General features: G+C 69.8%; 47 protein-coding genes and 2 pseudogenes (1 of these 49 running past the window's edge). 28 read left to right on the top strand and 21 right to left on the bottom strand.

The window, feature by feature from the left end:
- Positions 1-18, top strand: the end of a protein-coding gene (locus ACFWP5_RS09365; RefSeq protein WP_384152754.1) for an aminopeptidase P family protein. Its footprint begins 1,395 nt before the window's first position; only the last 18 of its 1,413 coding nucleotides appear in the window; the start codon falls outside the window, past its left edge; it ends in the stop codon at positions 16-18.
- An 85-nt stretch (positions 19-103) separates the two neighbouring features.
- On the opposite strand, the gene ACFWP5_RS09360 is transcribed toward ACFWP5_RS09365, so the two are convergent.
- From ACFWP5_RS09360 to ACFWP5_RS09345, 4 genes are all read right to left on the bottom strand, one after another.
- Entirely contained in the window at positions 104-919 is an 816-nt protein-coding gene (locus ACFWP5_RS09360) for an ABC transporter permease (protein ID WP_384152751.1), read from the bottom strand.
- 57 nt (positions 920-976) lie between these two features.
- Positions 977-1,876, bottom strand: a complete 900-nt coding sequence (locus tag ACFWP5_RS09355) for an ABC transporter permease (protein ID WP_384152748.1) — start codon at positions 1,874-1,876, stop codon at positions 977-979.
- Positions 1,877-1,883: 7 nt separating this feature from the next.
- On the bottom strand, positions 1,884-3,032 hold the full coding sequence (locus ACFWP5_RS09350; RefSeq protein ID WP_384152877.1) for an ABC transporter substrate-binding protein: 1,149 nt from the start codon (positions 3,030-3,032) through the stop codon (positions 1,884-1,886).
- 212 nt (positions 3,033-3,244) lie between these two features.
- Entirely contained in the window at positions 3,245-4,282 is a 1,038-nt protein-coding gene (locus ACFWP5_RS09345; RefSeq protein ID WP_384152745.1) for an ABC transporter ATP-binding protein, read from the bottom strand.
- Between the two features lie 131 nt (positions 4,283-4,413).
- On the opposite strand from ACFWP5_RS09345, the gene ACFWP5_RS09340 reads away from it, so the two are divergent.
- A complete protein-coding gene (locus ACFWP5_RS09340; RefSeq protein ID WP_384152874.1) occupies positions 4,414-5,139 on the top strand; it encodes a FadR/GntR family transcriptional regulator in 726 nt (241 codons plus the stop codon).
- A 40-nt stretch (positions 5,140-5,179) separates the two neighbouring features.
- The gene (locus ACFWP5_RS09335; RefSeq protein WP_384152743.1) at positions 5,180-5,941 is read left to right on the top strand and encodes a cache domain-containing protein; all 762 of its coding nucleotides are present in this window, start codon (positions 5,180-5,182) and stop codon (positions 5,939-5,941) included.
- A gap of 52 nt (positions 5,942-5,993) precedes the next feature.
- Here the strand turns inward: ACFWP5_RS09335 and ACFWP5_RS09330 are convergent, their stop codons facing one another.
- Positions 5,994-6,659, bottom strand: coding sequence for a hypothetical protein (locus ACFWP5_RS09330; RefSeq protein ID WP_384152740.1), 666 nt, complete (start codon positions 6,657-6,659; stop codon positions 5,994-5,996).
- Positions 6,660-6,884: 225 nt separating this feature from the next.
- Between ACFWP5_RS09330 and ACFWP5_RS09325 the strand changes: the two genes are divergently transcribed.
- Positions 6,885-7,541: a helix-turn-helix domain-containing protein gene (locus ACFWP5_RS09325; protein ID WP_384152737.1), complete on the top strand. Its 657-nt coding sequence runs from the start codon at positions 6,885-6,887 to the stop codon at positions 7,539-7,541.
- Between the two features lie 32 nt (positions 7,542-7,573).
- The gene (locus ACFWP5_RS09320; RefSeq protein WP_384152871.1) at positions 7,574-8,113 is read left to right on the top strand and encodes a toxin-antitoxin system, toxin component; all 540 of its coding nucleotides are present in this window, start codon (positions 7,574-7,576) and stop codon (positions 8,111-8,113) included.
- Between the two features lie 62 nt (positions 8,114-8,175).
- On the opposite strand, the gene ACFWP5_RS09315 is transcribed toward ACFWP5_RS09320, so the two are convergent.
- On the bottom strand, positions 8,176-9,201 hold the full coding sequence (locus ACFWP5_RS09315; protein WP_384152734.1) for an alpha/beta fold hydrolase: 1,026 nt from the start codon (positions 9,199-9,201) through the stop codon (positions 8,176-8,178).
- A 218-nt stretch (positions 9,202-9,419) separates the two neighbouring features.
- Here ACFWP5_RS09315 and ACFWP5_RS09310 point away from each other — a divergent pair, with 218 nt between their 5' ends.
- On the top strand, positions 9,420-9,647 hold the full coding sequence (locus ACFWP5_RS09310) for a hypothetical protein (RefSeq protein ID WP_384152731.1): 228 nt from the start codon (positions 9,420-9,422) through the stop codon (positions 9,645-9,647).
- A gap of 34 nt (positions 9,648-9,681) precedes the next feature.
- Here the strand turns inward: ACFWP5_RS09310 and ACFWP5_RS09305 are convergent, their stop codons facing one another.
- Together ACFWP5_RS09305 and ACFWP5_RS09300 are read right to left on the bottom strand one after the other, a co-directional pair.
- Entirely contained in the window at positions 9,682-10,362 is a 681-nt protein-coding gene (locus tag ACFWP5_RS09305; protein ID WP_384152728.1) for a 4'-phosphopantetheinyl transferase, read from the bottom strand.
- On the bottom strand, positions 10,310-11,218 hold the full coding sequence (locus ACFWP5_RS09300; protein ID WP_384152725.1) for a metallophosphoesterase family protein: 909 nt from the start codon (positions 11,216-11,218) through the stop codon (positions 10,310-10,312). The genes ACFWP5_RS09305 and ACFWP5_RS09300 overlap by 53 nt, the downstream gene beginning before the upstream one ends.
- A 336-nt stretch (positions 11,219-11,554) precedes the next feature.
- Here ACFWP5_RS09300 and ACFWP5_RS09295 point away from each other — a divergent pair, with 336 nt between their 5' ends.
- Both ACFWP5_RS09295 and ACFWP5_RS09290 read left to right on the top strand, forming a co-directional pair.
- On the top strand, positions 11,555-12,706 hold the full coding sequence (locus ACFWP5_RS09295; protein ID WP_384152722.1) for an ATP-grasp domain-containing protein: 1,152 nt from the start codon (positions 11,555-11,557) through the stop codon (positions 12,704-12,706).
- A gap of 149 nt (positions 12,707-12,855) precedes the next feature.
- Positions 12,856-14,541, top strand: coding sequence for a carbohydrate binding domain-containing protein (locus ACFWP5_RS09290; RefSeq protein ID WP_384152719.1), 1,686 nt, complete (start codon positions 12,856-12,858; stop codon positions 14,539-14,541).
- A gap of 77 nt (positions 14,542-14,618) precedes the next feature.
- On the opposite strand, the gene ACFWP5_RS09285 is transcribed toward ACFWP5_RS09290, so the two are convergent.
- From ACFWP5_RS09285 to ACFWP5_RS09270, 4 genes are all read right to left on the bottom strand, one after another.
- Positions 14,619-15,869 (bottom strand): alpha-L-fucosidase, encoded by a 1,251-nt coding sequence (locus ACFWP5_RS09285; RefSeq protein ID WP_384152716.1) that lies wholly within the window; start codon positions 15,867-15,869, stop codon positions 14,619-14,621.
- A 227-nt stretch (positions 15,870-16,096) separates the two neighbouring features.
- The gene (locus ACFWP5_RS09280) at positions 16,097-19,156 is read right to left on the bottom strand and encodes an alpha-mannosidase (RefSeq protein WP_384152713.1); all 3,060 of its coding nucleotides are present in this window, start codon (positions 19,154-19,156) and stop codon (positions 16,097-16,099) included.
- 95 nt (positions 19,157-19,251) lie between these two features.
- Positions 19,252-20,589 carry a 6-phospho-beta-glucosidase gene (locus ACFWP5_RS09275; RefSeq protein ID WP_384152710.1) on the bottom strand — a complete coding sequence of 446 codons (1,338 nt, stop codon included), beginning with the start codon at positions 20,587-20,589 and terminating at the stop codon, positions 19,252-19,254.
- Complete coding sequence (locus ACFWP5_RS09270) at positions 20,586-21,350, bottom strand: DeoR/GlpR family DNA-binding transcription regulator (RefSeq protein ID WP_384152707.1); 765 nt, start codon at positions 21,348-21,350, stop codon at positions 20,586-20,588. Before ACFWP5_RS09270 ends, ACFWP5_RS09275 begins: the two co-directional genes overlap by 4 nt.
- A 151-nt stretch (positions 21,351-21,501) precedes the next feature.
- On the opposite strand from ACFWP5_RS09270, the gene ACFWP5_RS09265 reads away from it, so the two are divergent.
- The 8 genes from ACFWP5_RS09265 to ACFWP5_RS09230 all read left to right on the top strand — a co-directional run bounded on the left by ACFWP5_RS09265 (position 21,502) and on the right by ACFWP5_RS09230 (position 33,171).
- Positions 21,502-22,518 carry a carbohydrate kinase family protein gene (locus ACFWP5_RS09265; protein WP_384152704.1) on the top strand — a complete coding sequence of 339 codons (1,017 nt, stop codon included), beginning with the start codon at positions 21,502-21,504 and terminating at the stop codon, positions 22,516-22,518.
- A 98-nt stretch (positions 22,519-22,616) separates the two neighbouring features.
- Positions 22,617-23,903, top strand: coding sequence for an ABC transporter substrate-binding protein (locus ACFWP5_RS09260; RefSeq protein WP_384152701.1), 1,287 nt, complete (start codon positions 22,617-22,619; stop codon positions 23,901-23,903).
- On the top strand, positions 23,903-24,862 hold the full coding sequence (locus tag ACFWP5_RS09255) for a carbohydrate ABC transporter permease (protein ID WP_384152698.1): 960 nt from the start codon (positions 23,903-23,905) through the stop codon (positions 24,860-24,862). Before ACFWP5_RS09260 ends, ACFWP5_RS09255 begins: the two co-directional genes overlap by 1 nt.
- Positions 24,863-24,875: 13 nt before the next feature.
- Positions 24,876-25,739 carry a carbohydrate ABC transporter permease gene (locus tag ACFWP5_RS09250; protein ID WP_384152695.1) on the top strand — a complete coding sequence of 288 codons (864 nt, stop codon included), beginning with the start codon at positions 24,876-24,878 and terminating at the stop codon, positions 25,737-25,739.
- Positions 25,739-28,699 carry a glycoside hydrolase family 2 TIM barrel-domain containing protein gene (locus tag ACFWP5_RS09245; RefSeq protein WP_384152693.1) on the top strand — a complete coding sequence of 987 codons (2,961 nt, stop codon included), beginning with the start codon at positions 25,739-25,741 and terminating at the stop codon, positions 28,697-28,699. The genes ACFWP5_RS09250 and ACFWP5_RS09245 overlap by 1 nt, the downstream gene beginning before the upstream one ends.
- Before the next feature lie 68 nt (positions 28,700-28,767).
- A complete protein-coding gene (locus tag ACFWP5_RS09240; RefSeq protein WP_384152689.1) occupies positions 28,768-30,624 on the top strand; it encodes a LamG-like jellyroll fold domain-containing protein in 1,857 nt (618 codons plus the stop codon).
- A gap of 34 nt (positions 30,625-30,658) precedes the next feature.
- Positions 30,659-32,332 (top strand): PHP domain-containing protein, encoded by a 1,674-nt coding sequence (locus tag ACFWP5_RS09235; RefSeq protein WP_384152686.1) that lies wholly within the window; start codon positions 30,659-30,661, stop codon positions 32,330-32,332.
- A complete protein-coding gene (locus ACFWP5_RS09230) occupies positions 32,332-33,171 on the top strand; it encodes a hypothetical protein (RefSeq protein ID WP_384152683.1) in 840 nt (279 codons plus the stop codon). Before ACFWP5_RS09235 ends, ACFWP5_RS09230 begins: the two co-directional genes overlap by 1 nt.
- Before the next feature lie 91 nt (positions 33,172-33,262).
- Here ACFWP5_RS09230 and ACFWP5_RS09225 read toward each other — a convergent pair whose 3' ends face one another.
- The 4 genes from ACFWP5_RS09225 to ACFWP5_RS09210 form a co-directional block, all read right to left on the bottom strand.
- On the bottom strand, positions 33,263-33,718 hold the full coding sequence (locus ACFWP5_RS09225) for a MaoC family dehydratase (RefSeq protein WP_384152680.1): 456 nt from the start codon (positions 33,716-33,718) through the stop codon (positions 33,263-33,265).
- A 69-nt stretch (positions 33,719-33,787) separates the two neighbouring features.
- Entirely contained in the window at positions 33,788-35,395 is a 1,608-nt protein-coding gene (locus tag ACFWP5_RS09220; protein ID WP_384152677.1) for a long-chain fatty acid--CoA ligase, read from the bottom strand.
- A 10-nt stretch (positions 35,396-35,405) separates the two neighbouring features.
- The gene (locus ACFWP5_RS09215; RefSeq protein WP_384152867.1) at positions 35,406-36,275 is read right to left on the bottom strand and encodes an amidohydrolase family protein; all 870 of its coding nucleotides are present in this window, start codon (positions 36,273-36,275) and stop codon (positions 35,406-35,408) included.
- Positions 36,276-36,322: 47 nt separating this feature from the next.
- On the bottom strand, positions 36,323-37,240 hold the full coding sequence (locus ACFWP5_RS09210; protein WP_384152674.1) for an SDR family NAD(P)-dependent oxidoreductase: 918 nt from the start codon (positions 37,238-37,240) through the stop codon (positions 36,323-36,325).
- Between the two features lie 251 nt (positions 37,241-37,491).
- On the opposite strand from ACFWP5_RS09210, the gene ACFWP5_RS09205 reads away from it, so the two are divergent.
- From ACFWP5_RS09205 to ACFWP5_RS09195, 3 genes and pseudogenes are all read left to right on the top strand, one after another.
- Positions 37,492-37,917 carry a MarR family winged helix-turn-helix transcriptional regulator gene (locus ACFWP5_RS09205; protein WP_384152864.1) on the top strand — a complete coding sequence of 142 codons (426 nt, stop codon included), beginning with the start codon at positions 37,492-37,494 and terminating at the stop codon, positions 37,915-37,917.
- 20 nt (positions 37,918-37,937) lie between these two features.
- Complete coding sequence (locus ACFWP5_RS09200) at positions 37,938-38,762, top strand: IclR family transcriptional regulator (RefSeq protein ID WP_384152671.1); 825 nt, start codon at positions 37,938-37,940, stop codon at positions 38,760-38,762.
- Positions 38,763-38,889: 127 nt separating this feature from the next.
- Positions 38,890-39,224 (top strand): annotated as a pseudogene (locus tag ACFWP5_RS09195) (MMPL family transporter); the annotation flags it as partial.
- Between the two features lie 5 nt (positions 39,225-39,229).
- On the opposite strand, the gene ACFWP5_RS09190 reads toward ACFWP5_RS09195, so the two are convergent.
- Both ACFWP5_RS09190 and ACFWP5_RS09185 read right to left on the bottom strand, forming a co-directional pair.
- Positions 39,230-39,445 carry a hypothetical protein gene (locus ACFWP5_RS09190; protein ID WP_384152668.1) on the bottom strand — a complete coding sequence of 72 codons (216 nt, stop codon included), beginning with the start codon at positions 39,443-39,445 and terminating at the stop codon, positions 39,230-39,232.
- A gap of 33 nt (positions 39,446-39,478) precedes the next feature.
- Positions 39,479-41,002, bottom strand: a complete 1,524-nt coding sequence (locus ACFWP5_RS09185) for a ferric reductase-like transmembrane domain-containing protein (RefSeq protein WP_384152665.1) — start codon at positions 41,000-41,002, stop codon at positions 39,479-39,481.
- Between the two features lie 258 nt (positions 41,003-41,260).
- Here ACFWP5_RS09185 and ACFWP5_RS09180 point away from each other — a divergent pair, with 258 nt between their 5' ends.
- Complete coding sequence (locus ACFWP5_RS09180) at positions 41,261-41,956, top strand: response regulator transcription factor (protein WP_384152662.1); 696 nt, start codon at positions 41,261-41,263, stop codon at positions 41,954-41,956.
- A gap of 133 nt (positions 41,957-42,089) precedes the next feature.
- Positions 42,090-43,547, top strand: coding sequence for an ATP-binding protein (locus tag ACFWP5_RS09175; RefSeq protein ID WP_384152659.1), 1,458 nt, complete (start codon positions 42,090-42,092; stop codon positions 43,545-43,547).
- Positions 43,548-43,723: 176 nt separating this feature from the next.
- Here ACFWP5_RS09175 and ACFWP5_RS09170 read toward each other — a convergent pair whose 3' ends face one another.
- The gene (locus ACFWP5_RS09170; RefSeq protein ID WP_384152656.1) at positions 43,724-46,384 is read right to left on the bottom strand and encodes an FAD/NAD(P)-binding protein; all 2,661 of its coding nucleotides are present in this window, start codon (positions 46,382-46,384) and stop codon (positions 43,724-43,726) included.
- Between the two features lie 344 nt (positions 46,385-46,728).
- On the opposite strand from ACFWP5_RS09170, the gene ACFWP5_RS09165 reads away from it, so the two are divergent.
- Together ACFWP5_RS09165 and ACFWP5_RS09160 are read left to right on the top strand one after the other, a co-directional pair.
- Positions 46,729-47,973 carry an Ig-like domain-containing protein gene (locus ACFWP5_RS09165; RefSeq protein ID WP_384152653.1) on the top strand — a complete coding sequence of 415 codons (1,245 nt, stop codon included), beginning with the start codon at positions 46,729-46,731 and terminating at the stop codon, positions 47,971-47,973.
- A 270-nt stretch (positions 47,974-48,243) separates the two neighbouring features.
- Positions 48,244-49,647 (top strand): glycoside hydrolase family 16 protein, encoded by a 1,404-nt coding sequence (locus ACFWP5_RS09160; protein WP_384152651.1) that lies wholly within the window; start codon positions 48,244-48,246, stop codon positions 49,645-49,647.
- Positions 49,648-49,748: 101 nt separating this feature from the next.
- Here the strand turns inward: ACFWP5_RS09160 and ACFWP5_RS09155 are convergent, their stop codons facing one another.
- Both ACFWP5_RS09155 and ACFWP5_RS09150 read right to left on the bottom strand, forming a co-directional pair.
- Positions 49,749-50,210: a hypothetical protein gene (locus ACFWP5_RS09155; RefSeq protein ID WP_384152648.1), complete on the bottom strand. Its 462-nt coding sequence runs from the start codon at positions 50,208-50,210 to the stop codon at positions 49,749-49,751.
- Between the two features lie 308 nt (positions 50,211-50,518).
- Positions 50,519-51,418, bottom strand: a complete 900-nt coding sequence (locus ACFWP5_RS09150; RefSeq protein ID WP_384152645.1) for a helix-turn-helix domain-containing protein — start codon at positions 51,416-51,418, stop codon at positions 50,519-50,521.
- A 146-nt stretch (positions 51,419-51,564) separates the two neighbouring features.
- On the opposite strand from ACFWP5_RS09150, the gene tkt reads away from it, so the two are divergent.
- The 5 genes and pseudogenes from tkt to ACFWP5_RS09125 form a co-directional block, all read left to right on the top strand.
- A complete protein-coding gene (tkt, locus tag ACFWP5_RS09145) occupies positions 51,565-53,640 on the top strand; it encodes a transketolase (protein ID WP_384152642.1) in 2,076 nt (691 codons plus the stop codon).
- 19 nt (positions 53,641-53,659) lie between these two features.
- The gene (tal, locus tag ACFWP5_RS09140) at positions 53,660-54,835 is read left to right on the top strand and encodes a transaldolase (RefSeq protein ID WP_384152639.1); all 1,176 of its coding nucleotides are present in this window, start codon (positions 53,660-53,662) and stop codon (positions 54,833-54,835) included.
- Positions 54,832-56,439, top strand: a complete 1,608-nt coding sequence (gene zwf, locus ACFWP5_RS09135) for a glucose-6-phosphate dehydrogenase (RefSeq protein WP_384152636.1) — start codon at positions 54,832-54,834, stop codon at positions 56,437-56,439. Before tal ends, zwf begins: the two co-directional genes overlap by 4 nt.
- On the top strand, positions 56,436-57,371 hold the full coding sequence (opcA, locus tag ACFWP5_RS09130; protein WP_384152633.1) for a glucose-6-phosphate dehydrogenase assembly protein OpcA: 936 nt from the start codon (positions 56,436-56,438) through the stop codon (positions 57,369-57,371). Before zwf ends, opcA begins: the two co-directional genes overlap by 4 nt.
- A pseudogene (locus ACFWP5_RS09125) lies at positions 57,364-57,671 on the top strand (glucose-6-phosphate isomerase); the annotation flags it as partial. The gene opcA and the pseudogene ACFWP5_RS09125, both read left to right, overlap by 8 nt.

The raw sequence follows: 57,671 nt of genomic DNA, 5'->3' as shown, positions 1-57,671 counted from the left end.
CGGGAGTTCGCGGGCTGAGCGCGTCGTCTGGTCACCCCGGCGCGCGGGGTGACCAGACGTCAGCCTCGGATGGATGGCACCCGGGTACCGAGGTGACCGGTCGTCAGACGCGGCTGGCGGTGGCCGTGTCGGCGGACAGTCGCTGGGCGACGTAGATCGGGAGCACGGAGAGCAGGACGAGCACTGCGGCCACCACGTTGACCACGGGCGCCTGTTGGGGCCGGGTCATGTTGTTGAAGATCCAGATCGGCAGGGTCTCGATGCCGGGCCCGGCGGTGAACGTGGTCACCACGATCTCGTCGAAGGACAACGCGAACGCGAGCAGTCCGCCCGCGAGGAGCGCCGAGCGCACCAGCGGGAAGGTGACGTCGACGAAGGCGCGGAAGGTGTCGGCGCCCAGGTCCATCGCGGCTTCCTCGTACGACCCGGAGGTGCGCCTGAGGCGGGCCACGACGTTGTTGAAGACGACGACGATGCAGAAGGTGGCGTGCCCGACGATCACCGTGAACAGGCCGAGGCCCACGCCGAGGGGCTCAAGTACCGTACTGAACGCCGAGTTGAGGGCGATGCCCGTGACGATGCCGGGCAGCGCGATCGGCAGCACGACCACGAAGGAGATGGCGTCGCGGCCGAAGAAGCGGTGCCGGGCGACCGCGAAGGCGATCAGCGTGCCGAGCACGAGGGCGATGGCGGTGGCGCCGAGACCGGCCTTCACGGAGACCCAAAGGGCCGCGCGGGCGCCCGAGTTCTGCCAGGCGACCGACCACCAGTGCAGGGTCAGGGTGGACGGCGGCCAGCTCGCGCTGCGGTCCGGGTTGAGGGAGTTGACGAGGACGAGCAGGAGCGGGACGTAGATCACCGCGAAGCCGAACCCGGCGGCCACGCGCAGGGCGATACGCGCGGAACGGGAGAGCTGCATGACATGTCACCCCCTTCGGAGGCTGTCGAGAGTGTTCTGAAGGGTTTCGAGAGTCTTCTACAGGCTGCTGAGCGCACCCGTGCGGCGCATCGCGAGCAGGTACACCACGATGACGACGACGGGGACGGTGCCGAGAGCGGCGGCCATGGGCAGGTTGAGTTCGATGTTGGAGTAGACGAGGTTGCCGATCAGCTGGGTCTTGCCGCCGACGATCTGCACGGTGATGTAGTCGCCGAGGCTGAGCGAGAAGGTGAAGATGGACCCGGCGGCGACGGACGGCAGCACCATCGGCAGTACGACCGACCGGAAGGTCCGCCCGGCCCGTGCGCCCAAGTCCGCTGACGCGTCAAGGAGGTTGGCGGGCAGCTGCTCCAGCGCGGTGTGGATCGGCAGGACCATGTAGGGCAGCCAGAGGTACGTCAGGGTGAGGACGGTGGCGGGGAGTCCGAACCCCGGTCCGCTCAGCCCGAACGGCTTCAACATCCAGTCGGCCAGGCCGCCTTGGGACAGGATGAGCCGCCACGCGTACACCTTGACCAGGTAACTGGCCCACAACGGGGTGAGGATGGCGACCACCAGCAGCGGACGCCACTTGGCCTTGGCGACGCGGGCCGTGTAGAAGGCGAGCGGGAACGCGATCACGGCGCACAGGACCGTGACGGCGAGTGCGACGCCGATGCTGCGCAGGATGACCTGCCGGTACACGGGCACCGTGAACAGCTCGTGGAAGTTGTCGGTCGACCAGACCTTCACGACTTCGGAGGTGAAGGAGTCCGTCGTCCAGAACGCGGAGACGAACAGCACGCTCAGGGAGCCGAGATACAGCACGGCGAGCCACAGGAGCGGTGCGGTGAGCAGCAGGGAGAGCCGCAGCCGGGGTCGGCGGTGCAGCATCCCGGCGAGCCGCCGGACGGGGCCCGGGGCGGGGCGTCCGGCGGCCTGCGCGGTGACGGTCATGTCGGTGTCAGCCCTTGATCTCGGTCCAGGCCTGCACCCACTTGGCGTACGGCACGCACTTGACGTCCGTACGGCCGTCGAGGCACTGCTCGATGGGCGTGTTCCAGAAGGCGATGTTCTTCCAGTACGCGGTGTCGGCCGCGTGGTACGTGGTGCAGAAGCTCTTGTCGCTGGTCTCGGCGCACGCCTTGGAGTTGGCGGGGGCCTCGCCGAAGTACTCGGCGACCTGGGCGTTGACCTTCGGGGAGACGATCCAGTTCAGCCACTGGTAGGCGCAGTTGGGGTGCTTCGCCTTGGCGGAGATCATCCAGGTGTCGGACCAGCCGGTCGAACCCTCCTTGGGCACGAAGGCCTTCACCTTGGCGCCCTCGCCGGCGGTGAGGTTGGCGATGACCTGCCAGGTGGTGCCGACCACGGAGTCACCGCTCTTGAAGGCGGAGATCTCCTTGAGGTAGTCGCTCCAGTACTCGCCGATGTCCGCGTTCTGCTTCTTCAGCAGGGCGACGGCCGCGTCGAACTGCTTCTGGTCGAGCGCGTAGGGGTCCTTGATCTTCAACTCGGGCTTGGTGGCCTTGAGATAGAGGGCCGCGTCGGCGATGTAGATCGGCGAGTCGTACGCCGTGACATGGCCCTTGTACTTCGAGGCGCCGTCGAAGACCGCGGCCCAGGAGGTCGGCGCGGGCGTGACCTTCTGGGTGTTGTACATCAGCAGGTTGGCACCGCGGCCGTGCGGGATGCCGTAGGCCTTGCCCTTGACCGAGTTCCAGGCCTGGAGCTTCAAGTCCGGGAAGATGTCCTTGTAGTTGGGGACCAGGTTCGTGTTGACGGGAGCCGCGTCGCCGGAGGCTATGAGGCGCAGGGAGGCGTCGCCGGAGGCGGAGACGGCGTCGTACTCGCCGGTCTTCATCAGCTTGACCATCTCGTCGGAGCTGGCGGCGACCTTGGAGTTGACCTTGCAGCCCGTCTGCTTCTCGAAGTCGCTGACCCAGTTCACCTTGGGGTCGTTGGATCCGTCCTCGACATAGCCGGCCCAGGCGATCAGGTTGACCTCGCCCTCGCTCTTGCCGAGCTTCGACTGGGCTTTGAGATCAGGGGGGTTGAGGCCGCCGCCCGACGAACCGCTGTCGGAGGAGCCGCAGGCGGTGGCGGCGAGCAGGACGGCGGCACAGGCAACGAGAGCCGCAGGCGCGCGCCGGCGTCGAGAGTGTGGGGGGTTCCCCCTCTGGGGGAGCGCGGAGGCCCGAAGGGCTGAGCACGGTCGTGCTCTCGACGCTGGCTGGAGCGCCCCGGAGGTGAACGAAAAGAAGGAGGCCTGGAGGGTTCGGGTGAGACGCACGGCGTTCTCCATGGGTGAAGGTGCGAGCGGGGTCAGCGGGGGTCGGGAACGTGCACCGTGTGGCGCCGGTGCCATTGCAGTCGCACCCGGCTGCCGCGGTAGGCGGCGACGTCCTCGGCGGAGGTCTCCAGGTTCTGCTGGAGTGCGGTGAGCCGACCGCCGGCGTCGAGGTCGACGAGGAAGCGGGTCGCGTCGCCGAGGTAGACGACCTCGGCGACGGTGCCGGCCGCGGTCTCGTGGTCCGGGTCTTCGGGCTCGGCGGAGTCCTTGAGGACGCGGATCTTCTCGGGCCGGATGCTGTAGGTGCCCGGGGTGCCGACGACCCGTTGGGCGGACTCGCCCTCCAGCAGATTGGAGGTGCCGACGAAGGACGCGACGAAGGACGTCGCGGGACGTTCGTAGACCTCGGCGGGGGTGCCGATCTGTTCGATGCGGCCCTCGTTGAAGACGGCGATGCGGTCGCTCATCGTCAGGGCCTCCTCCTGGTCGTGGGTGACGAAGACGAAGGTGATGCCCACCTCCCGCTGGAGCGCCTTGAGTTCGACCTGCATCTGCTCGCGCAGCTTGAGGTCGAGGGCGCCGAGCGGTTCGTCGAGCAGCAGCACCCTGGGGCGGCCGACGAGGGCGCGGGCGAGCGCGACGCGCTGGCGCTGGCCGCCGGAGAGCTGGGCGGGGCGGCGGTTGCCGTAGCCCTCAAGTCGTACCTCTGTGAGGGCCTTTCGGGCGCGGACGAGCCGTTCGGACTTGGGGACCTTGCGGACCTTGAGGCCGTAGGCGACGTTCTCCTCGACCGTCATGTGCGGGAAGAGGGCGTAGTCCTGGAAGACGGTGTGGACGTCCCGCTCGAAGGGGGCGAGGCCGGTGACGTCCTGGCCGGCGAGTTCGATGGTGCCCCCGGTGGGGCTCTCGAAGCCGGCGATCATGCGGAGCACGGTCGTCTTGCCCGAGCCGGACGGGCCGAGCATCGAGAAGAACTCGCCGTCCCTGATCTCCAGGTCGACGCCGGCCACGGCGGTCGTTTCCCCGAACGATTTCCGCAGATCCCGCAGCCGGATCGCAATCCCCTCCATGGGCGGGAACCTTTCTGGTGCTCTGTAACGTTGCACGGAAACATATGAAGTCATAGTTCAAATCTCAAGACCCCCTTAGGGTAAAGCTTGAGTCAACGTGCAAGGTGGTGGCCGTGAACCAGCAGCAGCACATGAACGGCGGCGCCCGAAAAGCCGTCTTCGCCCCGGTCGACAACCGGGCGCGGGTCGACGCCGTCGTCAGCAGGCTCGGGGACGCCATCGAACTCGGACTGCTCGCCGACGGTGAGCAGCTGCCGGGCGAGAGCGAGCTCGCCGGGCAGCTCGGGGTGTCCACGGTGACCCTGCGGGAGGCCCTGATGGCGCTGCGCCAGCAGGGGCTGGTGACCACCCGCCGGGGGCGCGGCGGCGGCAGCTTCGTGTCGCTGCCCGAAGTCCCCGGCGAGGAGCGGCTGCGGGTCCGGCTGCGCGGCTGGAGCACCGAGGAGCTGCGCGACCTCGGCGACCACTGGGCGGCCCTGTCCGGCACCGCGGCCCGGCTCGCCGCACAGCGCACCGAACCCGAGGACCTGGTCCAACTCCGGCGGACGGCCGAGGAGTTGGCGCACGCCGAGAGCGCCGCGGCGCGCGGCCGAGTGTACGGGCGCTTCCACGTCGAGCTCGCCGCCGCCGCGCAGTCCGCCCGACTCACCCGCGAACAGGTCGCGTTGCAGACCGAGATCGGCGCGCTGCTGTGTCTCGTGCTCGGAAATGACGAATATCGTGAAGAAGCCGCAGCCCGTCACCGCTCCGTAATCTCGGCCGTGCAAGATGGGGCCCACGATTCGGCCAGGGAGCTGGCCGAGCGGTGCGTGCAGGAATCGACGGCGCGGCTCATCGCCGAGCGGCTGGCCCTGTAGCCCGTCACCGCGACCGCTCCCCGTCTGCTGGAGGGCACGCATGAGCCTCGCGACGGCAACGCCGCCCACGGCACCCGAGCAGTCCGTCGCGGCCGGGGTCCGCTCGGCGCTGGAGTCCGTGTTCGACGCCGTGGCCACCACCCGCGCCGACACGACGGCGCTGCTCGCCAAGGTGGCCGCACAGGCCCGCCGCCCGGCGACTGTGGACCTCGCCGCACTGCGCCCGGGCCTCCATCTCCGGCTCGCCCGGCACGAGTTGGTGTCCGGCGTCGGCTTCGTCGCCGCGCCGGGCCTGCTGAGTGACGTACCGGCGTGGCTGGAGTGGTGGCAGTCCACCTCCGACGGCGGCATACGGCCGCTGCTGCTCGACCTCGATCCCGAGCACTCGGCGTACGCCGACTACACGCACTGGGACTGGTTCGCGCTGCCCCGCGACACCGGGGAGCGGGCGGTCGCCGGGCCGTACGTCGACTACCTCTGCTCGGACGAGTACAGCCTCACGCTGTCCGCGCCGGTCGAGGTGGAGGGTCGGTTCGCCGGGGTGGCCGCGGCGGACGTGTATCTACGGCACTTCGAGGCGGCCGTGATGCCGATGCTGCACCGGTTGCCGGGACCGGCCCGGCTGGTGAACGCGCGCGGCCGGGTCGCCGCGTCCACCGACCCCGGGCACCTGGTCGGTTCGCTCAGCAAGGGACCGGACTTCGCCGAGGCGCTCGCGGCGGGCCGGGCCGGGTTCGCGCAGGGGGCGCGGCTGGTGCCGTGCGACGGGGTGCCGTTGGTGCTGGTCGTCGCGGAGCGGTGACCGAACTCGGGTACGCGCAGGCCCAGTTGATGGGCGGTGGCGAAGCCCGCACTCACTCGGCCGCGGGGACCACTCTCAGATGTCCGACGCCGCGGCCCGCCCTGCGGACCCTGGCCGGCGGTGTGCGGCGGGCCTCGCGCAGGACCAGTGTCAGGCGCGAGTAGCCCATGTTCTCAAGGGTCTTGGGGGTCTCGCCGACGACCCGACAGTCGGTGGCGCCCCAGCGCGGGTCGGGGTGCAGCAGCGGGCGGACCGCGCCGTCGTGCTCCACGGCCGCCTCCTCGCCGACCGCGCGGATCCAGTGCGGCAGGCCCTGCCGGTAGGCGGCCTCCATGATCGGGTCCTGGGCGATGTCACGGCGGATCGCCTGCAGGCCGTGGTCGTGTCCGTGACGCTCCACGGCGGCGGCGAAGTGGGCCAGCACCGGCAGACACCAACTCGACTCGTGCTCACCGAGAACGGTGCTCGCGTCGGGGTGGAAGAGCACGAAGCGAAGGAAGTTGTCGCCCGGCATCGCCGTCGGATGCGGGCCGACCGCCCGGAAAAGTGACTTGAACGCGCCGTTGGTCAACACCACGTCCCAGCGGTGGTCCATGACGACGGAGGGGAAGGTGACGGCCTCCAACAGCGTGGCGTAGTCCAGGAGATACGCCTGGGCCTCGGGACTCTCGGGGACGGGCCGCGGCGCGGACCGCTGCCCACCTGCCTGGTACGCCATCGGGAGGTCACCCCTCTTGCCTATGCGGCCTTCTCGCGGCGCCTTGATCCTGGTGCCCCGACGCGAGTCGTGTCAACTATCGTGGCATTTCATGCTTGTTGACGGCTGAAATTGGCCACAGTTGTGGCGAGACCTGGATGCGAGTTCGAACCAACCGCTACTCTCCGGGATGTTCACGGCCACCTTTTGTGAGAAGCCTGTGAGAGACGTATAGGAGATCTGTCGGTGTCGGATGGCTTCGAGGTACCGGGCACGACGGCGACCGCTCTGCTGCCCGCCGTCGTCGACCGCGTCACCGCGCTCGCCGAACGGCTCGACGTGCCCCAGGCCGAGGTCATCCACATCGGCCGGCTGTCCGTCGCCTGCGGTGTCCCGGAGTCCGTGGTCAGAGCCCTGCTGAGCGGCCGTCCCGCGGGCGAGCCCGATGTGCAGGCCCGGTTCCTGCAACGCCTCGACCTGCTGCGCCGCACCAGACTCAAGCCCAACGGGCGCAAGTACACCCAGCAGGAGATCGCCGACGGCGCGGGCATGTCCCGCCAGCAGGCGGGCGCGCTCATCAACGGCGACCGGCGGCCCACCATGGAGCACTGCGACGCCCTCCAGCGCTTCTTCCGCGTGCACGCCGGGTTCCTCACGGCCGAGGACTCCGAAGCCCTCGCGGGCGCTCTCCAGCGCACCGAGCAGGAGCTGTTGCAGAAGCTCGCCGACCGCGAGCGGGCGGCGGCCGAGGCCGCGGAGGACCCGCTGGAGCGGCTGCTCCAGGACCACGGAGTGCGCGGAATCGCCTGGCGGGCCGCGCAGTTGCCCACCGACCAGCACCGCGACAAGGTCGCCGAGTGGCTGGACATGCTCCTGGAGAGCGTGAAGCGGCCCGAGTCGTGATCCGGGGGAGAACTGTGGGCATCGGACGGCAGATGCGCCGCCTGTGCGGCGAGTTGGTCGCGGAACTGAGCCTCGGCGCACCCGCGCGGCCGCACGACCTGTACACGGCGCTGTGCGACGCGATGAGCCGCCGCCGGGGCCGCCCGGTCCAGTTCCGTACGGCCGCCTTCCCGGCCTGCACCGCGAGCGGGCTGTGGCTCGACATGGCCGACCAGGATCTCGTCGTGATCGAGGAACGCACCGCGCCCGACCACCAGTTGGTGATCCTGGGCCACGAGCTGTGGCACATGAAGGCCGGGCACTGCGGACCGCACCTGGAGGGCGTCGCGGTGGCCGCCCGGCTCCTGGGCGGCACCGTCGACGAGGCGGCGCTGCGTGCGACCGTCCTCAAGGTGGCCGCCCGCAGCCGGTTCGAGCGCGCCGAAGAGCGGGAGGCCGAGAGCTTCGGTCTGCTGCTCGCCAGCAAGTGCCGTACATGGCTTGCCGGTTCGTCCCTCCGGGGGCCCGCGCAGCATGACCATCTGGCGGGGCGGATCGAGGCGTCGCTCGGGTATCCGGGGCCGCGTAGTTAGTACTTGACGGTCCGTCACGCAGTTGGTCCGTCACGAGGGCGATGCGTCAAGCGGCCGGTCCGTCAGGTGGCGCTGCGTTCGCTCGCCTCCCGCAGGTCGCGTTCCCTCGCTCCGCCCTGGGCCGTGACGCCGGGGCGGCCCTCGCACAGGAGGTCGCGCCAGTGCTCGCGGCTCCAGTGGGCGGGGGTGGTGGTGCCGGTGAACTCCTCGACCAGGGTGAGGAATCGGGCCGGGTCGGTGTGGAACGGGAAGTGCCCCGCGCCCTCGAAGATCTCCAGCCGGCTGCCCGGCATCGCCTCGTGGGCGCCGTACGCGTGCCGTACCGGCACCACGCTGTCCCGGTCGCCCCACAGCAGCATGGTCGGCATGCCCTCGGTCAGATAGCAGCGGTCGAGCATGGTCACCACCTGGCCGCGCCAGTCGACGACCGCGCGCAGCGTGCGGATGAAGGCGTTGCGGGCGGTCTCGTCGGGCAACGCGTCGACGAGGGTGAGCAGTTCGGGGGCGTCCCGGCCGAGGTCGGTGTCGAGGAGCCTCATCAGCCCTACGGTGAGGCCGACTTGGAGTCGCATGCCGGGCAACCGGAGTGCGGACAGGGCCAGATGGGAGCCCGGGAGCGACACGAGCCGCAGCATCGGATTGACCTCGCGGCCCACGCCGCCCGCGCTGACGAGGATGAGGCGTTCGGTGCGCTCGGGGAACTGGTAGGCGAACTGCATCGCCACTCCCCCGCCCAGCGAGTGCCCGAGCAGGGTCGCGGACTCGATGCCGAGCGTGGTGAGCAGATCGCGGACGCCGTTCGCGTAGGCGGCGACCGAGTAGTCGGCCCGTGGTTTGTCGGAGGCGCCGTGGCCGAGGAGGTCGGGGGCGATCACCGTGTGGGTGCGGGCGAGGTCGGGGATCAGGTCGGTCCAGGTGGCGGAGGAGTCGCCGATGCCGTGGATGAGGACCAGGGCCGGGCCCGCGCCGGCCATGCGGAAGGCACGGCGGTATCCGTGCACGACGCGGTACTGCAACTCCAGTTCTCCGGTGCCCACCGAGCGCAGTCGTGCGGCGCGCGCCGGGCGCCGTACCGGGACGTCCTCCACGCACTCGCCTCCCGTTCACCTGGCCGCCCGCGAGCGGCCGAAAGCCCTTCCCTCCAGCGTAGGGCCGCTGTCCCACCGGGGGTTTCGGTGACGTTTCGCCTCCGCTAAGCGGGCGAACCGGCGCCCGCCGGAACGGCATTGTCAGTGGCACCCGGCAAGCTGGAGTCGTGCCACCGCCGTGCGGGGGCGCATGACGCCGACCAGGGGAGAGCCGTCCTATGCAGACCGCAGTGATGACCGACCGCGAACGCGCCGCCGTCCAGGCCTATCTACGGCTGCTGCACACGGTCCGAGCAGCCTTCGACGGCCCGCCGGGCGCCCCTCGACCGGTCCTGGTCCCGCCCTCGGTACTGGCCGAGGCGGACCAGGCGTTGACGGACGCCGGGCTCGCGGGCAACGAGGCGGCGTTCTTCCGGCTGTTGCAGAGCTGGGGTCCGGAGGGGTGAGCGGAGTGTCAAAAACCAGGCACGTACGGGCGGTTCACGGATGCGGGACCGTGACCGCCGTGACGACCAGTCCGCGGCCGACGGTCCAGCGGCCCTCGAAGGTGTCGACACGCTCACCGTCGACCACCGGGCCGGGGACGAGGAGGCGGGCGCGGAGGCCGCCGCGTGTCTCCTCGCCGGGGTCCGTGAAGACCTCGATGTCGGCCTCCGAGAAGTCCAGCCACTTGCCGGTGAGGGGGAACCACGCCTTGTAGACGGACTCCTTGGCGCTGAACAGGAGCCGGTCCCAGTGGACCGTGGGCCGCTCCGCCGTCAGGCGTGCCAGGCGTTCCTGTTCGGCGGGCAGGGAGACGGAGGGGAGGATGCCGTCCGGGAGCGGGGCGTGCGGTTCGGCGTCGATGCCGAGCGAGGCGAGGTCGGTGGCGCGGGCCAGCGCGGCGGCGCGGTAGCCGTCGCAGTGGGTCATGCTGCCGATGACTCCGGCGGGCCAGGCCGGCGCGCCGTGGGCGCCGGGCAGGATCGGCTGCGGGGGCACGCCGAGCTTCTCCATGGCGCGCCGGGCACACGCCCGTACGGCGGCGAACTCGCGGCGGCGCTTGGGCACCGCGCGGGCCACGCGGGCCTCTTCCTCGGGGTACAGCGGGGCGTCCTGGAGCCCCTCGTCACCGTGTGTCTCCACCGTCACCACGGAGTCCGGAAGCAGTTCCTCGATCACCGGTTCCGACCTCCATCGGCAGGATGCGGCGCAGTCGGCCCGGGGGTTCCGGGCGCTTCTGCCACTCGCGGGGGTATCCCACGGACACTTCTTCGAAGCGGACGCCCTCGTGGTGGGTGGTCCGCGGGATGTGGAGATGGCCGTAGACCATGGTGTCCACGCGGAATCTGCGGTGCCAGTCGGCGGTCAGTGTGGTGCCGCACCACATGGCGAACTCGGGGTACCACAGGACTTCGGTGGGGTGCCGGTCCAGGGGGTAGTGGTTGATCAGGACCGTGGGCAGGGTGTCGGGGATCTCGGTGAGCCGGCGTTCGGTCTCGGCGACCCGGGCCCGGCACCAGGCCTCGCGGCTGGGGTAGGGATCGGGGTGCAGCAGGAACTCGTCGTTGCAGACGATGCCGGTGCCGTGCGCGTACGTCAGTCCCTCGGCCTTGGTCGCGCAGCCGGCCGGCAGGAACGAGTAGTCGTAGAGCAGGAACAGCGGGGCCACGGCCACCGGGCCGCCGGGGCCCTCCCAGACGGGGTAGGGATCCTCGGGTGTGACGACGCCCAGCTCCCGGCACAGGGCGACGAGGTGCTCGTAGCGGGCGACGCCGCGCAGGGTGACGGGGTCCTTGGGGTGGGTCCACAGCTCGTGGTTTCCGGGGGCCCAGAGGACCTTGCGGAAGCGGCCGGCGAGGAGTTCGAGGACCCAGCGGATGTCGGCCACGGTCTCGGCGACGTCACCGGCGACGATCAGCCAGTCGTCGTCCGTGCCGGGCCGCATGTTCTCGACCAGGGCGCGGTTCTCGGCGTACCCGATGTGCAGGTCGCTGATGGCCAGCAGCTGTCCGGCACCGCCGGCCGTCGACTCCACCCCTCGCCCCCTCCGCGCACCCGATTGAGCCCACGAGATCACATCCCGCCGTTCCGCGACAAGACGGCGGGACGCGCGAGGGCCCGTCCGCGGAGCGGCCCGCGCGAAACCCCGAGGCCGGGCGCGCCGCGACGGGAGTTCACGTGCCGGGTGGGCACCATCAGGAAATCCGTAACACGGGCGTTGCACGCGGCACCCTTTGAAAGCCGTATGATCGCCCCAACACCACCCGCCACGAACGCCTCTTCGCCGAGGGCGGTTTGGTGTACCTCCAACCACCTTGGCCGGGCACGGCCTCGCTCCGCCGTGCCCGCGAACCCGAAAGGACGGCCCTGCATGGTCTCTCGCGTACGCGTCTGGCTCAACCGCACGTACGCGGAGAACGTGTTCTTCATGGATCAGCTGCGGAGAAATCCCAGCGACCGGGCCGTCGAGATCCATGCCACGCACGGCGACGCCGACTCCCCCGTACTGGCCGCCGCCGACACCGCCGACCTGGAGCCCGAGGGCCTGTCCCCGGCCGCGTACGTCGAGTTCGCGCTGGACCAGTGCGACCGCCGCGGCATCGACGTGTTCGTGCCCCGGCTGCACCAGTCGGAGATCGTGGCGCACCGCGCGGACTTCGAGGCGGTGGGTACGGCGCTGCTGGCGCCGACCCCCGAGGCCGTCGCCGTCTTCCACGACAAGGTGATCGCGTACGAGGCCGTCCAGGCGATCGGCGTGCCCGTACCGCCGTGGTGGCGGGTCCGTACGGCGCCCGAACTCGTCGCCGCTGTAGAGGAGTTGGAGGCCGCCGGTCACAAGGCGTGCTTCAAGCCGGCGTCCGGTGCGGGCGGGGTGGGCTTCCGTGTGATCACGCGCGCCCCCTTCTCGCTCATGCACCTCAACGGCTTCCCGAGCCCCTACGTCCCGCTCGACACGGTCGTCGAGGCGCTGGAGCAGGCCGACGAGCAGGTCGACTGGCTGGTGATGCCCCGTCTGGAGGAGCCGGAGGTGTCGGTGGACTGCCTGACCGGTCCCGACAACCTGATCCGCCTCGCCGTGGGCCGCACGAAGAACGGCCGCCGTCGCGGTTTCACCCTGCAGGAGCAGTGGCTGGAGCCGGCCCGCCGGATCGCGGAGGGCTTCGGGCTGCACTACCTGTCCAATATCCAGTTCCGCATGTTCGGCGACCGGCCCGTGCTGATGGACGTCAACACCCGCCCTGCAGGCGGCCTGCACCAGCTGTCGCTGTGCGGTGTCAACGCCCCTTGGGCGGCAGTGCAGTTGGCGCTCGGTGAGGACCCGGGCACGATGCAGCCGCCGTTCCTGGGCGCGGACTACGCGGTGGTCTCGGGCCCGCGTCAGCTGCGTCCGGTGTCGCTCCCGCACCAGCGCGCGGAGGAGTCGGAGCCCCTGCTGCCGGCGGCGCCCGTATCCGCACAGGACGAGGTGGAGACGGCACCGGCGACCTCCGAGACGGGCAGCCGGGCCGCCGCCCGCGCCTGACTCCTCGGTCCCTCTTCGACCCGCACGACAACTTCATACCGGTCTGGACCAATCATGGCGCCGCATCTTGACACCGCGATTGGTCCATACCAGCTTGGTTGCGCACCTTCCTGCACTCCCGAACACCCCCATTCCTTCAGGGAGATAGCGTGCGCGACACACTCAGACGTTCCAGACGTCGGCTCCTCGCCCTGCTCGGCACCGCCGCCCTGGCCATGGCCGGGGCGATCGCGCTGCCCGGCACGGCGGAGGCGGCGAACGTCCTGACCAACCCCGGCTTCGAGTCGGGCAGTCTCTCCCCCTGGTCCTGCACCGGAAACCTCGGCTCGGTCGTCTCCTCGCCCGTGCACGGCGGTGCCAAGGCCCTTGCGGGCGCGGTGAGTTCGAGCGACACCGCACAGTGCTCCCAGACGGTCGCCGTGCAACCGAACACGGTGTACTCGCTCAGCGGCTGGGTGCGCGGCAACTATGTCTACCTCGGTGTCAACGGCGGTTCCTCGACGTGGACTTCGTCCCCGTCGGCGTACAGCCAGCTGACGACGTCCTTCACCACCGGCGCCTCGCAGACCAGCGCCACCATCTACGTCCACGGCTGGTACGCGCAGGGCACCTACTACGCGGACGACATCAGCCTCGACGGTCCGGGCGGTGGCGGCGGTGGCGACACCCAGGCCCCGACCGCGCCGACCGGGCTGACGTCCACGGGCAAGACCTCCTCCAGCGTGTCGCTGTCGTGGGGCGCCTCGACGGACAACGTGGGTGTCACGGCGTACGACATCTACAGCGGTGCGAACCAGGTCCTCAGCGTCACCGGCACGAGCGGCACGGTCAGCGGGCTCTCGTCCAGTACCGCCTACACGTTCACCGTGAAGGCGCGCGACGCGGCCGGGAACAGCTCGGCGGCCTCCAACTCGGTGAGCGTCACGACGAGTGCCGGCACCGGCGGCGGCACCGGGTTCACCCAGGCAGCGCCGTATCTCTACGAGGGCTGGGGCGATCCGCCGAGCCCGAGCACGGTGATGAGCGCGACCGGCATCAAGTGGTTCACGATGGCGTTCGTGCTGGACTCCGGTGGCTGCAACCCGAGTTGGGACGGCAGCCGGGCCCTGACCGGTGGCGTCGACCAGACCGCCATCAACCAGATCCGCGCGGCGGGCGGTGACGTCGTCCCGTCCTTCGGCGGCTGGCAGGGCAGCAAGCTCGGCGCCAACTGCTCCTCGGCGAGCGCACTCGCCGGGGCCCTGCAGAAGGTGATCAGCGCCTACGGCCTCAAGGCGATCGACATGGACATCGAGAACACGGACGAGTTCGAGAACGAGGCCGTGCAGGCGAAGATCCTGACCGCGCTGAAGACCGTCAAGGCCAACAACCCCGGCCTGCGGACGATCGTCACCTTCGGCACCTCGACGACCGGCCCGACGTACTACGGCAACCGGCTCATCGAGCAGGCGCAGTCGCTCAACGCCAACATCGACGTCTTCACCATCATGCCGTTCGACTTCGGCGGCGGCTCCGACATGTACGGCAACACGGTCGCCGCGGCCGAGGGCCTGAAGACCAAGCTGAAGTCGACCTTCGGCTGGGACGACGCGACGGCGTACTCGCACATCGGCATCTCGGGCATGAACGGTCTGTCGGACCAGTCGGAGACCACGACTCCGGCCATCTGGACGCAGATCCGTGACTGGTCGAACTCGCACCACATCGCCCGGCTCGCCTTCTGGTCGGTCAACCGTGACCGCGGGTGCGCCGGTGGCGGAGTGGTGAGCAACTGCTCCGGCATCAGCCAGAACACCTGGCAGTTCACCTCGATCACGGCCGGTTTCACCGGCTGACGGCCCCCACCCCTGGCGGCCGGTCCCCCGTGTGGGCCGGCCGCCTCGGTGTGTGCGCCGACAGTCGGCTCCATCGGTCAGAAACGGCCCGAGCCCCGGTACAGCTCCAACTCCCCGTCCAACTCCACGGCGAGGACCGTGGCCAGCGGGTCGAGGTCGGCCAGGGGCGGCGGGTCGATCCACAACTGCCCTACGGCCTCGTGCAGTCCGCCGATGACCCGGTGGGCGAGTTCGGTGCCGGTGCCGAGCACGGTGACCCTGCGGACCGGGGTGACAAGACCGCGGACTCCGATCTCGGCGCGCGGGATGTCGTACAGGGTGAGATACAGAGTGCGCCGGTCGGCGGAGAGGGTGCTCGGCCCGTAGTGGTGCCCGGCCGGGAGCCCGCGCACCGTGCCGTACACGGCGTCGGAGTGTTTGCGGATCCACTCCCCCAGGCCTTCGAGGCGTTCGACCTGCGGCTGCGGGATGGTGCCGTCCTCCATCGGGCCCACGTCGAGGAGGAGGTTGCCGCCCCCGCCGATCGTCTCCGTGAAGTAACGCACCAGCTGGCTCAGCGACTTGTGGTTGTCGTCGTGGTGCTGGTACCCCCACGAGTCGTTGATGGTGAGGCACAACTCCCAGGTCCCGTCCGGGGGTTCGACGGGGGCGCCCTGCTCCGGTGTCGCGTAGTCGCCCTCGCTGAGCATGCGGGCGTTGAACACGACGTCCGGAGAGTACGAGCGGATGAGCGCGGCGAGTTCCTTGATGCGCCACTGCTCCTCGCTGCGGTCCCACTCGCCGTCGAACCACATCAGGTCGGGCCGGTAGCGGGAGGCCAACTCCCGTATCTGGCCGTCCCGGTAGACGATGAACCGCTCCCAGGCTTCGAGGTCCTCGTCCTCGGCCGAGCATTCGGAGTAGCGGTTGTCCTCCTGCTCCGGCGGGCGGCCCGGCTTGCGGGTGGTGGCGTAGTCGGGGTGGTTCCAGTCGGAGTGCGAGTAGTAGAGGCCAACCTTCAGGCCCTTCTCGCGCAGGGCGTCGGCGTAACCGGTGATGTAGTCCTTGCCGAGGCTGAGTTCGCCGAACTCCGTGTCCCACAGGGCGACACCGTCGTGGTGGCGGCTCGTCAGGACGGCGTACCTGGCGCCGGCTCGGGCGAACAGGTCTGCCCAGGCGCGCGGTTCGTACTTCGCGCCGGTGAAGCGGTCGAGCTGGGACATGTACCGGTCGTGCGGCACGATGTCGTCGTAGAACGACCAGGACTCCTGGACGCCGTCGACGGCGTAGATCCCCCAGTGGACGAAGATCCCCAACTTGGCGTCGGTGAACCACGGTTGCATGGGCACGGCTGAACTCCCCTTACATACAAGGTCAGTTGGGGGGATGAAGAGGGCGGGTCCCGGCGCACGATGACGCTGTCGGCGAATCAGGCGGGGCTGGGCCAGTGACTCGAAAAAGTGTGACACTTCTTGCCAAAGTGTCACACTTTCTCGGCTATCTGCGGCTGCCCCGGCCTGCAGACGGGATTGGCCAACAGCGTCCACGATCGCCGGGGCCCGCCCCTCCGGGTGTACTACTGGCCTGCGCCCGCCCGCTGCAGACGGAGCGTCAGGATCTGGAAGGGCCGCAGGGCGACCGCGACCGAATCTCCGTCGACGGAGACCTCGTCCTCCAGGGGGCGCTCCAGCAGGTCGGTGATCTGTGCGCCGGCGAGGGGGAAGCCCGTGCGCAGTGCGCCCTGGGCGCGGCCGCCGCTCGACTCGTAGAGGCGGACCACGACATCGCCCGACTCGTCGTCGGCGAGCTTGACCGCCTCGACGGTGATGCCGTCGCCGTCGACGGAGACGACCGGCTCCGGGGCGCCGCCCGAATCGGCCACGCGCAGCGGGAGGTTGAGGGCGTAGCCCTCGGCGACCGCGTCCTCGATGCTCGCGCCGGGCAGCAACGAGTAGGTGAAGCGGTGCTTGCCCTGGTCGGCGCCCGGGTCCGGGATGCGCGGGGCGCGCACCAGGCTCAGGCGGACCGTGGTCGTCGTACCGCCGTCCTCGCGGACCGTGCGGGAGACGTCGTGGCCGTACGTCGAGTCGTTGATGACGGCGACGCCGTAGCCGGGCTCTGCGAGGTGCACCCAGCGGTGGCCGGAGACCTCGAAACGGGCCGCCTCCCAGCTGGTGTTGGTGTGCGTGGGCCGCTGGATGTGGCCGAACTGGATCTCGGCGGAGGAGTGGGCCGCCCGGATGTCCACCGGGAAGCCCGCCTTGAGGAACTTCTCGGCCTCGTGCCAGTCGATGTCGGTCTCGAAGTCGATGCGGGGGCTGCCCGCGCGGACGGTGATCGTCTGCACGATCTTCGAGCCCTTGCCGAAGGACCGCTCCACGCGGATCGCGCCGAGCAGCGGGTCCTGCTCGACGACCGTGATGGAGTCGGCGTCCAGGAGGTCGGTGAAGCGGTTCTTGTAGTGCTTGTCGACGTCCCAGGCGTCCCAGTAGTTGGGCAGGTCGGCGTGCAGACGCAGCAAGTTGCCCTGGTCGGCGAGGACTTCACGGCCGCCGTGGCGCAGGTCGCGCACGGAGGCGAGGGTGCCGTCGGCGGCGAGTTCGACGCGGACGATCCCGTTGTCGAGGACGCGGTCGGTGACGGTCACCGCTTGCGGGACGTACTCGGCGGCCAGTGGGGCGCTGCCGTTCGCGGGGACCGTCGCGTACATCGGTACGCCGATCGCCGTGCGGATGACCTCGGCGCGGTCGAAGGGGCTGGTGTTGAAGACGCGGGTTCCGCCGCCGCCCAGCGCGGCCACGGCCGCCGCCGTCAGCTCCTCCAACTCCGTTGCCACGCGCGCGTATTCGGCCTCGGCCTCGCGGTGCACCCAAGCGATCGAGGAACCGGGCAGGATGTCGTGGAACTGGTGCAGCAGGACCGTCTTCCACAGCCGGTCGAGCTTCTCGTACGGGTAGGCGTAGCCCGGTGCGTGCAGCGCGGCCGTGGTGGCCCACAACTCGGCCTCACGGAGCTTGTGTTCGCTGCGCCGGTTGCCCTGCTTGGTGCGGGCCTGCGAGGTGTAGGTGGCGCGGTGCAGCTCCAGGTAGAGCTCGCCGACCCAGACGGGAGCGTCCGGGTACTCCGCGCGGGCCTTGGCGAAGAACTCGTCGGGGTGCTCGACGACGACCTTCGGCGATCCCTCCAAGTCGGCGAGCCTGCGCGCCCGTTCCATGATCTCGCGGGTGGGACCGCCACCGCCGTCGCCCCAGCCGAACGGGGCCAGGGAGCGGGTGGCGTTGCCCTTCTCCTGGTAGTTGCGGACCGCGCGGGACATCTCCTCGCCGCTGAAGCGGGCGTTGTAGGTGTCGACCGGCGGGAAGTGCGTGAAGATGCGGGTGCCGTCGATGCCCTCCCACCAGAAGGTGTGGTGGGGGAACTTGTTGGTCTGGTTCCAGGAGATCTTCTGGGTGAGGAACCACTCGTTGCCGGCGAGCTTGGCGAGCTGCGGGTAGGCCGCGTTGTAGCCGAAGGAGTCGGGCAGCCAGACGCCCTTGGTCTCGACGCCGAAGTGCTCGATGAAGAACCGCTTGCCGTGGACGAGTTGGCGGGCGATGGCCTCTCCGCCGGGCAGGTTGCCGTCGGACTCGACCCACATGCCGCCGACCGGCGCCCACTGGCCGCGCTTGACCGACTCCTGGATGCGGGCCCACACCTGCGGGTAGTTGTCGCGCACCCACTCGTACTGCTGGGCCTGCGAGCAGGCGAAGATGAAGTCCTCGTACTCGTCGGCCAGCGACGTCACGTTCGAGAAGGTGCGGGAGGTCTTGCGCTTGGTCTCGCGGATCGGCCACAGCCACGCCGAGTCGATGTGCGCGTGCCCGACACCGGAGATGACGTGTGCGCTGGCGTTGGCGGGCTTGGAGAGCACCGGCTTGAGCGCGGCCCGCACGTCGGCGGCCGTACCGGCGACGTCGTCCAGGTCGAGGAGGTCCAGGGCCCGGTCGAGAGCGTGCATGATCTCGTGCCGGCGGGGGTCGTGCTCGCCCAGTTCCAGCATCAGTTCGCGCAGCACCTGGATGTCCAGGTCGAGGTGGAAGACCTCCTCGTCGAGGACGGCGAGGTCGGCGCGGCGGAATGTATACAGTGGACGGTCGCCTGCCGTCAGTACATCACCGAGCGGCGTGGGCTCCGAGAAGTTGTTGGCGAGGATGTCGGGGTTGGAGGCCGCCTCGACCAGGTAGTCGATGACCTCGCCGCCCGTCGCCGGGTTGGCGATCGCCACGTACTGGTTGAGCGGGTTGACCGCCTTCAGCGGCGTCCCGTCCGCGAGGTGGACCAGGGCCTCGGCCTGGTTGCCCGGCCAGTCGCCCACGAAGCCGAGGTCGATGACGGCCTCGACGCGCTTCCCGGCCCACTCCTCGGGCACCTGCCCGCGCATCCGGAACCAGGTGGTGCCCCAGGGCGGACCCCACGGGGTGTCCATCGCGAACGGCGCGTACGGCGCCGCCTCGGCCTCCTCGAAGGAGACCGGCTCACCGGGGGCCTGCCAGGCCTCGACCGTGAAGGGCGCGGTGGCCGCGTAGACCGCGGGCTTGATGCGCTGGTCATGGGCGCGCTGGACGCGCTCCTCGATCCGGCTGCGTTCGTCGTGCATGGGAGGTCTCCAGGGAACCAGGGAGCTGCTGAGAACTGGGGAGCTGTCGAGAACTCGCTGCCGAGAACTCGGGGAAAGCGCTTACTGAACAGTGCCTACTTAAGGTACGCCAGGCCCGGGTGGACCTCGGTATAGCCCTCGACCAGCCGGCGCGCGACGTTCACCGAGTCGACCAGCGGATGCAGCGCGAAGGCCTTCACCGCCGTCGTACGGGAGCCGTTCTCGGCCGCCGCGAGAACCTCGCGCTCGACGCCCTTGACCGCGCAGACCAGGCCGGTGGCGTGGTCGGGCAGCGGGTCGACCGCGACGGGGTGGGCGCCGTTGGCGTCGACCAGGCACGGGACCTCGATGACGGCGTCCGCGTCGAGGACGGACAGCGCGCCCTGGTTGCGGACGTTGAGGATCAGGGTGGTGCGTTCGTCGCGGGCGATGGCCCGCATCAGGGCGAGGGCGACCTTCTCGTACCCGCCGGAGAGGTCGTCGGCGTCGCGTTCGCCGGCGCCGGCCGTCTCCCGGTTCTCCGCCATGTAGGTCGCCTCGCGCTCGGCGCGGGTGCGGTCCCAGGCGGTCAGCGCGGCCGTGTCGGGGCGCTTCATCTCGTCGTAGAACCGCGCCTGTTGGTCGCGGAGGAAGGCGCCGCGGGTCTTCTCGACCTCACTGTAGGCGCGGACGGTCTCGCGGTTGAAGTAGTAGTAGTGCAGGTACTCGTTCGGGATGGCGCCCAGCGACTGGAGCCAGTCGGTGCCGAAGAGCTTGCCCTCCTCGAAGGAGCCGAGCAGGTCCGGGTCGGCGAGCAGGCGCGGGAGTTCGTCGCGGCCGGCGACGCGCAGGCCGCGTACCCAGCCGAGGTGGTTGAGGCCGACGTAGTCGATGAAGGCCTCGCGCGGGTCGGCGCCGAGCACCGTGGCGATACGGCGGCCGAGGCCGACCGGTGAGTCGCAGATGCCGATGACGCGGTCGCCGAGGTGGCGGGACATGGCCTCGGTGACCAGGCCCGCCGGGTTGGTGAAGTTGATGACCCAGGCGTCGGGGGCGAGGCGGGCCACGCGCCGCGCGATGTCGACGGCGACCGGGACGGTTCGTAGACCATAGGCAATACCGCCCGCGCCGACCGTCTCCTGGCCGAGGACGCCTTCCGCCAGCGCCACCCGCTCGTCGTTCGCGCGGCCCTCCAGGCCGCCGACGCGGATCGCGGAGAAGATGAAGTCGGCGCCGCGCAGGGCCGCGTCGAGGTCGGTGGTGGCGGTGACCGTGGGAGCGTCGGGCACGGTGGCGGCCTGTTCGGCCAGTACACGGGCGACCGCATACAGTCGACTGTCGTCGAGATCGTGCAGCACCACCTCGGTGACGCGGCCCTCGCCGCGGTCCGTCAGGAGCGCCCCGTACACGAGCGGCACCCGGAACCCGCCGCCGCCCAGAATCGTCAGCTTCACGCTTGCACCTTTCCTGCCACGACGACCTCGACGCCCGCTTCCTCCAGGGAGGAGCGAGTCACCGGGTCGACCGGGGCGTTCGTCACCACCGCGTCCAGGTCCTCGGGACCGCACACCTTCGCCATCCCGGTACCCGGGAACTTCTGCGCGTCGGCGAGCAGGACGACCTTTTCGGCGGCCTTGATCATGGCCCGCTTGACCGGCACCTCGACGACCGTCGTGTCCATCACCTGGCCGCCGGGCCGCACTCCGCTGGTGCCGAGGAAGAGCCAGTCGGCGTGCAGCTGGCGCAGGTTGTCCTCGGTGAGGAAGCCCACCAGGGAGCGGTACTCGCGCCGGACCATGCCGCCGAGCAGCACCAGCTCGATGCCCTCGTCGTCGGCCAGCTCCTCGTAGACCACGAGGTTGCTGGTGATCACGGTGAGCCGGCGGCCGTGCAGCTGGCGGGCCAGCCGGTAGGCGGTGGTGCCGATGTCGAGGAGGACCGACTGGCCGTCCGCGACCATGGCGGCGGCGCGCGCGGCTATCGCGTCCTTCTCGGCCACCCGCACCTCGGCGACCTCGGCGAAGGGCTGGTCGCCCTCGTCGGCCACGGCACCGCCGTGGACACGCGTGAGCAGGCCGTCCTCCTCCAGTTTGAGCAGATCTCGCCTGATCGTGGCGGGGCTCACACCCAGCTGCTCGGAGAGATCGGTCACGGCCGCGGGACCCCCTGAACGCAGGGCCCGCAGGATGAGTTGATGTCGTCGTTCTGCCAGCACGTCGCGAACACTACTCGTCATCTTCAATCATTTCTATGCTCAGTTCTGCTTGGGTATTGACCAATCTCGCGGAGCAGCGCACGATTCCGGTCACCGAAATGAAGAGTTTTGACGAACTCTCCAGACGACGTGCCGACGAGAGGATGCGCGCGTGGACGACCCCCGGCCCGATGTGCTGCTGACCGGGCTGCTCTTCTACGACCTCGTCCTCACAGGCCTGGGGCAGCCCCCGACGCCGGGCGAGGAGATCTGGACGGCCGGCATGGGCTGCGGCCCCGGCGGCATCGCGAACCTCGCGGTCGCCGCGTCCCGCTTCGGCCTGAAAACCTCCCTGGCCACGGTCTTCGGCGACGACTTCTACGGCGCGTACTGCCACGAGATCCTCGCCGGCCAGGAGGGCGTCGACCTCTCCCTGTCCCGCACCGCGAACGGCTGGCACACCCCCGTCACCGTCTCGCTCGCCCACGGAAGCGACCGGGCACTGGTCACCCACGGCCAGGAACCGCCGTACTCGCAGGACGTGCTGATGGGCGACCCGCCCGAGGCGCGGACGGCGCTGGTGCACCTGGAGGCCGAGCCGCGCGCGTGGCTCGCCAAGGCGTCCGCGAACGGCACGCAGATCTACGCCGACGTCGGCTGGGACCCCACCCAGGAGTGGTCCCGTGACCTGCTCGACCAGCTCGCCCTGTGCCATGCCTTCCTCCCCAACGAGACCGAGGCGATGGCCTACACCCGCACCGACAGCGCGGTCGCGGCGCTCGGCATCCTCACCGAACTGGTGCCGGTCGCGGTGATCACGCGGGGCGGTGACGGGGCGATCGCCGTCGACCAGACGACGGGCGAGTACGCGGAGGTCCCGGCCCTGGCCGTCGACGTCCTGGACGCGACGGGTGCCGGTGACGTGTTCGGCGCGAGTTTCGTCGCGGCCTCGCTCGGCGGCTGGCCGCTGGAGGAACGGCTGCGGTTCGCGGTACTCGCGGCCGGACTGTCCGTCCAGCATCACGGCGGTGCGCTGGCGGCGCCGGGCTGGTACGGCGTCGACCGTTGGCTGCATACAGTCCGCGATCCCGAACTGCGGCGTGCGTACGGCTTTCTCGTCGACCGGATCCCGGCGGACCCCGGCCCGCCTGTCGCGTACGCGCCCGTCACTCCCCCCGCACCGCAGTAGCCCGCCCCACCTGGCAAGTCCCTTGTAAGTCCCCCCACTTCAGTCCCTCGTATGCACGACCCGAACAGATCGAACAGATCCGAAAGGCGGTGGGAGCTGTGCGGCTCTCACGAAGAGGCCTGCTCCGTGCGGGCCTGGCCGGTACGGCCGCCACGGCGCTCGGCGGCCTGGCGTCCGGCTGTGCCGTTCCAGCCGGTTCCACCGGCCGGAACATGGTCCTGTGGTACTGGGACGGCGGCCTCGGCGACACGGTCCTGAAGAAGGCCAAGGCCCGTTACGACAGTTCCGTCGACCTCCAGGCCATCAAGATCGGCGGTTACTACCGGTCCAAGCTGCTCACCACGATGGCCGGCCGCGCCCACGTCCCCGACATCGCCGGCCTCAAGGGCGAGGACATGGCGTCCTATCTGCCCAACTCCGAGCAGTTCGTAGACCTCAGGACACTCGGCGCGGACAAGTACAAGAGCCAGTTCCTCACGTGGAAGTGGGAGCAGGGCATCGCCGACGACGGCACGATGGTCGGCTTCCCGATCGACTGCGGCCCGGTGGCGCACTTCTACCAGTACGCCGTGTTCCGCAAGGCGGGGCTGCCGTACGAACCCGCCGACGTGTCCCGGGAGTTGAACACCTGGGAGAAGTTCTTCGCGGCGGGCGAGCAGCTCAGGAACCGGATCCCCGGGACCTCCATGGTCACCGACGTCAACAGCGTCTTCGAGAACGTGGTGCAGCAGGGCAGCAAGCGCTACGTCGACAAGGACCGCCACTTCATCGGCAACCAGGAGCATGTGCGCCACGCCTGGGCGCTCGCCGTGGAGGCCAAGCAGCGCAAGATCGTCTCCAACCTCGTCAGCGGTACCCCCGACCAGTTGTCGGCCGTGGACGACGGCAAGCTGCCCAGTCAGCTGGGCGCCTCCTGGGCTACCAACGACATCAAGACCGGCAACCCGAAGACCAAGGGCAGGTGGCGGATCGCCGACATGCCGGTGCGGCCTTCCAACAACGGCGGCTCGTTCCTGTCGATCACCAAGGAGTGTCGGGAGCCGGAGCAGGCCTTCCAGATCATCTCGTGGATGCTCGACGCGTCGAACCAGGCACAGGGGTTCGTCGACGCGGGTCTGTTCCCGTCCACGCCGGCCTCGTACGACCTGAAGCAACTGCGTGAGCCGGACGCCTTCTTCGGCGGCCAGGACACGATGGACATCTTCGGGCCCGCCGCGCAGAAGATCACGGTCGCCTACAACAGCCCGTTCGACATCGCGCTCGGGCAGCCCCTCAAGGACGAGATCAAGAACGTAGGCGTCCTCGGCAAGGACCCGAAGAAGGCCTGGAGTGACGCCATGAGCAAGTGCCGGCGCATCGCGGACCACCTGGGGGTGAGCTACTGATGGCCACCGCACTGGACAAGCCCCCGGCCGCCGTGGACAGTTCGTCCGCCTCTTCGCAGCCCAAGAGCGGGTTCCGCAAGTACTGGCATCTGTATGCCGCGATCTCCCCGTTCTATCTGCTGTTCCTCTGCTTCGGGCTGATCCCCGTCGGGTTCTCGTTCTACCTCTCCCTCCACCGCTGGGACGGCCTCGGCTCCATGGAGTGGGCAGGTCTGTCGCAGTACAAGTACCTGCTGAGCGACACCGACTTCTGGAACTCGATCGGCAACACCCTCATCATCTGGGCGCTGGCCACCTTCCCCATGATCTTCCTCGCGATGATCACGGCCGTGATGCTCAACTCGGCGGTCCGCTTCAAGAACGTGTACCGCTTCGCCTACTTCCTCCCGAACGTCACCTCGGTGGTGGCGATCGCCATCGTCTTCGGCTCGGTGTTCTCCACCAACTTCGGCCTGGTGAACGCCCTGTTGCAGGCTGTGGGCATCGACCAGATCGCCTGGCTGAACACCCCGTGGGGCATCAAGATCGCCATCGCGACCCTGATGACCTGGCAGTGGACCGGCTACAACGCGATCATCTTCCTCGCCGGTCTGCAGACCATCCCCAGCGAGGTGTACGAGGCGGCGCGGATGGACGGCGCCGGGCCCGTGCAGACGTTCTTCCGGATCACGCTGCCGATGATGCGGCCGGTGCTGCTGTTCGTCCTCGTCATCTCGACGGTCACCGGTCTGCAGAGCTTCTCCGAACCACAGGTGCTGCTGCAGAACACCTCGAACGACTCGACGTTCGCGGGCGGTCCGGGCCACTCCGGCCAGACGATGGTCCTCTACTTCTTCCAACAGACCTTCGACAACAACGACTTCGGTTACGGCGCCGCCGTGGCCTGGGGCATCTTCCTCGTCGTCATCATCTTCTCCATCGTCAACTGGCGCCTGGTGCAGCGCCGGGGCGAAGACTAGGGAGTCGGTCACCATGTCATTCCTCCAAGGCACACGGCGACCGAAGGCGATCCGGGGCACCCGGAGCCGCGGCGTCGCCCTGCATGTCTCCCTGATCCTGGGCGTGTTGCTCTCGGCCTTCCCGTTCTACTGGGCCGTGATCATGTCGACGCACACCTCGTCGGAGATCTTCTCCTACCCGCCGAAGCTGCTGCCCGGCACGCACTTCCTGGAGAACGTGCGCAGCCTCTTCGACAACATCGACTTCTTCGGCTCGATGTTCAACTCGGTGCTGGTGGCGGGATCGGTGACCTTCCTGGTCCTGTTCTTCGACTCGCTGGCCGCGTTCGTCTTCGCCAAGTTCCAGTTCCCCGGCAAGAACGTGCTGTTCGCGCTGCTGATGGTCATCTTCATGGTGCCGGCGCAGCTCGCGGCCATCCCGCAGTTCGTGATCATGGCGAAGCTCGGCTGGATCGGCTCGATGACCGCGCTGATCGTGCCGGCGGCGGCCAACGCGTTCGGCATCTTCTGGATGCGCCAGTACATGAAGAGCGCGATCCACGACGAACTCCTCGACGCCTCCCGCATCGACGGCGCGAACTTCCTGCGCCAGTACTGGCACGTGGCCCTCCCGGTGGTCCGGCCGGGCCTCGCCTTCCTCGGCATCTTCACCTTCATGGGCCAGTGGAACGACTACGCCTGGCCCCTGATCGCCCTCACCAACCCGAACAACGTGACGCTCCAGGTCGCGCTGTCCCAGCTCAACGGCACCCACGGCACCACCGACTACGGAATGGTCATGACCGGCGCGCTGCTCGCTCTCGTCCCCCTGCTGATCGTGTTCGCGGTCGGCGCCAAGCAGATCATCGGCGACCTCGGCAAGGGAGCCATCCGCTGATGACCGACCCGCTGCTCGCGCTCCGCCCCTGGGAGTCACCCGAGGTGACCTCCTGGGGGCGGTTGCCCATGTCCGCCGTAGACCGCCGCGCGAATGCCGTGTCCCTCGACGGGGACTGGCGCTTCCAGCTGCTGCCGGCGCCCGACGCCGCGCTGGGGGACGCCTGGTCGTCGGCGTACGTGCCGGGCGTATGGACCATGCAGGATACGGACGACCTTCCGCAGTACACGAACGTCCGTATGCCGTATACAGAATTCCCTCCGCTGTCGCCGGCCGCCAATCCGACGGGTGTGTACGAGCGTGAGATCGACGTCCCGGCCGACTGGGCCGGGCGGCGGATCGTGCTCCAGGTCGGGGCCGCCGAGAGCGTGCTGCTCGTGCACGTGGACGGGCGGCCCGTCGGCATCTCCAAGGACTCCCACCTCGCGGCCGACTTCGACCTCTCGGACGTCGTACGTCCCGGCGAGCGGGCCACCGTACGGCTGACCGTCGTCAAGTGGTCGGACTCCTCGCACATCGAGGACCAGGACCAGTGGTGGCACGGGGGCGTCACCCGCTCGGTGCTGCTGTACGCGACCGATCCGCTGTATCTCGCGGACGTGACCGTCCGGGCGTCCTACGACGGCGAGCTGCGGGTCGACTGCCAGGTGCGGGACGCGGGCGGCGCGCTGCCCGCCGGGTGGTACGTCAGCGGTGATCTCGACGGTCAACTCCTCACCCAGGACGAGGAGTTCGACCGGTTCAACACCGAGGACGACCGTGTCTCCGACTTCCTCGGCGAGGCCCGCATGCGCACCTCGGTGCCCGAGGTCCGCACCTGGAACGCCGAGACACCCGAGCTGTACGGCCTCACCGTCCGGCTGCACCGCGCCGACGGAACGGTGGCCGACTCGTCGTACCGGCGCATCGGTTTCCGTGACGTGGAGATCGTCGGGCGGGACCTGCTGGTCAACGGCGAGCGCGTGTTCATCCGGGGCGTCAACCGGCACGACTTCCATCCGCTGACCGGCCGCACGGTGTCGTACGACGACATGCGCGCGGACCTGGTCCTCCTCAAGCGGTTCGGCTTCAACGCGGTCCGCACCTCGCACTACCCGAACGACCCTGCGCTCTACGACCTCGCCGACGAGCTGGGCTTCTACGTCGTCGACGAGGCGGACATCGAGTCGCACGACCACGCGCACGAGATCGCGGACGACCCGCGCTATCTGAACGCGTTCGTGGACCGGACGGCGCGGATGGTGCTGCGCGACAAGAACCACCCCTCGGTCATCGTCTGGTCGCTCGGCAACGAGTCCGACTACGGCGCCAATCACGACGCGGCGGCCGGCTGGGTCCGGCGGCACGATCCCACCAGACCGATCCAGTACGAGGGCGCGGCCAAGCGCGGCTGGGCCGACCCGGACCTCGCCTCCGACATCGCGTGCCCGATGTACGCGTCGCTGGAGGACTGTGTCGCGCACGCGCTGTCCGGTGAGCAGACCAAGCCGTTGATCCAGTGCGAGTACTCCCACGCGATGGGCAACAGCAACGGAACCCTCGCGGACCACTGGGCTGCCATCGAGTCGACCCCGGGTCTTCAGGGCGGCTTCATCTGGGAGTTCTGGGACCACGGGATCCTGCAACGTGTGAGCGACGGAAGACCCACCGGCCGCGCGGGCGCCGGACTGTATGACAACGGTGTCGCCGCGCCCGGTCATCGCTGGGCGTACGGCGGTGACTTCGGCGAGACGATCCACGACGGCGCGTTCATCGCGGACGGCGTGGTGTTTCCCGACCGCACGCCCAAGCCGGTCATGTTCGAGCACCGGGAGATCGCGGCGCCGGTGCGCATCGAGTGCTTCCGGCACGAGGGCATCGTCCTCGGCAACCACCAGCACTTCCGGGGCCTCGACTGGCTGTCCGGTACTTGGGAGTTGGCCCTCGCGGACGGCCGCACGCTGACCGCTCCGGCCGAACTGCCCGTCCTGTGCCCGGGTGAGACGTTGGCCGTACCGCTGCCGTTCGAGCTGCCCCAGGACGGCGGCGAGGCCTGGCTGACGCTGCGCGTGACGACGGCCGAGGACCAGGCGTGGGCGCCGCGCGGCACGGACGTGTGCGCACCCCAGGTACGGCTGCGGGCCGCAACTCCCGCGACACCGACGGTGGTTGGCGGCGGCCGGGTCGAGGTCGACGGCGAGGGCCTCCTGCTCCACCCGCTGTTGACGGTCGCCCCGACCCTTTCCCTGTGGCGGGCGCCCACCGACAACGACGAATTGGGCGGCATGGCCTCGCGCTGGCGGACCTGGGGGCTCGACTCACTGGTCCGCAAGATCGTTTCGGTACGGCGTGACGGTGAGCGAAGCGAGATGGGGGTCCCCCCGGCCGAAAGCTGGGGGAGGGTGACGACGGTCGCCGAGTACGCCGGGGCCGTCGGTGTGGTCCGGCACTGTCAGGTGTTCACGCCGGTGGAGGGCGGGGTCCGGGTCGAGGAATCGGTCGAGCTGCCCGAGGAGTTCGTCGACGTGGCCCGGGTCGGCACCGTGTTCGAGACGGTGCCGGGGCTCGATCTGCTGGAGTGGTTCGGCCGGGGTCCCTGGGAGTCGTACCCCGACCGCAGCACGGGCGCGCCCGTGGGCCACCACTCGGTCCCCGTCGACGAGTTGTTCACCCCGTATCTGCGGCCGCAGGAGAGCGGTGGCCGGCACGGGGTACGGCGGTTCACGCTGTCGGCACCGGACGCCACCGGTCTCTCGGTCGACCTCGACGAGCCCCGCCAGGTCTCGGTGACCCGCCATCGCGCCGAGGACCTGACCGCCGCACGGCATCACGACGAGCTGGTGCCGCGTGCGTCCTGCGTGGTGCAAGTCGACGCGGTGCACCGGGGGTTGGGCACGGCGTCGTGCGGCCCCGACACTTCACCGAAGTATCTCGTCGCACCGGGTGTCCATCGCTGGAGCTGGACCCTGCGCGTTCTCTGAAGCCTCGGCTTCCAACTCCCCCGCTTTGAACTCCCCGGCTTTCACGAGCACTTACCCACGGAGCACACGTGTGTACTTCGCATGAGCACGAGCACGACCACGAGCAGGTCGAGACAGCCCAGGCCGGCGCCGGACGGCGCAGTTTCCTCCGGGCGACCGCGCTGCTCGGCGCCGCCGCCACGGCCGGCGTCACGCTGCCGACCGTCGCCGAAGCGGCCCCGGCGACGGCGAGTTGGCGACCCGACACCGACAGCCGGCGCTTCACGCTCGCCGTGATGCCGGACACCCAGTACCTCTTCGACGGGCCGAGCATCGACAAGGCGCCGATCGAGGCCTCGCTGCGCTATCTCCTGGAGCACGGCAAGGACGAGAACATCGTGTTCCTGTCCCACCTGGGCGACCTGACGCAGAACGGCGCGAAGCCCGAATTCGCCGCGATCGGGGAGGCGTTCAGGCTGCTGGACCGGCGGGGCGTCGGCTACAGCGTGCTGGCCGGCAACCACGACGTGAACTCGTCGACCGACGACCAGCGCGGCTCGTCGCCTTACCTGGACACGTTCGGGCCGCAGCGGTTCAAGGGCGCGCGCACGTTCGGCGGGGCGTCCACCGACGGCTACAACACGTATCACCTCTTCGAGGCGGCGGGCCGCGAGTGGATGGTGCTGGCGCTGGACTGGCGGCTGTCGGCGAAGGGGTACGCGTGGGCAAAGAGCGTCCTGGCCCAGCACCCGCACACGCCGGTGATCCTGACGACGCACGAACTGGTCGTCGAGGACGACCAACTGTCTGCTTACGGACAGCAGTTGTGGGACCAGTTGATCGAGGACCACGACCAGATCTTCCTCACGCTCAACGGACACTACTGGCCCGCCGGCCGGGCGACGCGCAAGAACGCGGCGGGCAACGACGTCCACCTGCACCTGACGAACTATCAGAACCGCTACTTCGGCGGCGCGGCGATGATTCGCCTCTACCGCTTCGACCTCGACCGCGGGGTCATCGACGTCGAGACGGTCTCCCCGTGGATCCTCGGCCGGGCGGCGAAGGGCCTCAACGAGCTGGAGCGCCAGGAGATCGAACTCAGCGGCGACGCCGACCGGTTCTCCGTCGGCATCGACTTCGCGGACCGCTTCGCCGGCTTCGCCCCGGTCCCCGCCCGTCCGTCGCGCCCCACCTCGAAGATCCTCGTCCCCGGCACGGTGGCGTACTGGCGCTTCGACGGACACTCCGACGCCACGGCCGTCTCGGGCACCGTCCGCGACCAGTCGGGACGCGGCAACGACCTCACCCTCGTCACGGTCGGCGGCGGAGCCCTGAACTGGTCCTCGGACCACCACCCCGACCAACCGGGCCACGGCAGCCTGGAGTTCACTGGCTTCAAGTCACCGCTGAAGGGCGCGTATCTGCGCACGGTCGACGGGGCTCCTCTCAACTCGGCGACGTTCAAGCGGGGTTACACGATCGAGGCGTTCTACCGGCTGCCCGCCGACTGGGACCCCGACCACAACGCCTGGTCCGGGTTGGTGAGTCGGACCGGTACCGGTGGAGCCGCCGGCAAGACCGGGGACGACCCGGACGAGCCCCTCGCGACGCTCTCGCTCTCCAACGACCGCGAACCGCAGTGGGCGGTACGCCCGTTGAACCAGGAGGGCATCGCCAGCAACTGGGGCCAGGAGACCCCGCTGGAGACCTGGTGGCACCTCGCTGTCGTCAACGACGGCAAGCACACCACGCTGTACGTCGAGGGCTGCCCGGTCGTGCGCAATCCGACCGCGACCGCCGTGGGGCTCACGTCGGTCGGGCTGCCCTGGCTGCTCGGCGGCTACGAGTACGCCGGGAAGATCGACCAGATCCTGCACGGCCGGCTCGGCGACGTCCGGATCGTCGAACGGGCGCTGCCCGTCACCTCCTTCATGAACCACTGACAGCCCTCCAGCCTCCAGAGGACTTCGAACCATCATGACCGAGCAGCAGCTGCCCACCTGGGCCGACCCGTCCGTCTCCCCCGCCGCCCTCGACGCACAGGGCGTCTCCCGACGCCAACTCCTGCGCCGCGCGGGCCTGTTCGGCGCCGCGTTCACCCTCGGCGCGGGCCCGCTCGCCACCTCCGCGTCGGCGTCCGTGCGCGGCTACGGCGGCAACGACCCGCGTCTCGCCTACCTCGTCGGCGACCATCACGTGCACTCCGTGTACAGCCACGACGCGAAGTACACGTTCTCCCAGCAGGCCAAGGCAGCCGCGAAGTACGGCCTCGACTGGATGGTGTTCAACGAGCACTCCAACTTCGGACACGCCTCCTACGGCGCCCAGTTGGAGCACGCCGAGATCCTCAAGGCGCGCGCCGCGAATCCCCGCCAGCTGATCTTCCAGGGCCTGGAGTGGTACATCCCGGCCGCCGAGCACTGCACGGTGTTCGCCGCGCCCGGCCGCCACGAGGTGGATCTGCTCACGCAGTTCGAACTCGCCTACGACGGCAAGCTGTTGGCCTACGACAAGGGCGGCGTCGCCGACGCGGACACCGCCCGCAACGAGGCGCACGCCGTGAAGGCCGTCAAGTGGCTGGCAGAGCAACGCCGTTCGGGCTATGTCGACGACGTCCTCGTCCTCGCCAACCACCCGCTGCGCCTGGGCATCGACTCCCCGCACGAGATGCGCAATTGGCGGGACGCGGCCCCCGAGATCATGATCGGCATGGAGGGCGCACCCGGCGCCCAGGGCGCGGCCCTCCCCGGCTGGCGCGGTGCGACCTCGGTCCGCGGCGAGTACGAGAACAAGCCGTCCGCCCAGTCCTGGTCGGGCTATCCGGCGGACGCGTATGTGACGTACGGCGGTTTCGACTGGGCTACGGCGACCGTCGGCGGCCTGTGGGACTCGATGCTGGCCGAGGGCCGGCTGTTCTCGATCACCACCAACTCCGACAACCACCGTACGGTCTACGACACTTGGGCCAACGGCGCCTGGCCCGACGGGCAGAACTTCGACAACACCGGCAAGCTGCCCGACCCGGTGAACACCGACTCCCCGCAGCCCGGCAGCGACTTCTGGCCCGGCGAGTTCAGCCGCACCCATGTGGGCGTGACCCGCTACGGCTACCGCGAGGTGATGGCGGGGATGCGCGCGGGCCGGGTCTGGGTCGACCACGGGCATCTGCTGGACGGGCTCGACGTCCGCCTGAAGCGCGACTGCGACCACGGTCAGGGCGTCACCCTGGGCGGCCGACTGCGGGTCCGCAAGGGCGACAGGCTCACGCTGAACATCACCGTGACGACCGCCTCGCGGCCCAACGCCCAGGGAATCCTGCCCGAGTTGGCGCACGTGGACGTGATCCGGGGCGCGGTGCGCGGGGCGGTGTCCGACCGGGACGCGTGGCGGGCGCCGGACACGAAGGTCGTCCGTACGGCGGACGTCAGCGGCCGCAAGGGGACGTACACGCTGCGCATCCCGGTGACGGCCGGGGACGAGTCCTTCTATCTGCGGCTGCGCGGCAGCGACGGCAAGCGACACGGTGCGGGCTACCTCGGCGCCTCGGTCGACCCGCACGGCCCGATCCCCCACGAGCCCGGAAACGGTGACCCGTGGGCCGACACATGGTTCTATTCCAACCCCATCTTCGTCGACCTGGCAGGTATCTGATGAAGCGTCAACTCACTGTCCTCGCTGGCTTATTGGGTGCTCTCACGCTCGGCGTGAGCACCGCCTCGGCGGCCGGATCCCCCTGGGTGGAGACCGGCACGGCCTACACCGGCAGTCTCGGCGGCGGTGAGGGCGTCGCCAGTCAGGCGGACGGCTCGCTGCTGTACCGCGGGTTGGCGTCCATCCCGCTGGATCTGCGCATCCAGGGCTGGAACCACATCGGTGACCCGGACATCGCGAACGGCTACGTCTTCGACGCCTACCAGGCCGCCGACACGGGCACGTCCAAGATGTTCGCGGTCACCACGCCGTCCGGGACGCGCTACTCGTACGTGCACACGCTGGACTCGGGCGAGAAGATCAACAACTCGTTCGACGCGATCTCGCCCGACACGCAGTGGATGGTGTCGGGCGAGTGGGGCGACCAGTCCAGACTCCAGGTCTTCCCCACGCCCCTGCTCAACCCGTCGACCCCGGCGACGGGCGGGGCGCTGCCGCAGGCCGGGCAGATCACCCTGGACAAGACGGTGAACGACGTCCAGGGCTGCGACTTCGTGACGGACACCCGCCTGGTGTGCGTCTCGGACGACGCGTCGGGGACCAAGTTCCCCGAGATCCGCCCGCTCCTCCAGGTCGACCTGCCGCACAAGCTGGACGGGCAGCCGACCACCGGCACGGTCACCAGTCTGTTCGCGCTGCCCCAACGCAGTATCTGCACGGGCACGTTCGAGGCCGAGGGCATCGACTACGACGTGAACAGCGGCACACTCCGGGCCGAGGTCGTACAGCCCGGCGTGTGCCAGGTGTCGACGAGCGTCTACTCGTACAAGCAGCAGTAGACAAACGGCTGTAGACAGACGGCTGTAGACAAACAGCAGTAGGCAGGCAGCAGTGGGCAAGCGACCGTAGACAGGCAGCAGTAGCGGTCGGTCAGGCGTAGAACCGCGAGAGACTCTGCAGGACGGCGGCGGGCTTCGGCCCGCCGTCGATCTCGATCGTCCCGTCGACGGCGACCTGCACCCCACCCGGTACGTCCTCGACCGAGGCGAGCTTCGCGACCAGCCGGATACGGGAGCCGACCTTTACCGGTGCGGGGAAACGCACCTTGTTCAGGCCGTAGTTGACCTTCGTGGACACGCCCTCGACGTCCAACAGCTCGGTGAAGAGCGGGATGAAGAGGGAGAGGGTCAGATAGCCGTGCGCGATGGGCGCGCCGAACGGTCCCGCCGCCGCCTTCTCCGGGTCCACGTGGATCCACTGGTGGTCGCCGGTCGCGTCGGCGAAGGTGTTGATGCGCTCCTGGGTGACCTCGATCCACTCGCTGGTGCCGAGGTCGCTGCCCGCGAGCTTCTTGAGTTCGTCGAGGCCGTTGACGGTGATGCTCATAAGTAGCCTGTCCTTCAAGGGAGTTGAGGGAGTTGAGGGAGTCAGGGAGCCAAGGGAGTTGCCGGTCGCTCATCGGTCGCCGAAGCGCTTGCGCACCCGGGACTTGAGGAGCTTTCCGGAGGCGGTGCGCGGGAGTTCGTCCGCGACCACCATCGACTTGGGGATCTTGTACTTGGCGAGCCGGCCGGCCAGCGACGCGAGCACCTCGTCGGGGTCCGGCGAGGCGCCTTCGCGCGGCACGACGACCGCGCGCGGCACCTCGCCCCACTTGTCGTCCGCGACCCCGATGACCGCGCACTCCACGATGTCGGGATGGGCGAGGAGCAGGTCCTCGATCTCGGCGGGATAGATGTTCTCCCCACCGGAGATGATCATGTCCTTCATACGGTCGACGATGTACACGTACCCGTCCTCGTCGGTCCGTGCCGCGTCCCCGCTGCGGAACCAGCCGTCGGCGAAGACCGCGGCCGTCTCCTCGGGCAACCCCCAGTAACCGGGCATCACATGGGGCCCACGCACCACGACCTCGCCGGTCTCGCCGACGTCGGCGGGGGTGAGGTCCGGCCGCACGACCCGTACGTCGCTGAAGAAATGCGGTACGCCCGCCGAACCGGCCTTGGTCACCGCGTGTTCGGCGTCCAGGAACAGGGTCCCTGGCGCGGCCTCCGTCATGCCGTAGCCCTGGAGGAAGGTCAGGCCGCGCTCCTGGTAGGCGGCGATCAGCGGGGACGGGACCGGGGAGCCGCCGCAGGTGAGGATGCGCAGCGAGGAGAGGTCGGCGTCGGCCCAGCGCGGGTGCCGGGCCAGCTGGTCGAACATCGTCGGCACCCCGAACATGAAGGTGATCCGGTGCTGTTCGATCAGGTCGAAGGTGGCCGCGGGGTCGAAGGCCTCGACCAGGACGCAGGTGCCGCCCTTGAGAAGCACCGGCAGGGTGAGCATGTTGAGGCCGGCCGTGTGGAACAACGGGGCGGAGACCAGGGCGCGTTCGTCGGCGATCAAGTCGGTGTCGACGAGGACGTTGATCGCGTTCCAGGCCAGGTTGCCGTGGGTGAGCATGGCGCCCTTGGGGCGGCCGGTCGTGCCCGAGGTGTACATGATGATGCAGGTGTCGTCGGCCGTGACGGGCTCGTCGATCGGCTCCGCCGAGGCCGCGTCGAGCAACTCCTCGTATTCCGGACCGACTTCGACGTAGATGCGTACGTCGGTGCTGCCCGGAAGTCCGGCGACGAGACCGGCGTGCGTCGGGCCGTAGACGAGGATCTTGGTGCCGGAGTCGGCGAGTTGGTGGGCGATCTCGGGGCCGGCGAGGCGGGTGTTGAGGGGGACGAAGACCGCGCCGAGGATGCCGGCCGCGAACAGGGTCTCCAGGTAGGAGGGGTGGTTGGGGCCGAGGTAGGCGACGCGGTCGCCGCGGCGGAGGCCTCGGGCGCGCAGGACGTGGGCCAGGCGGGTGGTTCGTGTATGCAATGTGCCGTAGTCCATCGACGAACCGTTGCCGACTGTCGACGAACTACCGTGCCCCGTCGACGATCCACCGGCGACCGTCGACGAACTACCGTGATCCGCCGACGATCCACCGCCGACCGTGGACAATCCACCGTGGACCAGGGCTGTGCGGTGCGGGGTCTTGCGGGCCCGGCGTGCGGGCCACGACCCCAGTCCCTCGTTGCGCATCCGGCGCCCCTTACGTCAGTCCGAGCAGGCGGGCGGCGTTCTCCTTGAGGATCTTCGGCTTGACCTCGTCCTTGATCGGCAGCTTCTCGAAGTCGGCGAGCCAGCGGTCCGGGGTGAGGACGGGGTAGTCGGAGCCGAAGAGGACCTTGTCCTTCAGCAGGGTGTTGGCGTACTGCACCAGTTGCGGCGGGAAGTACTTCGGCGACCAGCCGGACAGGTCGATGTGGACGCCCGGCTTGTGCGTGGCGACGGCGAGGGCCTCGTCCTGCCAGGGGAAGGACGGGTGCGCCAGGATGATCTTGAGGTGCGGGAAGTCGGCGGCGACGTCGTCGACATGGAGAGGGTTGCTGTACTTCAGGCGGATCCCGCCGCCTCCCGGCACGCCCGCGCCGATGCCCGTCTGGCCCGTGTGGAAGAGGGCGATGGCACCCGTCTCCTCGATGACCTCGTACAGGTCGTAGGCGACGGCCCGGTCGTTGGGGAAGAAGCCCTGGATGTTGGGGTGGAACTTGAAGCCCTTGACCCCGTACTCCTCGACCAGGCGGCGGGCCTGCTTCACGCCCGCCCTGCCCCGGAAGGGGTCGATGGAGGCGAAGGGGATGAGGACGTCCGGGTTGGCGGCGGCGGCCTCGGCGACCTCCTCGTTCGGGACGGGCTCGGTGCCGGTCGCGGACTCGGCGTCGACCGTGAAGATCACCGCGGCCATCTTGCGCTCGCGGTAGTACGCGGCGGTCTCCTCCAGGGTCGGCTTCCGCTTGCCCTCGACCTTGAAGTAGGCGGAGGAGGCGTCGTGCAGGTCGTCGTCCAGGGAGGAGTGGCCCTTGGAGGACACCTCGGCGTGGGTGTGGACGTCGATCGCGACGAGTTCACCGATGTCCATAGCCACGTCCGTACCGACGTCCGTACCGACGTCCGTACCGATGTCCATCACGCCTCCGGCAGCTTCGGTGCGGGGATGCCGACCGACTGGAGTTCGGCGCCGACCGAGGTGGGGAAGGCGTCGGCCAGGGTGTCAGGGGTCCAGCCGCCGTCGGCGTAGGCCGCGCTGATCTCCTGCGGGTGGGACCAGAGTGCCACCTTGTCGCCGCCGATGCCGATGGCCTGGCCGGTGATGCCGCGCGCGGCCTCGGAGGCGAGGTAGGGGACGAGGGCGGCACAGTCCTCGGGGGTGCCGAAGCCCTCGCCCTTGCGGAGGAAGTCCGGCAGCGGGTCGCCGTTCTTCATGGCCTCGATGTACGGGGCGAACGCGGGGATCGTCTCGGTCATGGCGGTCGCGGCGACCGGCACGATCGCGTTGACGGTGATGCCCGCGCGACCCAGTTCCATCGACCAGGTACGGGCGAAGGCGGCGATGCCCGCCTTGGCGGCCGAGTAGTTCGTCTGGCCGAAGTTGCCGCGCTGCCCGGCCGGCGAGCCGACCAGGATCAGGCTGCCGCCCTCGCCCTGCTCGCGCATCCGTACGGCGGCGGCGCGGGCGCAGGTGAAGGTGCCCTTGAGGTGGGTGGTGATCACCGCGTCGAAGTCCTCGTCGGTCATCTTCCACAGCACCTTGTCGCGCAGGATGCCCGCGTTGGTGACCAGGATGTCGAGCCGCCCGAACTCCTCGACGGCACGGTTCACCAGCCGCTCGGCGGCCTCGGTCGTACCGACGGGGACCACCTCGGCGACGGCGGTTCCGCCCGCCTCGTCGATGGACTTCACGGCCTGCTGGGCCACCGCCTCGTCGATGTCGTTGACGACCACGGACGCGCCGTGGGCGGCCAGGGCGTGCGCGTAGGCGAGGCCGAGGCCCCGGCCACTGCCGGTGACGACGGCGACCTTGCCGGTCAGATCGATGCTGGGCACGAGCGGTCCCTTCACAAGACGAGGCTGCGGTACGACACACCGGGACCGTGACTGCGAACGGCACCGGTGCGGCTACGAGATCGAAGCTAAGAGCAATAATTGTTGACGTCAATAGTTGTTGCCGATGGACCATGTGCGTCAGACTGGCCACGAACCACCGCGCGCCCCGCCCGGGGCCTCGACCCAGGGAGCCCGCCATCACCCGCCAGCCGCACACCGCGAACCCCCCGATCGACGCGCACGAGCCGTGGATGCGCGGGCTGCACGCGGACACGGGCTACCTCATGTACCGGCTGGGCCTGCGCTCCGGCCAGCTCTTCAACACGTTCCTCCAGGAGTCGGGCCTGCGCCTGCGCCACTACGCGCTGCTCCGCTTCCTGGCCACGTCCGAGGGCACCCTCCAGCGCGAACTGAGCACCCGGCTCGGCTACGACCCGAGCGCGATCGTCGGCCTGGTCGACGACCTGGAGAAGCTGGGATTCGCCGAGCGCCGCCCTTCCCCCGACGACCGGCGCAGCCGCATCGTGGTCCTGACGGCGGACGGCCGCGGCTTCCTGCGCGACACCGACGAGGCGGGCCTGCGCGTCACGAACGAACTGCTGGACCCGCTCGACGCGACCGAGCGGGAGACCCTGCACACGCTGCTGCAACGGGTCGCCGAGGACGGACTGACCTGACACCGGACGGAGGCCCGGCCATGACCACCACCCGGTCCGCGACGACCACCGGATCCGCGCCCACCACCCGGTCCGCGACGACCACCGGATCCGCGCCCACCACGCGGTCCGCGCCCGACCGGCTGCTCGCCGTGCTCGCCGCCTTCGACCACGCGCACACGGCCCTGTCCCTGTCCGACATCAGCCGCCGCGCCGGCCTCACCCTGACCACCGCCCACCGCCTCGCGGGCGCCCTCACCGAGTGGGGCGCGCTGGAGCGGGACGCGTCGGGGGTCTACCACGTAGGCCTACGGCTGTGGGAGATCGCGGCACTCGCGCCGCGCGGCCTCGCCCTGCGTCAACTGGCCCTGCCCTACCTGGAGGACCTGTACGAATCGACGCACGAGAACGTGCAGTTGGCGGTACGGGACGGCACGGAGGTCGTCTACACCGAGTGGATCTCGGGCCGTTCGGCGGTCGGCGTACACATCCGGGTGGGCGCCCGCTGGCCACTCCACGCCACGGGCGTGGGCCTCACTCTGCTGGCCCACGGCGACCCGGACTTCCAAGAGGCCTACTGCGCCGGTCCGTTGGCGTCCTTCACGCCGTACACGATCACCGATCCGGTACGACTGCGCCGGGTGCTGGCCGAAGTCCGGCACACCGGCGTCGCGGTGAGTACCCGTCAGATCACGGACGACGCGCTGTCGGTGGCCGCTCCGGTGCGTGGACCGGGCGGTGCGGTAGTGGCCGCGGTGTCGGTGGTCGTGCCTCAAGTGGACGCGCAGGTACCGGCGTTGATCCCGGCGGTGCGGCTCGCGGCGCGCGGGATATCGCGGGCGTTGGGGTGGCGGCCGGAGGCGTGACGGCATCCTCCTCGGCACAGGGCGGATATCCCTCTCACCGGTGAGGCCAGGTCCGTGGGGTCTCGCGATACGGGAACGGCCCTTGCCCGGAGGAGCCGCTCATGCCTGTTCCGTGCTGTTCTCCGGGCTCACCGACCGGCCACCCTGGGCCGCCGCGACCGTCCTGGCCGGAATCTTCCTTCTCCTGTTCGCCTTCACCGGTTCGGTGCTGATCCCGCTGCGCCCGATCGCGACGACACTGCTCAGCCTCGGGGCCGCGCTCGGCGCCGTGGTCTGAGTCTTCCAGTACGGCCATCTCGCGGGCGTCCTCGGTGCCCAGGGGCTGGGGTGCTGCTGGTTCCGGCGACGATGGCGCTGCTCGGGCGCCGGGCCTGGTGGGCGCCGAAGCCGTTGCGCCGGGCGCACGACCGGTTCGGGCCGCGTGAAGAGACCTCCTCTGAGCGGGAGTTGGCGAACCGGTGACCGAACTACTTGTTCTCGCCCGGCTTTCCGACGTGGTCGCCGTCGCCGGGGGTGTAATCCCCGGGCTTGGCCGGCGCGCCGGAGGTGGAGAGGGAGGCGGGCGGCATGTGGTCGCCGCCGTCTCCCGACTTGCCGGTCGCGCCGGAGGCGTTGAGCTGGAAGGCGAAGAGGAGGGCGGCCACAGCGAGGGTGGCGGTGAACCAGAGGGTGATGCGTCGCATGTCGTGCTCCTGCTTGACGGGGTGGGGGCGCTGCTACCAGGCGAACTCTTCGGTGTGGACGCTGTCGCGGTGGGCACCGGCGCCACGGGCGGCCTTGCGGACGGCGGTGATCCAGGTGGTCGGGCCGCAGACGTAGATGTCCCGGTCGGCGATGTCGGGGACGAGGCTCTTTAGGACCTGGGCGTCGTCGTCGAGGTGGGCGGGACCGGGGGCCGGGCAGGCGGTGTCGGTGAGGTGGGCGGGGCCCTTGGTCCGCCAGGAGGTGTCGGCGAGGCGCGTGGCACCAGCGGATTGCCAGGTCGCGTCGGTGGGGTGGGCGGAACCCACGGCCTGCCAGGACGTGTCGGCGCGGCGTGGGCCCGGGAGGAGGATCAGCTCGACGCCTCGGTGGGCGGCGATGGTGCGGAGTTCGTCGGCGAACACGGCGTGCTCGTCCTCGCCGTAGCGATAGATGAGGGTGGCCTCGCCGGGGGCGTAGGGGACGTCTTCGAGCAGGGCGCGCATGGGGGTGATGCCGATTCCGGCGGCCATGAGGAGCATGCCGGGGTGGGTGCGGCGGCGGGCGGTGAGGGTGCCGTAGGGGCCCTCGATCAGGGCGCGGGTGCCGGGGGTGAGGCGGGCGGCGCGTTCGCTGCCGTCACCCGCTGACTTGATGGTGATGCGCAGCCGGTCCGGGGTGGGGGCGGCGGAGAGGGTGTACGGGTTGCCGCGGGACCAGCCGGGGCCGTCGAGGAAGCGCCAGACGAAGAACTGGCCGGAGGCCGTCCGCATCCTGTCCAGGCGATGGCCCTTGAGCGTGACCGACACCGTGCCCGGCGCCTCGGTGACCACGGATTCCACGCGCAGGCGGTGGTAGAGCGAGCGCCAGGCGGGCAGGGCGACGCGGTAGAGGAGGGTGGCGGCGAACGCGAAGCCGTACAGGCACCACCAGTAGACGCGGGTCCAGGTCTCGTGGAAGTCGGCGCCGTCGGTGAAGGTGTGCGGGAAGGTGGCCGCGATGCCTGCGTAGGAGTAGAGGTGCAGCAGGTGCCAGGACTCGTAGCGCAGTCGGCGGCGGGCCGCGCGGATCGAGGTGCCCACGACCATGATCAGCAGGATGGTTCCTACCGTGGCGAACAGCATCCATGAGTCGGTGACGAACAGGCGGAGGAGTGCGTCCGGTATCGCCGTGGGTTCGCGCGTGGTGCGTTCTACGGCGAACAGGACGACATGGGCGGTCATCAGCCAGAACGAGGCGAAGCCGACCAGGCGGTGTCGGCGGGTGAGCAGGTCGTGACCCCAGGAGCGTTCGACCCAGGGGATCCGGGCGAGCAGCACGACCTGGAGGATCATCAGGTCGGAGGCCAGCAGTCCGGCGAGCAGGCCGAGGGAGCCCGTCGCCCGGTCGGAGGCGGTCAAGCTGAGTGGGCCTCCCTGGTTCATCACCCACAGGGCTACGACCGCGACCACGGACAGGATCGCCAGCGCGCCGAGCGGGTCGGCGAGTGTGAACCGCCTGCTGCGAGGCGGGGCGGGCGGCTTGTGGTGCCCGCGAGGACGCTCGGTGGACAGGGTCATCGGCGGGCTTCCTTCGTCGCGAGGTCCAGGAGTGCCCCGTAGGCAGGGCGGGCTCTCACCCTTACGACGCTCTTTGTGGCCGTCTTAAGAAACTCGGCGGTCGGGAGGGGCGGGCGGGCCGCTGACCTGTGTCGATATCGGCTCGGCGGGAGGACCGGCCCGCGTGGTTCTTAGACTTCCTTGTTGTTCGCCGTCGATCCTGGGGGCCGGCGACGGTGCCCGTTCCCGCGGGTGTCGGTGAGGAAGTCGAGGTACTGCATGACGGCGGTGGGCCGGAAGCCGGAGGTGCTGGTGGTCGACGACGACCCCGGCGTGCGCGCGGCCCTGGATCTGGGACTCGGTCTTGAGGGCTTCACGGTCCGGCTGGCCGAGGACGGCGAGGCGGCACTCGACGAGGTCGCCGGCCGGCCGCCGTCGGTGATCGTCCTGGACGTGACGATGCCGGGCCTGTCCGGGGTCGACGTGGTCCGCGCGCTGCGCGCCCAGGGCCGGACGCTCCCGGTGTGCATGCTCTCCGCCCGCGACGAGGTCGACGACCGGGTCGCGGGGCTCGCGGCGGGCGCGGACGACTACGTCGTAAAACCGTTCTCCGTCGGGGAGTTGTCCGCTCGCCTGCACGCGATGGTGCGTCTGCACGAGTCGACGACCGAGCGGTCCCTGGTCGTCGGCGATGTCGCGATCGAGCCCGCGCGCCGCGTGGCTTCCCGGGCCGGACGCGAACTGCGGCTGACCACCCGCGAGTTCGACCTGCTGCTCGCGCTCGCCCACCGTCCCGGCCAAGTCCTGTCCCGGGCCCAGCTGTTGGAGCAGGTATGGGGCTACACCTGGGACGTGGACACCAATGTGGTGGACGTGTTCATCGGCTACCTCCGCAAGAAACTGGAGGCCGACGGCGGCCCCCGGGTGCTGCGCACCGTCCGCGGCATCGGCTTCGTCCTGCGCACCGGCCCGTGAGGGGGCTGCCGCGCGGTCCGCGCTCCCGGATCACGGCCGCGGTCATCCCTGCGTACCGGCCCGTAACGCAGCTGCCGCGCGGTCTACGCTCCCGAATCACGACCACGACCGGCCCCGCGATCCCACCCCCGACATGGCTACCGCCCAGCCCACGCCCCCACATCACATCCGCCGTCGCCCCGCGTACCGGCCCATGACGTGGCTGCCGCGCAGTCTGCGCTCCCGGATCACGGCCGCGGTCGTGCTGTTGGTGACTGTCGTGGTCGCGCTCGCCGGGCTGGTCATCGTCTCCCGGATCGACCACCGCGACCGTACCGACGTCGACCGCCAACTCGCCGCCCGCGCCGAGAAGGGCGACCAGGACGCGGACAAGCTCCGCGACCAGGGCGACCATCCGGGCACCGACGAGGAGAACGGGGACGACTACGGCGGCCTGCTCGCCGGCAGCCAGAGCCTGGTCCGGCTGGTCTCCGGCGGGAAGGTGATCGCCCAGCACGGTGAGACGCCGACCGCTCCGCTCCCGGTGCCCACCCGCGACGGCTACCGCACGATCGACACCGGTGGACAGACCTGGCGCTCACTGACCCGGTCCCTGAGCACCACCGGCGAGCGACTCGAAGTCCTCCAGGACATCGATCCCATCGAACGGCGGCTGGCGGACAACACCGTGATCGTCGCCGCCGTCACCCTCCTCGCCGCCCTCGCCACCGCCGGCGGCGTCTGGCTGCTCACGCGGATCATCCTCCAGCCGCTCGAACGCCTGCGGACCGGAGCCCTCGCGATCAGCGCGGACACGGCGGGACCCCAACTCCCCGCCGTCACGCGGCCGCAGGAGGTCGCCGACCTCTCCCACGCGCTGAACAGCATGCTGGACCAGTTGCGCGTCAGCATGGACTCCACCCGCCGTTTCACCGCCGACGCGGGCCACGAACTGCGCACCCCGCTCACCAGCATCGGCGTGACCCTGGAAACCCTCCAGCGCAACCCCGACCTCCCCGCGTCCCAACGGGCCCGGGCCCTGGAGGCGATGAGCGCGGAGCACCGCCGTATCACCGCGCTCCTCACCGGACTGCAGACCCTGGCCCGCGGCGACGCCCACGCCCTGCCCGAACGCACCGCTGTCGTCCTGAGCGAACTCCTCGACGAGGCCGTCGCCCACGCGGCACACCGCCACCCCACGACCACCTACCGGCTCACGGCCAACACCCCCGCGACCGTGCACGGTTGGCCCGTCGGCCTACGCCTGGCCGTCGACAACCTCCTCGACAACGCGGCCCTCCACGGCCGCCCCGACGGCACGGTGGACGTCCGGCTCAGCGAGGACGCGGGCACTGTCCGGATCACGGTCGGCGACGACGGCCCCGGCATCCCCGCCGATCAACAACAGGCCATGAAGGCCCGGTTCACCCGCGGCACCCGCACCCGTTCCCCCGGCTCCGGCCTCGGTCTCGCCCTCGTCGACCAACAGGCCCACCTCCACCACGGCACCCTCCACCTCGCCCCCGCCCCCGCCGGAGGCCTGGAGGCCACCCTCAGCCTCCCCGCGACACCGGAGGACGAGCCCCGCCAACGGCCCACTCCCGACGACTGACCACGACAACGGATCCAGACGCGGGCCTACGACGGGACACGCGTCCAACTCCCGCTCGCCCCACCCGTCTCACCCGAGCGACCCGGGCCGCCATCCGCCGGGACCGAGACACCGGATCCAGACCCGGGCCTACGACCGAGACGCGCGTCCAGCACCGGCGCCCACCCCCACCCGTCTCACCCGGGCAACCCCGCCAGCATCCGCCGATCCCGAGGCGCCGCCTTCCGGTCCAGCCGTGCGTCCAGCAGTCGCCGTGCCGCGTCGCACCGCCCCGCCGACACCAGCGCGTACAGCAACGTCTCCTCGACGACCTCGCGTTGGGCCGCGCTGCCGCCCACCTTGCGCAGGACCGGCAGCAGCGCGTCGAGGCCGTGGGCGGCTTCGTGGAAGCGGTGTTCGACGAGGGCGGCGAAGGCGTCGCAGAGCGGGGCGATGACCTCGCGCTGGACCGGGTCGGCGCCCGCCGCGTGGTCGCGCAGTCGGCGCAGGGCGGGTAGGTCACCGGCGGCGGTGAGGGCCACCGCCGCGTGCAGGGCGGTGAACGCGGTCGCCGGTCGCTCCAGCACCTCGCAGGCCACGGTGTCCAGGACGTCCGAAGTCGGCAGCTCCCCCTGCCAGTTGCCGCTGAGCCGGGCCCGCCACAGCAGTGACCCCGAGTCGACCAGCGCGCGTACCCCGGTCACCCGCCCCGGCGCCAACTGGGCGAACCAGCGCCTGCGTACGGCTGCCGGGTCGTCCAACGCGAGTTCGTGCAGGGCGATGTGCCAGGAGAAGTGGGCCCGGTGGACCGCGCCCCGGCCCTGCCCGGACACCCAGCCGTCGAGCCAGTCCCGGCCCGCCTCGTGGGCGCCGGACTCGTAGTGGACGTGGGCCAGCGCGTGCACGGCATGGCCGGATGCGGGCTCAACTCCCAGCGCGCGGTGGGCGAGTTCACCCGCCTCGTGCAGCCGGCCCTGTTCCTGGCGGAGGAACGCGAGCAGCGAGGTGTGGAACCAGTGCCCGTCGTAGGCGGGGGACGTGCGCTCGACCAGGCGCAGCGCGTAGTCGTCGTCCAGGTCGGTGGCGCCGGAGAAGGCGATGGTGGGTACGGCGGCGGCGAGGGCGAGCGCGTCGGCGGGGTGGGTGTCGAGGTGTCGTATCAACGCGCGGTCCCCGTCGGCGCATTGGACGCGGCGCGTGATCACGTCCACGAAGGAGCGTTCGCGTTCGTCGGCCCGTTCGTGTGCGCAGCGCTGGGCGTCGGCGAGTGCCCGGGGTACGTCGACGTCGGCTCCGCACTCGTGGCCGAGCAGGGCCAACGCCGCGTGTCCCAGGGCGAATCCGGGGTCCAGGGCGACCGCGCGGGTGAAGGCGTCCTCGGCTCCGGCACGCACTTTGAGGACTCGGTCGAGTCCGTTGCGGTACGCGGTGGCGGCTTCGGCGTGGGTCGACAGGGGGAGTCCGAGTCCGTCGACGGGCCTGCGGCGGGCGCGGCGGGCCGGTGGGGCGAGCAGGTGCCGGGCTAGAGCGGCGGCCTGGACGCGGATCTCGGGGATCGCGGTGGTCTCCCAGAGTTCGCCGCGCCTGGGGGCGCCGAGCGTGAACAGCGGTCGCAGGGAACGGCCTTGGGTGTCGAGGAGGCGTCCGTCGCGGGTGGCGACCCCCATGCCGAGCGGTCCGGGCACGGCCGCCCCGGTCTCGAACAGCCCGCGCCACAACGGGTCTTCGAGCCGTTGGCCCGGTCCGGTGCAGTCGATCACCCAACCGACGTGCAGCGTACGGCCGTTGGCGAGCGTGACGACCAACTGGCCGTCGTTCTCCACCGCGTCGGCGATCGTGCCCGCGTGGACCTGGAGGCGGCGTGCGGTGCGGGCCCGGGTCACCGACTCGGCGGTGGTGGGTGCCATGCGGTGGCGATGGGTGTTCCAGAGGGCGCCCTCGTGGGTGAGGAACTCCCCGCGTTCTTCGGGGGTGAGGCTTCGCCAGAGTCTCGCGGTGTGCGGGCGCAGGCTGTCGAGTGCGGGCCGCCAGTCGCCGCGGGTGCGGACCGAGCAGCTGACGTGCCGGTAGACGGTTCGGCGCAGTGCGTTCAGTGTCAGGTCGCGGGGCCAGCTCGGTGCCTCCATCGCGCCGGCCGGTCCCAACGCGTGGGGCTGGGGCAGGAGTCCGCTGCGGGAGACGGCGTGGACCGTGCGTTCGGGGCGGTCGAGGGTGAGGGCGAGGTCCACGGCGGTGAGGCCCGTGCCGACGAGGAGGAGGTCGGCGGTGTCCTCGCGTACGGTGTCCAACGCACCGGGTTCCCAGGGCGAGTTGACGAAGCGGGGCGAGGTGCGCAGGGCGGGCGGGGCCCAGGCGGCGGTCGGGGCGGCGGGGCCGGTGGCGAGGACGGCGCTGTCGGCGGTGAGGAGTCCCCCGTCGGCGAGGTGGAGTTCCACCGGGCCTTCGGGGGTGCCGGTACAGCTCTCGGCGCGGGTGCGCAGCCGTCGTACGGAGACCGTGCCGTGGGAGCGGACGACGGCCTGGGCGAGGGTGTCGGCGAGGTAGGCGCCGTAGCGGTAGCGGGTGGCGAAGTCGGCGCCGGAGACGGTGGGTTCGCCGTGGCGGCAGAGCCAGCGGGTGAAGTGGCCGGGGTCGTCGGGATAGCAACTCATGCCGCCCGCCGGGACGTTGAGCCGGTGGCGTGGATCGGGGGTCGCGTAGGCGGTGCCGCGGCCGGCCTCCGGGGCCGGGTCGACCAGCACCAGGTCGAGGGGGGTCCGGCGGCGGGTGGCCGTCTCGCACAGCTGGACGGCGGTCAGGGTGCCCGCCGCGCCGGCTCCGACGATCGCCACGGTGGGCCGCTTGCGGACTTCGGTCACGAATGCCTCCGGCGCTGGTCTGCCGCGGAGCCCCGTCGAAACGGAACTCCGCCTTCAGTTCCTTCCTCACTATTCCGACCGGGTAGGTGGGGAAGCCATGGCGGGACGGGGATCTCACCGGATACTCAGGGCACCGGTCGGCGCCTTCATACTCTGTTCACACTCCCGGAGCGTCCGGCAACCGTGGTTTCAGGCCTTCCTTCAGGCTCTCTTCACAGGAATCTCAGGTTGAGCCCCTGGGATTCAAAGATTCAACCCATGCAAGTGGCGCAGGATGCAACGGCACTGGTGATCTCGTCGCGTATGGCCAGGGGGTGTGCGCGACATACGGAGGAAGGCGTGCCGTGGGCGTGTCGCACATATCCAACCGGTCCGAGAAGCAGTCGGAGAGGTGGTCCCGTCGTGGGGTCCTCACCGTGCTCGGGGTGGTGCCGGCCGCCGTCCTGACCGGTTGCAGCGGCTCGGCGGGCGCCGCGGAGAGCTCGTCGTCCGGCGGTTCGTCGGCGACGGCGTCGGTGAAGGCCCCGAAGGTGCCGACCGTCACGGTCCTACCCGCGGACGGCACCAAGAAGGCTGCCTTCACCACCCCGGTCACGGTCACTGTGGCCGACGGCACGCTCTCCACGGTGAAGGTGACCGGCAACGACGGCTCCACGCTGGCCGGGACGTTCAACGACGCCAAGACGACATGGACGTCCACGAAGAACCCGTACTCGGGCACGAAGTACACGGTCGCGGCGCAGGCCCAGGGCGCCGCCGCGAAGACCGCGACCTTCACCACCAAGGCGCCCGGCGAGACCTTCGTCGGCTACTTCACCCCCGAGGCGAACTCCACCTCCGGCGTCGGCATGCCCGTGTCGATCAACTTCACGCACGCCGTCAAGGACCGGGCCGCTGTCCAGAAGGCGATCACGGTCACCGCCGAGCCCGCCGTCGAGGTGGTCGGCCACTGGTTCAGCGACACCCGGCTCGACTTCCGCCCCGAGACGTACTGGGCGGCCGGCACGAAGATCACGCTCAGCCTCCGCCTGAAGGACATCGAGGGCCAGGACGGCATCTACGGCGTCCAGTCCAAGGACGTCACCTTCGACATCGGTCGCGAGCAGATCAGCACGGTCGACCTGTCCAGCAAGGAGATGGTCGTCAAGCGGGACGGTAAGACCCTCGCCACCTACCCGGTCAGCGGCGGCAACGCCCAGCACACCACCTGGGCCGGGATCATGGTGATCAGCGAGCGGTTCAAGCAGACCCGCATGGAGTCCTCGACGGTCGGGCTCGGCGACGAGTACGACATCTCCGACGTCCCGCACGCCCAGCGTCTGACCACCTCCGGCACCTTCGTGCACGGCAACTACTGGGCGTCCACCTCGGTGTTCGGCAGCGAGAACACCAGCCACGGCTGCGTCGGCCTGCACGACGCGAAGGGCGCCAACGACAGTTCGGTGGCGGGCTACAAGTTCTACGACAGCTCGATGCTCGGCGACGTGGTCATCGTGAAGAACTCCGGCGACAAGACCGTGGCGGCGGACAACGGCCTCAACGGCTGGAACCTGTCCTGGGCGAACTGGAAGGCGGGGAGCGCGGTCTGAGTCCTGGCGGCGCGTTCCAGGTCCCGGCTGCGCCCCCGGCCGCTCCCGGGCAGCCCCCGGGCAGGCTTTGGTCCCGGCCGGGGATACCGCTCGGAACCTCCCCATTCACCGCATTCATCACCTGAACTCCCGCACGGCGAAAGGACTTTCCCGGCTTCACCTCTTGACGCCCGGAGTGGCTGAGAGCACATTGACCGCGCGCCCACTGCGTGAGAGCGCTCTCAGGCAGGTGCGGCACCCGCATCCCCACTCCGTATCCGAGAGGCACCGATGAGTGAAACCTCCGGCAGGCAGCGCAGACCCCGCCCCTTCAGGCGCGTCCTGATCGCCGTCCTCAGCACCCTCGGCCTGGCGGCCGCCACCGCCACGGCCTTCACCCTGCCCGCGAACGCCTCCGCGCCCACGCCGCCGTCGGGCTGGACGCAGGTCTTCCTGGACGACTTCAACGGCTCCGCGGGCACCGGTGTCTCCACCACCAACTGGCAGTACGACACCGGGACTTCGTACCCGGGCGGGGCCGCCAACTGGGGCACCGGCGAGGTCGAGACGATGACCTCCTCCACCAACAACGTGGCCCTCGACGGCAACGGCAACCTGCTGATCACCCCGCGCCGGGACGCCTCCGGCAACTGGACCTCGGGCCGTATCGAGACCAACCGCACCGACTTCCAGCCGCCGGCCGGCGGGAAGCTCCGGGTCGAGGCCCGTATCCAACTCCCCAACGTCACCGGCTCGTCGGCGCTCGGCTACTGGCCCGCGTTCTGGATGCTGGGCGCGCCGTACCGGGGCAACTACCAGAACTGGCCCGGTGTGGGCGAGTTGGACATCATGGAGAACGTCCAGGGTCTCAACACCGACTGGTCCACGGTGCATTGCGGCACCAGCCCGGGTGGTCCGTGCAACGAGACGACCGGTATCGGCGGTTCGACGGCGTGCACGGGCACGACCTGCCAGGCCGGCTTCCACACGTACGCGATGGAGTGGGACCGCTCGACCAGCCCCCAGCAGATCCGCTACTACCTCGACGGCGTCAACTTCGAGACGGTGAACTCCAGTCAGGTCGACGCGACGACGTGGGCGAACGCGACGAACCACGGCTTCTTCATCATCCTGAACGTGGCGATGGGCGGCGGCTTCCCGGACGCGTTCGGCGGCGGCCCCACCAGCACCACCGACCCGAACCACCCGATGACGGTGGACTACGTCCAGGTGCTCCAGTCCACGGGCAGTGGGAGCGGTACCACACCCCCGCCGACCGGCAACCGGGACGCCTACAGTGCCGTCCAGGCCGAGTCCTACGACAGCCAGTCCGGCACCATCGCCGAGACCACCACGGACACGGGCGGCGGCCAGGACATCGGCTCCATCGCCAACGGCGACTGGGCGCTCTACAAAGGCGTCAACTTCGGTTCCACGGCGGCCACCCAGTTCTACGCCCGGGTCGCCAGCGGCGCCGCGAGCGGCGTCAGCGGCCTGGTCCAGGTACGCCTCGACAGCCCCACCGCGACCCCGATCGGCAGCTTCGCGCTGGCCAACTCCGGGGGCTGGCAGTCATGGAGGACGGTACCGGCCAACATCAGCTCGGTCACCGGCACCCACGACGTCTATCTCACCTTCACCAGCGGCCAGCCGGCGGACTTCGTGAACGTGAACTGGTTCGACTTCGGTCACTGATCCCCGACTCCCCACGAGCAGGGGGCTCCACGCACTGAGCCGAAGCGCGATAGGTGTCACAAAGGCAGGTTTGTTGTCCCCGGGGTCGGCGGCTATGTCCTTTACCGAGAGTCTTGTCCGCCGAACCCGGAGTCGTGTCCCTCGACGGGCCGATGTGGTCGGCGCTCCGGAAGCCGTGTGATCGCGGCGCTCACTGCCAACCCGAGCGTGACACCGACAGCGGCGGCGACGCTCTGCGCCCAGGCATTGTCGAGAGAGTCGGGCAGGACGGCGCTGGTGAGCCGGGTGGCGCCCCACAGGACTGTTACCGCGGCCAGTGCGGCCGGCCAGCGGTGCGGTACCCCGTCGCTGATGTCGTCGACGATATGGAAGAGGAGCAGCAGCGCCATGAGGAAGCTGCCGTCGAAATCATCCCAGCCGAGCGCGGTGAACCCGGCCCCGAAGGCAAGCACGAACAGCCAGAGCCCCACCAGTCGCCGGACGGACGTGGGCGGCTGTCGCCTCGCACCATGCCAAGGCCAAAAGAACCGTGTGATGTGCTGGACGATCGCGTACTTCTGCATGACTCGCGTCCTGATCCCCCGGGGTAGCCGACTCCCGCCGGCGCTCAGTGGTAGGACGCACAGGAGCAGGACGCGGTTGTGGTGAAGTGTCGCCGCATGGAACCGCCTCGGGGAGCCAGAGGCTGTCGATCTTCGCTCCTGGTGACAGAAGGGCTGCCGAGTGAGCATGTGTGACAAGCCGCGTGCTTCGCTGGTGACAACCAGGCCGCTTCGACGGTCCTGTACACCGGTTCTTCTGGCTCCCCTGGTGACAACTTCCGTGCTTCGGCTCACGCACACACGTGGAGCCCCCTTTTTTTGACGAGGTCTCAGCGCAGCTCCGCCCGAAACCCCGCCGGCGTCAGATCCGTGTGCTGATGGAAGAACTTGGAGAAGTTCGCCGCGTCGGGGAAGCCAACTGCCGCACCGACCCGGCCGATCGGCAGGTCCGTGTGGGCCAGGAGACGCTTCGCCTCCAGGACGACGCGTTTGTCGATGAAGCCCTTGGGGGTCTCGCCGGTGGCGGCGCGGACCGCGCGGACGAGGGTGCGGCGGGAGTAGCCGAGGGCGTCGGCGTAGGCGCTGACGCTGTGGTTGGTGGCGAAGCCCTTCTCTACGGCGTTCCGGAAGAGGGTGAACGTCGTGTCGGCCTGTCGCGCGGCATCCTCGGCCGAGCTCGCCGCCAGGTGCGCCAGGCGCAGCAGGAACGCCGTCAGGGAGTGGCGCAGCACCGAGGTGTGCAGGCTCAGGGGGAGGGTCTCCGTGTCCTCGTACTCGCGTTGGAGCTGGCCCAGTGAGGCGCGCAGTGCGGCGAGGCGGGGCTCGTCGGGGTGCAGGACGGGCGGGAGGTCGTAGCGGTAGAGGCCTGTCGCCTCGACCGTGGCGCGCGGGAGGAAGCCGGGCTGCATCGTCAGGACGGTGCCTCGGTACTCGCTGGTCGAGGAGAAGCGGTGGACCTGGCCTGGGCGGATCCACAGGATGTCGCCGGCGGTCACCTCGTACTCGGCGAAGTCGATCATGTGGCGGACCGGGCCGCCGGAGAAGAGCATCACCACATGGAAGTCGATGCGGTGGACGCGGTGCAGGGGTGCGTCGGCGTGCCAGGTGTGACCGGTGCCCATCGCGCCGACCTGCATGCCGACGCCGCAGACACTCAGATCGACAGGGAAGGGAAACGTTCTGATCACGTCGCCGTCACCGCCGACGTCTTGGATAGTTCTGTCCGTCATGTCCTTCTCGTGTCGCCTCAGCGCTGCTGCCGGTGTCCCACTTTCACCACAGGCTGGCACACCGGCACCTTCCCTCGTAAAAGTCAGACTTTTAGATTTGAAGACGTCCGAGCAGTTCTTCCGCTCTTACCGAGGACTTCTTGAAGATGAACGCGCACACACCTGACAGCTTCGAGTGGACCGATCTCGACCGTCGAGCCGTCGACACCGCCCGTGTTCTGGCCGCTGACGCGGTGCAGAAGGTCGGCAACGGCCACCCCGGCACCGCGATGGCCCTGGCTCCCGCCGCGTACACGATCTTTCAGAAGGTGATGCGTCACGACCCCGCGGATCCCGAGTGGACCGGCCGTGACCGCTTCGTCCTCTCCCCCGGCCACACCTCGCTGACGCTCTACACGCAGTTGTACCTCGCCGGGTACGAGCTGGAGCTGGACGATCTGAAGGCGTTCCGGACGCACGGTTCGAAGACGCCTGGCCACCCCGAGTACGGGCACACGGCCGGTGTGGAGACCACGACAGGACCGCTCGGACAGGGTGTCGCCAACGCGGTGGGCATGGCCATGGCCGCCCGCTACGAGCGCGGCCTGTTCGACCCCGAGGCCCCCGAGGGCGAGTCGCCCTTCGACCACACCGTCTGGGCGATCGTCTCCGACGGCGACCTGGAGGAGGGCATCTCCGCCGAGGCCTCCTCGCTGGCCGGCCACCAGAAGCTCGGCAACCTCGTCTTCGTCTACGACGACAACCACATCTCCATCGAGGGCGACACCGCGACCGCCTTCTCCGAGGACGTGCTGAAGCGGTACGAGGCCTACGGCTGGCACACCCAGCGCATCGAGCCCGCCGCCGACGGCGACATCGACACCAGCGCGCTGTACACGGCGCTCAGGACGGCGCAGGCGGAGACCGAGCGCCCCTCGATCATCGCGATGCGCACGATCATCGCCTGGCCTGCCCCGAACGCCCAGAACACCGAGGCCGCCCACGGCTCCGCGCTCGGCGCCGACGAGATCGCCGCCACCAAGCGCGTCCTCGGCTTCGACCCCGAGAAGTCCTTCGAGGTCGCCGACGAGGTCATCGCCCACTCCCGCCAGGCCCTCGACCGGGGCGCCGAGGCACACTCCGCCTGGGACAAGCAGCTCGACAAGTGGCGCGGCGCCCAGCCCGAGCGCGCGAAGCTCTTCGACCGGATCGTCGCCGGTCAGCTCCCCGAGGGCTGGGAGCAGTCCCTCCCGGTCTTCGAGGCGGGCTCCTCCGTCGCCACCCGCGCCGCCTCCGGCAAGACCCTCCAGGCGCTCGGCGCGGTCCTGCCCGAGCTGTGGGGCGGCTCCGCCGACCTGGCCGGCTCGAACAACACCACCATCGACAAGACGTCGTCCTTCCTCCCGACGGGCAACCCGCTGCCGGAGGCCGACCCGTACGGCCGTACGATCCACTTCGGTATCCGCGAGCACTCGATGGCGGCCGAGATGAACGGCATCGCCCTGCACGGCAACACCCGTGTCTACGGCGGCACCTTCCTGGTGTTCTCCGACTACATGCGCAACGCCGTCCGCCTCTCCGCGCTGATGCAGCTCCCGGTGACGTACGTGTGGACGCACGACTCCATCGGTCTCGGTGAGGACGGCCCCACGCACCAGCCGGTCGAGCACCTCGCCTCGCTGCGCGCGATCCCGGGCCTGAACATCGTGCGCCCGGCCGACGCCAACGAAACCGCGATCGCCTGGGCCGAGATCCTCAAGCGGCACGCCACGAAGCCCGCCCCGCACGGCCTCGCGCTGACCCGCCAGGGCGTTCCGACCTACGAGCCCAACCCCGATGCGGCGCGCGGCGGTTACGTCCTCAAGGACTCCTCCACCGAGACCCCGGACGTCGTGCTCATCGCGACCGGTTCCGAGGTCCACCTCGCCGTCGAGGCGCGGGAGCAGCTGGAGGCCGAGGGGGTCGGTACCCGGGTGGTGTCGATGCCGTCCGTGGAATGGTTCGAGGAGCAGTCGCGCGAGTACCGCGACAGCGTCCTTCCGCCGTCCGTGAAGGCCCGCGTTGCGGTCGAGGCCGGGATCGGTCTCACGTGGTACCGGTTCGTGGGTGACGCAGGACGCATCGTCTCCCTCGAACACTTCGGCGCCTCCGCCGATGCCAAGACCCTGTTCGCCGAGTTCGGTTTCACCGCCGGGAACGTCGCCGCAGCAGCCCAGGAATCCCTTGCCGCCGCGCGCGGTTGATCCGATCGCCAGAAAGAAGATGATCACAGTGACCGAAGTGACCGCATCCGCGGGAGCACTCAAGCGCCTGTCCGACGAGGGCGTCTCCATCTGGCTGGACGACCTGTCGCGCAAGCGGATCGAGTCCGGCAACCTCGCCGAGCTCGTCGACACCAGGAACGTCGTCGGTGTCACCACCAACCCGTCGATCTTCCAGGCCGCCATCGGCTCCGGCGAGGGTTACGAGGAGCAGCTGGCCGACCTGGCCGTGCGCGCCGTGACGGTCGAAGAGGCCGTACGGATGATGACCACCGCCGACGTCCGCGCCGCCGCCGACATCCTGCGCCCGGTCTACGAGGCGACCGGCGGCCGGGACGGCCGGGTCTCCATCGAGGTCGACCCCCGGCTCGCCCACAACACGCCGGCCACCATCGCCGAGGCCAAGCAGCTCTTCTGGCTGGTGGACCGCCCCAACGTGATGATCAAGATCCCGGCGACGAAGGCCGGTCTCCCGGCCATCACCGAGGTCATCGGCAAGGGCATCAGCGTCAACGTCACGCTGATCTTCTCCCTGGAGCGCTACCGCGAGGTCATGGACGCCTACCTGGCCGGCCTGGAGAAGGCGCAGGCCGCCGGCATCGACCTGGCGACCATCCACTCCGTGGCGTCCTTCTTCGTCTCCCGCGTCGACTCCGAGATCGACAAGCGCCTCACCGCGCTCGCCACTGGGGGCACCTCCCAGGCTTTCGGCACTGGGGGAGAGGCACTGGCCCTCAAGGGCAAGGCCGCACTCGCCAACGCGCGGCTCGCCTACGAGGCCTACGAAGAGGTCTTCGCCGGTGACCGCTTCACCGCCCTCGCGGGTGCCAAGGCCAACAAGCAGCGCCCCCTGTGGGCCTCGACCGGCGTGAAGGACCCGTCGTACAAGGACACCCTGTACGTCGACGAGCTGGTCGCGCCCGGCACGGTCAACACCATGCCGGAGGCGACGCTGAACGCCACCGCCGACCACGGCGACATCCACGGCGACACGGTGACCGGCGGCTACGCGCAGGCCCGCGCCGACCTGGACGCCGTAGAACGGCTCGGGATCTCGTACGACGTGGTCGTCAAGCAGCTGGAGGACGAGGGCGTCGCCAAGTTCGAGGCGGCCTGGCAGGACCTGCTGGACGCCGTCGCGAAGTCGCTGAGCGGCAAGGGGGTCGACGGGGAATGAGCGAGGAGCTTCCCGTAACGAAAGCGGCCGAGGCCGCCGGGCAGGTGCTGACCGTCGAGGCGCTCGCGGACGCGCTCGACCTCGACTGGGACAACCCGCTGCGTGACGCGCGCGACCGCCGGCTCCCTCGTATCGCGGGGCCGTCCGGGCTGGTCATCTTCGGTGTCACCGGCGACCTGTCCCGCAAGAAGCTGATGCCGGCCGTCTACGACCTGGCCAACCGCGGCATGCTGCCGCCGGGCTTCTCCCTCGTCGGGTTCGCCCGGCGGGACTGGGAGGACCAGGACTTCGCGCAGGTGGTGCACGACTCGGTGCGCGAGCACTCCCGGACCGAGTTCCGTGAGGAGGTCTGGCAGCAGCTCGCCGAGGGCATGCGGTTCATCCCGGGCGACTTCGACGACGACACGGCGTTCAAGCAACTGCGCGCGGCGGTGGACGAGTTGGACACCTCCCGGGGTACCAGCGGCAACTACGCGTTCTACCTGTCCGTACCTCCGAAGTTCTTCCCGAAGGTCGTCCAGCAGCTGAAGAAGCACGGCCTCGCGACGGCCGCCGAGGGATCCTGGCGGCGCGCGGTCATCGAGAAGCCGTTCGGCCGCGACCTGAAGAGCGCGCGCGAGCTGAACAAGATCGTGCACGAGGTGTTCGACCCGGACCAGGTGTTCCGTATCGATCACTACCTCGGCAAGGAGACCGTCCAGAACATCCTGGCGCTGCGCTTCGCCAACCAGATGTACGAGCCCATCTGGAACCGGTCCTACGTCGACCACATCCAGATCACGATGGCCGAGGACATCGGCATCGGCGGGCGGGCCGGCTACTACGACGGCATCGGCTCGGCCCGTGACGTCATCCAGAACCACCTCCTGCAGCTGATGGCGCTGACCGCCATGGAGGAGCCGATCGCCTTCGACGAGGAGGCGCTGCTCACCGAGAAGCTCAAGGTGCTGAAGTCGGTACGGCTGCCCCAGGAGCTGGGCGAGCACACGGTGTTCGGGCAGTACGCGGAGGGCTGGCAGGGCGGCGAGAAGGTCGTCGGCTACCTGGAGGAAGACGGCATCGACCCCAAGTCGAAGACCGACACCTACGCGGCCGTCAAGCTGGAGGTCGACAACCGCCGCTGGGCGGGCATCCCCTTCTACCTGCGCACCGGCAAGCGTCTCGGCCGGCGCGTCACGGAGATCGCGGTCGTCTTCAAGCGCGCCCCGCACTCCCCCTTCGACTCCAGCGCCACCGAGGAGCTGGGCCAGAACGCGATCGTGATCCGCGTGCAGCCCGACGAGGGCATGACGGTCCGTTTCGGCTCCAAGGTGCCGGGCACCTCGATGGAGATCCGGGACGTGTCCATGGACTTCGCCTACGGCGAGTCGTTCACGGAGTCGAGCCCGGAGGCGTACGAGCGGCTCATCCTGGATGTGCTGCTCGGCGACGCCAACCTGTTCCCGCGCCACCAGGAAGTGGAAGAGTCCTGGAAGATCCTCGACCCGATCGAGGAGTACTGGGCACAGAACGGCAAGCCCGCGCAGTACTCCTCGGGCAGTTGGGGTCCCGAGGAGGCGGACGAGATGCTCGCACGAGACGGACGGAGCTGGCGCAGGCCATGAAGATCGACCTGAGCGACACCACGGCAAGCAAGATCAACAAGGCGCTGGTGCAGGGTCGCCGCGACATCGGCACCCCTGCCGTGGGCATGGTCCTGACGATGGTCATCGTCACGGACGAGGAGAACGCCTACGACTCGATCAAGGCGGCCGAGGAGGCCTCGCACGAGCACCCCTCGCGCACCCTGGTCGTCATCAAGCGGCACGCCCGCACCCCGCGCGACCGCACCAACTCGCACCTCGACGCCGAGGTCCGGGTGGGCACCGACGCCGGCACCGGCGAGACGGTCGTGCTGCGGACCTACGGCGAGGTGTCCGACCACGCCGACTCCGTGGTGCTGCCGCTGCTGCTGCCGGACGCGCCGGTCGTCGTGTGGTGGCCGGCGGAGGCTCCCGAGGTCCCGTCGAAGGACCCGCTGGGCGCCCTCGCACAGCGCCGGATCACCGACCTGTACGCGGCGGCGAACCCCATCGAGGCCCTGGACACCCGCGGCCGTGCCTACGCGCCCGGTGACACCGACCTCGCCTGGACCCGGCTGACCCCGTGGCGCTCGATGCTGGCGGCGGCCCTCGACCAGGCCAAGTCCAAGATCACCTCGGGTGCCGTGGAGAGCGAGGCCGACAACCCGGCCGCCGAGCTGCTGGCCCGCTGGCTGGAGGCACGCCTCAAGGTGAAGATCGACCGCGTGGTCACCGCGGGACCGGTCATCACGGCCGTCCGCCTGGGCACCGGGGCCGGCGAGGTCGTCATCGACCGTCCCGAGGGCCCGCTGGCCACGCTGACCCTGCCCGGGCAGCCCTCCCGCACCCTCGCGCTGAAGGTCCGCACGACGTCCGAACTGATCGCCGAGGAGCTCAGGCGCCTCGACGCCGACGAGATGTACGCCATCGCCCTCCGGGCCGAGGGCACCAAGGAGACCCCTTCTCATGTCTGACTCCCCCAAGCTCACCCGGCGACCGGAGTGGGCCGCGCTGGAGGACCACCGCGCGGGTCAACTGCACCCGCAGTTGCGTGAGTTGTTCGCGGCGGACCCGGGGCGCGCGGAGCGGTACGTGGTCACCGTCGGCGATCTGCGCATCGACTACTCCAAGCATCTGATCACGGACGAGACCCTCGCCCTGCTGCAGGAACTCGCCACCGCCACCGGTGTGTTCGGCCTCCGGGACGCCATGTTCCGCGGCGAGAAGATCAACGTCACCGAGGACCGCGCGGTCCTGCACACCGCGCTGCGCGC

Source organism: Streptomyces sp. NPDC058469 (assembly GCF_042721125.1).
Taxonomy (GTDB): domain Bacteria; phylum Actinomycetota; class Actinomycetes; order Streptomycetales; family Streptomycetaceae; genus Streptomyces.
Note: the sequence above shows the minus strand (reverse complement) of the source record. Positions and strands in the feature narration are given on the sequence as shown.

What these genes read in the sequence shown, in the direction of transcription:
- ACFWP5_RS09180 (WP_384152662.1), top strand. Translation starts at nt 41,261, where the DNA reads ATGACGGCGGTGGGCCGGAAGCCGGAGGTGCTGGTGGTCGACGACGAC.
- ACFWP5_RS09255 (WP_384152698.1), top strand. Translation starts at nt 23,903, where the DNA reads ATGGCCACCGCACTGGACAAGCCCCCGGCCGCCGTGGACAGTTCGTCC.
- ACFWP5_RS09310 (WP_384152731.1), top strand. Translation starts at nt 9,420, where the DNA reads ATGCAGACCGCAGTGATGACCGACCGCGAACGCGCCGCCGTCCAGGCC.
- ACFWP5_RS09360 (WP_384152751.1), bottom strand. Translation starts at nt 919, where the DNA reads ATGCAGCTCTCCCGTTCCGCGCGTATCGCCCTGCGCGTGGCCGCCGGG.
- ACFWP5_RS09190 (WP_384152668.1), bottom strand. Translation starts at nt 39,445, where the DNA reads ATGCGACGCATCACCCTCTGGTTCACCGCCACCCTCGCTGTGGCCGCC.
- ACFWP5_RS09155 (WP_384152648.1), bottom strand. Translation starts at nt 50,210, where the DNA reads ATGCAGAAGTACGCGATCGTCCAGCACATCACACGGTTCTTTTGGCCT.
- opcA (WP_384152633.1), top strand. Translation starts at nt 56,436, where the DNA reads ATGAAGATCGACCTGAGCGACACCACGGCAAGCAAGATCAACAAGGCG.
- ACFWP5_RS09150 (WP_384152645.1), bottom strand. Translation starts at nt 51,418, where the DNA reads ATGACGGACAGAACTATCCAAGACGTCGGCGGTGACGGCGACGTGATC.
- tkt (WP_384152642.1), top strand. Translation starts at nt 51,565, where the DNA reads ATGAACGCGCACACACCTGACAGCTTCGAGTGGACCGATCTCGACCGT.
- zwf (WP_384152636.1), top strand. Translation starts at nt 54,832, where the DNA reads ATGAGCGAGGAGCTTCCCGTAACGAAAGCGGCCGAGGCCGCCGGGCAG.
- ACFWP5_RS09160 (WP_384152651.1), top strand. Translation starts at nt 48,244, where the DNA reads ATGAGTGAAACCTCCGGCAGGCAGCGCAGACCCCGCCCCTTCAGGCGC.
- ACFWP5_RS09355 (WP_384152748.1), bottom strand. Translation starts at nt 1,876, where the DNA reads ATGACCGTCACCGCGCAGGCCGCCGGACGCCCCGCCCCGGGCCCCGTC.
- ACFWP5_RS09205 (WP_384152864.1), top strand. Translation starts at nt 37,492, where the DNA reads ATGCGCGGGCTGCACGCGGACACGGGCTACCTCATGTACCGGCTGGGC.
- ACFWP5_RS09250 (WP_384152695.1), top strand. Translation starts at nt 24,876, where the DNA reads ATGTCATTCCTCCAAGGCACACGGCGACCGAAGGCGATCCGGGGCACC.
- ACFWP5_RS09340 (WP_384152874.1), top strand. Translation starts at nt 4,414, where the DNA reads ATGAACGGCGGCGCCCGAAAAGCCGTCTTCGCCCCGGTCGACAACCGG.
- ACFWP5_RS09245 (WP_384152693.1), top strand. Translation starts at nt 25,739, where the DNA reads ATGACCGACCCGCTGCTCGCGCTCCGCCCCTGGGAGTCACCCGAGGTG.
- ACFWP5_RS09175 (WP_384152659.1), top strand. Translation starts at nt 42,090, where the DNA reads ATGGCTACCGCCCAGCCCACGCCCCCACATCACATCCGCCGTCGCCCC.
- ACFWP5_RS09280 (WP_384152713.1), bottom strand. Translation starts at nt 19,156, where the DNA reads ATGCACGACGAACGCAGCCGGATCGAGGAGCGCGTCCAGCGCGCCCAT.
- ACFWP5_RS09200 (WP_384152671.1), top strand. Translation starts at nt 37,938, where the DNA reads ATGACCACCACCCGGTCCGCGACGACCACCGGATCCGCGCCCACCACC.
- ACFWP5_RS09295 (WP_384152722.1), top strand. Translation starts at nt 11,555, where the DNA reads ATGGTCTCTCGCGTACGCGTCTGGCTCAACCGCACGTACGCGGAGAAC.
- ACFWP5_RS09230 (WP_384152683.1), top strand. Translation starts at nt 32,332, where the DNA reads ATGAAGCGTCAACTCACTGTCCTCGCTGGCTTATTGGGTGCTCTCACG.
- ACFWP5_RS09345 (WP_384152745.1), bottom strand. Translation starts at nt 4,282, where the DNA reads ATGGAGGGGATTGCGATCCGGCTGCGGGATCTGCGGAAATCGTTCGGG.
- ACFWP5_RS09215 (WP_384152867.1), bottom strand. Translation starts at nt 36,275, where the DNA reads ATGGACATCGGTGAACTCGTCGCGATCGACGTCCACACCCACGCCGAG.
- tal (WP_384152639.1), top strand. Translation starts at nt 53,660, where the DNA reads ATGATCACAGTGACCGAAGTGACCGCATCCGCGGGAGCACTCAAGCGC.
- ACFWP5_RS09235 (WP_384152686.1), top strand. Translation starts at nt 30,659, where the DNA reads ATGACCGAGCAGCAGCTGCCCACCTGGGCCGACCCGTCCGTCTCCCCC.
- ACFWP5_RS09185 (WP_384152665.1), bottom strand. Translation starts at nt 41,002, where the DNA reads ATGACCCTGTCCACCGAGCGTCCTCGCGGGCACCACAAGCCGCCCGCC.
- ACFWP5_RS09220 (WP_384152677.1), bottom strand. Translation starts at nt 35,395, where the DNA reads ATGCGCAACGAGGGACTGGGGTCGTGGCCCGCACGCCGGGCCCGCAAG.
- ACFWP5_RS09330 (WP_384152740.1), bottom strand. Translation starts at nt 6,659, where the DNA reads ATGGCGTACCAGGCAGGTGGGCAGCGGTCCGCGCCGCGGCCCGTCCCC.
- ACFWP5_RS09335 (WP_384152743.1), top strand. Translation starts at nt 5,180, where the DNA reads ATGAGCCTCGCGACGGCAACGCCGCCCACGGCACCCGAGCAGTCCGTC.
- ACFWP5_RS09320 (WP_384152871.1), top strand. Translation starts at nt 7,574, where the DNA reads ATGCGCCGCCTGTGCGGCGAGTTGGTCGCGGAACTGAGCCTCGGCGCA.
- ACFWP5_RS09225 (WP_384152680.1), bottom strand. Translation starts at nt 33,718, where the DNA reads ATGAGCATCACCGTCAACGGCCTCGACGAACTCAAGAAGCTCGCGGGC.